The organism is Arthrobacter sp. zg-Y844, assembly GCF_024385465.1.
Taxonomy (GTDB): Bacteria; Actinomycetota; Actinomycetes; order Actinomycetales; family Micrococcaceae; genus Arthrobacter_B.
In genome coordinates this window covers 851,473-909,143 of sequence record NZ_JANFLS010000002.1, presented here as the reverse complement: position 1 = coordinate 909,143, position 57,671 = coordinate 851,473, and the positions used below count along the sequence as shown (strand labels likewise).

The 57,671-nt window shown below is 65.7% G+C and carries 48 protein-coding genes and 1 pseudogene (1 of these 49 running past the window's edge); 38 read left to right on the top strand and 11 right to left on the bottom strand.

Features of this window, described 5'->3' with window-relative positions; translation table 11 throughout:
* Positions 1–149: 149 nt before the first annotated feature.
* From NNX35_RS11065 to NNX35_RS11050, 4 genes are all read left to right on the top strand, one after another.
* On the top strand, positions 150–620 hold the full coding sequence (locus NNX35_RS11065) for an FHA domain-containing protein (RefSeq protein WP_255765791.1): 471 nt from the start codon (positions 150–152) through the stop codon (positions 618–620).
* Positions 621–657: 37 nt separating this feature from the next.
* On the top strand, positions 658–1,407 hold the full coding sequence (locus NNX35_RS11060) for a MerR family transcriptional regulator (RefSeq protein ID WP_255765792.1): 750 nt from the start codon (positions 658–660) through the stop codon (positions 1,405–1,407).
* 1 nt (position 1,408) lies between these two features.
* Positions 1,409–1,903 (top strand): bifunctional nuclease family protein, encoded by a 495-nt coding sequence (locus tag NNX35_RS11055; RefSeq protein ID WP_255765793.1) that lies wholly within the window; start codon positions 1,409–1,411, stop codon positions 1,901–1,903.
* A gap of 191 nt (positions 1,904–2,094) precedes the next feature.
* Entirely contained in the window at positions 2,095–2,682 is a 588-nt protein-coding gene (locus tag NNX35_RS11050) for a MerR family transcriptional regulator (RefSeq protein ID WP_308219735.1), read from the top strand.
* Between the two features lie 148 nt (positions 2,683–2,830).
* Here NNX35_RS11050 and NNX35_RS11045 read toward each other — a convergent pair whose 3' ends face one another.
* Complete coding sequence (locus NNX35_RS11045) at positions 2,831–3,673, bottom strand: ParA family protein (RefSeq protein WP_255765794.1); 843 nt, start codon at positions 3,671–3,673, stop codon at positions 2,831–2,833.
* Between the two features lie 264 nt (positions 3,674–3,937).
* On the opposite strand from NNX35_RS11045, the gene NNX35_RS11040 reads away from it, so the two are divergent.
* The gene (locus NNX35_RS11040; protein ID WP_255867780.1) at positions 3,938–7,336 is read left to right on the top strand and encodes a pyruvate carboxylase; all 3,399 of its coding nucleotides are present in this window, start codon (positions 3,938–3,940) and stop codon (positions 7,334–7,336) included.
* Positions 7,337–7,392: 56 nt separating this feature from the next.
* Positions 7,393–8,820 carry a mycothione reductase gene (locus NNX35_RS11035; protein WP_255867779.1) on the top strand — a complete coding sequence of 476 codons (1,428 nt, stop codon included), beginning with the start codon at positions 7,393–7,395 and terminating at the stop codon, positions 8,818–8,820.
* Positions 8,821–8,852: 32 nt separating this feature from the next.
* On the opposite strand, the gene NNX35_RS11030 is transcribed toward NNX35_RS11035, so the two are convergent.
* Positions 8,853–10,661, bottom strand: coding sequence for a long-chain fatty acid--CoA ligase (locus NNX35_RS11030; protein WP_255765797.1), 1,809 nt, complete (start codon positions 10,659–10,661; stop codon positions 8,853–8,855).
* 236 nt (positions 10,662–10,897) lie between these two features.
* On the opposite strand from NNX35_RS11030, the gene NNX35_RS11025 reads away from it, so the two are divergent.
* The gene (locus NNX35_RS11025) at positions 10,898–11,878 is read left to right on the top strand and encodes an ROK family glucokinase (protein ID WP_255765798.1); all 981 of its coding nucleotides are present in this window, start codon (positions 10,898–10,900) and stop codon (positions 11,876–11,878) included.
* 31 nt (positions 11,879–11,909) lie between these two features.
* Here the strand turns inward: NNX35_RS11025 and NNX35_RS11020 are convergent, their stop codons facing one another.
* Both NNX35_RS11020 and NNX35_RS11015 read right to left on the bottom strand, forming a co-directional pair.
* Positions 11,910–12,437: a hypothetical protein gene (locus NNX35_RS11020; RefSeq protein WP_255863274.1), complete on the bottom strand. Its 528-nt coding sequence runs from the start codon at positions 12,435–12,437 to the stop codon at positions 11,910–11,912.
* Entirely contained in the window at positions 12,434–13,198 is a 765-nt protein-coding gene (locus NNX35_RS11015) for a carboxylesterase (RefSeq protein ID WP_255863273.1), read from the bottom strand. Before NNX35_RS11015 ends, NNX35_RS11020 begins: the two co-directional genes overlap by 4 nt.
* Before the next feature lie 170 nt (positions 13,199–13,368).
* Here NNX35_RS11015 and NNX35_RS11010 point away from each other — a divergent pair.
* A pseudogene (locus NNX35_RS11010) lies at positions 13,369–14,049 on the top strand (lysophospholipid acyltransferase family protein); the annotation flags it as partial.
* 516 nt (positions 14,050–14,565) lie between these two features.
* Positions 14,566–15,927, top strand: coding sequence for a class II 3-deoxy-7-phosphoheptulonate synthase (locus NNX35_RS11005; RefSeq protein ID WP_255766573.1), 1,362 nt, complete (start codon positions 14,566–14,568; stop codon positions 15,925–15,927).
* Positions 15,928–15,949: 22 nt separating this feature from the next.
* Here NNX35_RS11005 and NNX35_RS11000 read toward each other — a convergent pair whose 3' ends face one another.
* Together NNX35_RS11000 and NNX35_RS10995 are read right to left on the bottom strand one after the other, a co-directional pair.
* Positions 15,950–18,094, bottom strand: a complete 2,145-nt coding sequence (locus NNX35_RS11000; protein WP_255867777.1) for a Stk1 family PASTA domain-containing Ser/Thr kinase — start codon at positions 18,092–18,094, stop codon at positions 15,950–15,952.
* A 92-nt stretch (positions 18,095–18,186) separates the two neighbouring features.
* Positions 18,187–19,461 carry a lytic transglycosylase domain-containing protein gene (locus tag NNX35_RS10995; protein ID WP_255765802.1) on the bottom strand — a complete coding sequence of 425 codons (1,275 nt, stop codon included), beginning with the start codon at positions 19,459–19,461 and terminating at the stop codon, positions 18,187–18,189.
* A 335-nt stretch (positions 19,462–19,796) separates the two neighbouring features.
* On the opposite strand from NNX35_RS10995, the gene NNX35_RS10990 reads away from it, so the two are divergent.
* Positions 19,797–20,150 carry an Rv2175c family DNA-binding protein gene (locus NNX35_RS10990; protein ID WP_255765803.1) on the top strand — a complete coding sequence of 118 codons (354 nt, stop codon included), beginning with the start codon at positions 19,797–19,799 and terminating at the stop codon, positions 20,148–20,150.
* 110 nt (positions 20,151–20,260) lie between these two features.
* Here NNX35_RS10990 and NNX35_RS10985 read toward each other — a convergent pair whose 3' ends face one another.
* Complete coding sequence (locus NNX35_RS10985) at positions 20,261–21,361, bottom strand: polyprenyl synthetase family protein (RefSeq protein WP_370647022.1); 1,101 nt, start codon at positions 21,359–21,361, stop codon at positions 20,261–20,263.
* Between the two features lie 2 nt (positions 21,362–21,363).
* Complete coding sequence (locus NNX35_RS10980; protein WP_255867776.1) at positions 21,364–21,843, bottom strand: hypothetical protein; 480 nt, start codon at positions 21,841–21,843, stop codon at positions 21,364–21,366.
* 193 nt (positions 21,844–22,036) lie between these two features.
* Here NNX35_RS10980 and dinB point away from each other — a divergent pair, with 193 nt between their 5' ends.
* The 25 genes from dinB to nrdR all read left to right on the top strand — a co-directional run bounded on the left by dinB (position 22,037) and on the right by nrdR (position 51,754).
* Positions 22,037–23,224 (top strand): DNA polymerase IV, encoded by a 1,188-nt coding sequence (gene dinB, locus NNX35_RS10975; RefSeq protein ID WP_370647034.1) that lies wholly within the window; start codon positions 22,037–22,039, stop codon positions 23,222–23,224.
* A 215-nt stretch (positions 23,225–23,439) separates the two neighbouring features.
* Positions 23,440–23,814 (top strand): DUF3040 domain-containing protein, encoded by a 375-nt coding sequence (locus NNX35_RS10970; protein WP_255765806.1) that lies wholly within the window; start codon positions 23,440–23,442, stop codon positions 23,812–23,814.
* Between the two features lie 342 nt (positions 23,815–24,156).
* Complete coding sequence (mraZ, locus tag NNX35_RS10965; RefSeq protein WP_227922615.1) at positions 24,157–24,588, top strand: division/cell wall cluster transcriptional repressor MraZ; 432 nt, start codon at positions 24,157–24,159, stop codon at positions 24,586–24,588.
* A 186-nt stretch (positions 24,589–24,774) separates the two neighbouring features.
* The gene (gene rsmH, locus NNX35_RS10960) at positions 24,775–25,773 is read left to right on the top strand and encodes a 16S rRNA (cytosine(1402)-N(4))-methyltransferase RsmH (protein WP_255867775.1); all 999 of its coding nucleotides are present in this window, start codon (positions 24,775–24,777) and stop codon (positions 25,771–25,773) included.
* Positions 25,773–26,504, top strand: a complete 732-nt coding sequence (locus tag NNX35_RS10955) for a hypothetical protein (RefSeq protein ID WP_255867774.1) — start codon at positions 25,773–25,775, stop codon at positions 26,502–26,504. The genes rsmH and NNX35_RS10955 overlap by 1 nt, the downstream gene beginning before the upstream one ends.
* Positions 26,505–26,551: 47 nt before the next feature.
* The gene (locus tag NNX35_RS10950) at positions 26,552–28,333 is read left to right on the top strand and encodes a penicillin-binding protein 2 (protein WP_255867773.1); all 1,782 of its coding nucleotides are present in this window, start codon (positions 26,552–26,554) and stop codon (positions 28,331–28,333) included.
* 22 nt (positions 28,334–28,355) lie between these two features.
* On the top strand, positions 28,356–29,981 hold the full coding sequence (locus NNX35_RS10945; RefSeq protein WP_370647033.1) for a UDP-N-acetylmuramoyl-L-alanyl-D-glutamate--2,6-diaminopimelate ligase: 1,626 nt from the start codon (positions 28,356–28,358) through the stop codon (positions 29,979–29,981).
* 6 nt (positions 29,982–29,987) lie between these two features.
* Positions 29,988–31,493 (top strand): UDP-N-acetylmuramoyl-tripeptide--D-alanyl-D-alanine ligase, encoded by a 1,506-nt coding sequence (gene murF, locus NNX35_RS10940; RefSeq protein WP_255765810.1) that lies wholly within the window; start codon positions 29,988–29,990, stop codon positions 31,491–31,493.
* Positions 31,490–32,593, top strand: a complete 1,104-nt coding sequence (gene mraY, locus NNX35_RS10935; RefSeq protein ID WP_255765811.1) for a phospho-N-acetylmuramoyl-pentapeptide-transferase — start codon at positions 31,490–31,492, stop codon at positions 32,591–32,593. Before murF ends, mraY begins: the two co-directional genes overlap by 4 nt.
* Positions 32,575–34,143 carry a UDP-N-acetylmuramoyl-L-alanine--D-glutamate ligase gene (gene murD / locus NNX35_RS10930; protein WP_255867772.1) on the top strand — a complete coding sequence of 523 codons (1,569 nt, stop codon included), beginning with the start codon at positions 32,575–32,577 and terminating at the stop codon, positions 34,141–34,143. Before mraY ends, murD begins: the two co-directional genes overlap by 19 nt.
* 1 nt (position 34,144) lies before the next feature.
* Entirely contained in the window at positions 34,145–35,473 is a 1,329-nt protein-coding gene (gene ftsW / locus NNX35_RS10925; protein WP_255765813.1) for a putative lipid II flippase FtsW, read from the top strand.
* Positions 35,470–36,579, top strand: a complete 1,110-nt coding sequence (murG, locus tag NNX35_RS10920) for an undecaprenyldiphospho-muramoylpentapeptide beta-N-acetylglucosaminyltransferase (RefSeq protein ID WP_255867771.1) — start codon at positions 35,470–35,472, stop codon at positions 36,577–36,579. Before ftsW ends, murG begins: the two co-directional genes overlap by 4 nt.
* Positions 36,576–38,009, top strand: a complete 1,434-nt coding sequence (murC, locus tag NNX35_RS10915; RefSeq protein WP_255867770.1) for a UDP-N-acetylmuramate--L-alanine ligase — start codon at positions 36,576–36,578, stop codon at positions 38,007–38,009. The genes murG and murC overlap by 4 nt, the downstream gene beginning before the upstream one ends.
* Positions 37,999–38,994: a cell division protein FtsQ/DivIB gene (locus NNX35_RS10910; RefSeq protein WP_255867769.1), complete on the top strand. Its 996-nt coding sequence runs from the start codon at positions 37,999–38,001 to the stop codon at positions 38,992–38,994. Before murC ends, NNX35_RS10910 begins: the two co-directional genes overlap by 11 nt.
* Before the next feature lie 399 nt (positions 38,995–39,393).
* Entirely contained in the window at positions 39,394–40,593 is a 1,200-nt protein-coding gene (gene ftsZ, locus NNX35_RS10905; RefSeq protein WP_227922592.1) for a cell division protein FtsZ, read from the top strand.
* Positions 40,594–40,636: 43 nt separating this feature from the next.
* Positions 40,637–41,359 carry a polyphenol oxidase family protein gene (locus NNX35_RS10900; RefSeq protein WP_255867768.1) on the top strand — a complete coding sequence of 241 codons (723 nt, stop codon included), beginning with the start codon at positions 40,637–40,639 and terminating at the stop codon, positions 41,357–41,359.
* 50 nt (positions 41,360–41,409) lie between these two features.
* Positions 41,410–42,168, top strand: a complete 759-nt coding sequence (locus tag NNX35_RS10895) for a YggS family pyridoxal phosphate-dependent enzyme (protein ID WP_255867767.1) — start codon at positions 41,410–41,412, stop codon at positions 42,166–42,168.
* A gap of 106 nt (positions 42,169–42,274) precedes the next feature.
* Positions 42,275–42,805 carry a cell division protein SepF gene (locus NNX35_RS10890; protein WP_227922587.1) on the top strand — a complete coding sequence of 177 codons (531 nt, stop codon included), beginning with the start codon at positions 42,275–42,277 and terminating at the stop codon, positions 42,803–42,805.
* Positions 42,806–42,868: 63 nt separating this feature from the next.
* A complete protein-coding gene (locus NNX35_RS10885) occupies positions 42,869–43,159 on the top strand; it encodes a YggT family protein (protein ID WP_227922585.1) in 291 nt (96 codons plus the stop codon).
* Between the two features lie 156 nt (positions 43,160–43,315).
* Entirely contained in the window at positions 43,316–43,978 is a 663-nt protein-coding gene (locus NNX35_RS10880; protein ID WP_255765819.1) for a DivIVA domain-containing protein, read from the top strand.
* A 252-nt stretch (positions 43,979–44,230) separates the two neighbouring features.
* Complete coding sequence (lspA, locus tag NNX35_RS10875; RefSeq protein WP_255863266.1) at positions 44,231–44,824, top strand: signal peptidase II; 594 nt, start codon at positions 44,231–44,233, stop codon at positions 44,822–44,824.
* Positions 44,821–45,756 (top strand): RluA family pseudouridine synthase, encoded by a 936-nt coding sequence (locus tag NNX35_RS10870; protein WP_255867766.1) that lies wholly within the window; start codon positions 44,821–44,823, stop codon positions 45,754–45,756. The genes lspA and NNX35_RS10870 overlap by 4 nt, the downstream gene beginning before the upstream one ends.
* Before the next feature lie 85 nt (positions 45,757–45,841).
* Positions 45,842–49,381 carry a DNA polymerase III subunit alpha gene (dnaE, locus tag NNX35_RS10865; RefSeq protein WP_255765822.1) on the top strand — a complete coding sequence of 1,180 codons (3,540 nt, stop codon included), beginning with the start codon at positions 45,842–45,844 and terminating at the stop codon, positions 49,379–49,381.
* Positions 49,382–49,465: 84 nt separating this feature from the next.
* Positions 49,466–50,815 (top strand): histidinol dehydrogenase, encoded by a 1,350-nt coding sequence (gene hisD, locus NNX35_RS10860; RefSeq protein ID WP_255867765.1) that lies wholly within the window; start codon positions 49,466–49,468, stop codon positions 50,813–50,815.
* Between the two features lie 438 nt (positions 50,816–51,253).
* On the top strand, positions 51,254–51,754 hold the full coding sequence (nrdR, locus tag NNX35_RS10855; RefSeq protein WP_230026531.1) for a transcriptional regulator NrdR: 501 nt from the start codon (positions 51,254–51,256) through the stop codon (positions 51,752–51,754).
* Positions 51,755–51,868: 114 nt separating this feature from the next.
* Here nrdR and ppgK read toward each other — a convergent pair whose 3' ends face one another.
* Both ppgK and map read right to left on the bottom strand, forming a co-directional pair.
* Complete coding sequence (ppgK, locus tag NNX35_RS10850; RefSeq protein WP_255765825.1) at positions 51,869–52,672, bottom strand: polyphosphate--glucose phosphotransferase; 804 nt, start codon at positions 52,670–52,672, stop codon at positions 51,869–51,871.
* Positions 52,673–52,709: 37 nt separating this feature from the next.
* Complete coding sequence (gene map / locus NNX35_RS10845) at positions 52,710–53,588, bottom strand: type I methionyl aminopeptidase (protein ID WP_255867764.1); 879 nt, start codon at positions 53,586–53,588, stop codon at positions 52,710–52,712.
* Positions 53,589–53,724: 136 nt separating this feature from the next.
* Between map and NNX35_RS10840 the strand changes: the two genes are divergently transcribed.
* The gene (locus NNX35_RS10840) at positions 53,725–53,886 is read left to right on the top strand and encodes an SPOR domain-containing protein (protein ID WP_229952289.1); all 162 of its coding nucleotides are present in this window, start codon (positions 53,725–53,727) and stop codon (positions 53,884–53,886) included.
* Positions 53,887–53,944: 58 nt separating this feature from the next.
* On the opposite strand, the gene panB is transcribed toward NNX35_RS10840, so the two are convergent.
* Positions 53,945–54,811, bottom strand: coding sequence for a 3-methyl-2-oxobutanoate hydroxymethyltransferase (gene panB / locus NNX35_RS10835; RefSeq protein WP_255765827.1), 867 nt, complete (start codon positions 54,809–54,811; stop codon positions 53,945–53,947).
* 152 nt (positions 54,812–54,963) lie between these two features.
* On the opposite strand from panB, the gene NNX35_RS10830 reads away from it, so the two are divergent.
* Together NNX35_RS10830 and NNX35_RS10825 are read left to right on the top strand one after the other, a co-directional pair.
* The gene (locus tag NNX35_RS10830) at positions 54,964–56,304 is read left to right on the top strand and encodes a glutamine synthetase family protein (RefSeq protein WP_255765828.1); all 1,341 of its coding nucleotides are present in this window, start codon (positions 54,964–54,966) and stop codon (positions 56,302–56,304) included.
* A gap of 16 nt (positions 56,305–56,320) precedes the next feature.
* A protein-coding gene (locus NNX35_RS10825; RefSeq protein WP_255867763.1) for a bifunctional [glutamine synthetase] adenylyltransferase/[glutamine synthetase]-adenylyl-L-tyrosine phosphorylase crosses the window boundary here: on the top strand, positions 56,321–57,671 show its start. Its footprint extends 1,664 nt past the window's final position; only the first 1,351 of its 3,015 coding nucleotides appear in the window; it begins with the start codon at positions 56,321–56,323; the stop codon falls past the right edge of the window.

Genomic DNA, 57,671 nt, shown 5'->3' with positions numbered 1-57,671 from the left:
GAGAAGCCGTAAGCAGTACTTGTTAATCAGTGCCACAGCGGGCCTGTAACGGGTAGGCTGATACAGCAGGTAAGGCAGAAACAGTCATCGGAACCGGGTCAGCCAGATATTTTGGCTGATCAGTTTTCTTTTTGGGGAGGAAATTGCACATGGCGGGCGAGCAGTACAGCGCCGAACGAGCGGGCAACCGACAGGCGCCCGGCACGGAAGACACCACATCCATCAGTCTTCCCCCGATGTCCGATTCCACATCGGTTGAGCCCAAGCTGACCCCGGACGAGCGAGCCGCCGTCGCGGCCCTCCCTGCGCGCTCAGCCCTGCTGATTGCCCACAGCGGTCCGAACGCCGGTGCACGCTTCCTGCTGGACCAGGACGTCACTACTGCCGGCCGGCACCCCAACGCAGACGTTTTCCTCGATGACGTCACTGTTTCGCGCAAGCATGTTGAGTTCCGCCGTACCCCCGAGGGGTTCCGCGTGGTGGATTCCATGAGCCTGAACGGCACGTACGTCAACCATGACCGGGTCGACAGTGTGCTGCTGCGTACCGGGAGCGAAGTGCAGATCGGTAAGTTCCGACTCACTTTTTACGCTGCCCGCCCCGCAACTGCCGGAAACTAGGCTCAGGCCCCGGCGTAGGGCAGATAAGGTAGTAGACATGTCAGCATCACAGTCCGTCAGGCGCACCACCGGACCGGAACGGCTGCGTGGCAGGGTGCTGAATATCGGCGAGGTCCTGGGCGAGCTCAGCACGGACTTCCCTGCCATCAGCGCATCCAAGATCCGTTTCCTTGAGGAAAAAGGCCTGGTGACGCCGCAGCGCACGGCCGCCGGTTACCGCAAGTACAGTACGGCCGACGTCGAGCGTCTTCGGTTTGTGCTGGCATTGCAGCGCGACCAGTACCTGCCGCTGAAGGTCATCAAGGATTATCTGGACGCGATTGACCGGGGAGAGCGGCCCGAGTCGCTTCCCGGCGGTATGTCCCTTGCCCCGCGCGTCGTTTCGGACCAGCTGGCCGGAGAGCTTGCTGCCCGCGCCCATGCCCGCACCTTGACCTTCCAGGAGCTGGTTAAGGAATCCGGCGCGAGCACGGAATTGGTGCACAGCCTGGTCAGCTACGGACTGATCACCAGCGGCGATGAAAACTATGACGAGCATGCCCTAAAGGTGGCCAAGGCCTGTGTCCAGCTCGAGGCGCACGGCATCGAACCGCGGCACCTGCGTCCCTTCCGGGCGGCAGCGGACCGCGAGCTCGGACTGGTTGAACGCGTGGTTGCCCCGGTCGCCTCCCGCCGGGACGTCGCCTCGAAGGCGCGCGCCGCTGAGACCGCCCGCGAGATCAGCGACCTGTGCCTGAGCCTGCACAGCGCTTTGGTGCATGGGCAAATAGCGCGGATGGAGGGCTGAGATGCAGGAAGTTGAAGTTGTCGGCGTGCGGATTGAACTCCCGTCCAATCAGCCGCTGGTCCTGCTTAAGGAAGTCAACGGTGAACGGCACCTTCCTATCTGGATCGGCGCCCCGGAAGCCAGCGCCATCGCCTTTGTGCAGCAGGGGATCGTTCCGCCGCGGCCCATGACACATGACCTGCTGGTGAACCTGATCCACGCGCTGAAACGCGAAGTGACACTCGTCCGGCTGATCTCCGTGGAAGACACCGTGTTCCACGCGGAGATCCTTTTCGAGGACGGAACAGCCGTGAATTCGCGGGCATCCGACGCGATTGCCGTTGCCCTGCGGATCCCGTGCCCTATTTACTGCGCGGACGAAGTCCTGAATGAGGCCGGCGTCCGGATTGCCGACGCGGACCCCGAAGACGATGAAGAGCAGGACAACGCGGAGCAGGAGATGCGCCAGTTCCGCGAATTCCTGGCCGACGTCGAGCCTGAAGACTTCGAACGCTGACCGGTTTTCCGCCTCTGCCTCCGACACGCCTGCGGAAAAGTTCCCGGCATCTTTGACCTTGGTGCCAGTCGGTTCTAACGTCGAAGAATAGAGTTCCCATTGCACCGGGGGAGTTCTCGGGGCACACTGAAGAAGCCCTGACAGCTCCGGCCTGTGCCGACCCCCAGGGGAACCGTTACTAGGAGGCACACGTGAGTCCGAAAGGCGATGCCGGCGAACACGCCGCAGCACCGGGGAGCATCCCTTCCCAGAGCGCCCAGGGCTTGCTGTTCACCGAGGACCTGCCTCTTCTCGATGAAGACGCAGGCTACCGTGGCCCCACCGCCTGCAAGGCTGCAGGGATAACTTACCGCCAGTTGGATTACTGGGCGCGCACCGGCCTCGTGGAACCTGCGGTACGAGGTGCATCCGGTTCCGGCACGCAGCGCCTCTACGGTTTCCGCGACATCCTGGTCCTGAAAGTCGTCAAGCGGCTGCTGGACACCGGTGTATCACTCCAGCAGATCCGAACTGCCGTGGAGCACCTGCGGGAACGTGGAGTCGAGGACCTGGCACAGATCACCTTGATGAGCGACGGCGCCAGCGTGTACGAGTGCACTTCCGCCGACGAGGTCATCGACCTGGTCCAGGGCGGCCAGGGCGTCTTCGGCATAGCCGTGGGCCGGGTCTGGCGCGAAGTCGAGGGCAGCCTCGCACAGTTGCCCAGTGAGCACGTCAATGAGCAGGACTTTCCCGGAGACGAACTGAGCCAGCGCCGCATCGCCCGCAAAATCAGTTAGGGCGCACAGCTCAGTTAGGGCGCATAGCTCAGTTAGGGCGCACAGCCCAGTTAGGGCAACGCACAGGTTCTACAGACCATTAACGTTGAAGGGCATCCCCGCGGGGATGCCCTTCAACGTTTGTCCAGTTGCTTGTAGCCTGCCGGGGCTAGGCCACCGGGCGGCGCATCACGCGGTTGCGCACGCTGCCGGAATCCATCAGGTTCTTCATCAAGGCGTCGAAGGTTCCGGCGGCCTGTTTGGCTGATTCGCCCGGCCAGTGATGCACCGAATGGGCGGCACCCTGGATCTGCTGCCAGTTCGCCTGTTCCGCAATGGTGGGCGTGAGGAGCAGGTCACCGAACATCTGCTTCATTTCGGCAAGCCGGAAAACGTGCTCGTTGGAGCTGGGCCGCACCCGGTTGGCGATGATTCCGGCGGGGGCCAGATTGGGAGCGAATTCCTCCCGGAACAGTTCGAGCGCACGCATGGTCCGCTCGGTGCCGGCCACCGAAAACAGCCCAGGTTCCGCAACGAGCAGTACCCGGTTGCTGGCGGTCCAGGCCATGCGGGTGAGGCCGTTCAGCGACGGCGGGCAGTCGATGAGGACCAAGCCGTATCCGGATACCCGGGACAGCAGGGTGGTCAGGCGTCGAAGATCGCGCTTGCCCAGGTCCGGACGGTCGTAAATACCCGAGTAGGCCGAGCCCATGGCAACATCCAGGACGGGCTTCCGGCCTTCTGAATTCTTCGCAAGGCGGCGGGCGTTCGCTACCCAGCCGCTGGGGATCACATGATCCGAAAGCTGTGCCCGACGGGCTGTCCGGAGCATCTCGCCGATTCCGAGCTGGTTGCCTGCGCTGACGCCCAAACCGGTGGTGGCATCGGCGTGCGGGTCCAGGTCCACGACGAGCGTAGGAATGCCGGCGGCCAGCGCTGCGGATGCCAGGCCGAGGGTGACGGAGGTCTTGCCGACGCCGCCCTTCAGGCTGCTGATGCTCACTACTTGCACTTGATGAACCAAAACCTAACGTGTCTAGGGATCACTGGACGCTGCTGACTCATTCTATGTGACGCATACCCGTTACCTTGGCAGCGGGCTTTTACAGGGGTGGCGCTTAGACTGGTGCCACTGTGATGTCGAACACGGCAGCTCCGGAGTCCGCCTGTCGGCGGGACCCCGGTCCGGCTTGAGGTTTTCCTCTCGCGCCGTGGGTAAAATCCGTTATTGGCGGTATCTGTCCGGGTGCCCCACCGCAATTGATCCAGGAGACCCATGTTCTCGAAGATTTTGGTAGCGAACCGGGGCGAGATCGCCATTCGCGCCTTCCGCGCCGCCTATGAGCTCGGCGCCAAGACCGTGGCCGTGTTTCCCCAGGAGGACCGGAATTCCATCCACCGCCAGAAGGCCGACGAGGCCTACCTGATCGGGGAAGAGGGACATCCGGTCCGGGCGTATCTGGACGTTGACGAGATTATCCGGGTAGCCAAGGAATCCGGCTGTGACGCCATCTACCCCGGTTACGGGTTCCTTTCCGAAAACGCGCATCTGGCACGCGCCGCCGCCGACGCGGGCATCACCTTTGTGGGCCCCGCGGCGGACATCCTGGAACTGGCCGGACACAAGGTCCATGCCCTGAACGCGGCTCGCAAGGCAGGCATCCCGGTTCTGCGCTCCACCGAGCCGAGCGACGACGTCGAGAAGCTGCTCAGCGAGGCAGAGGACATCGGCTTCCCCATCTTCGTCAAGGCCGTGGCCGGCGGCGGCGGCCGCGGGATGCGCCGGGTGGACACCGCGGACAAGCTGCCCGAAGCCCTGCAGGCGGCCATGCGGGAGGCTGAGACAGCCTTCGGCGACGCGACCGTGTTCCTGGAGCAGGCAGTCCTGCGTCCCCGGCACATCGAAGTGCAGATCCTGGCCGATGCGGACGGCAACATCGTGCACCTGTTCGAACGGGACTGCTCCCTGCAGCGCCGCCACCAGAAGGTGGTGGAGATAGCGCCGGCGCCCAATCTGGATGAGAACATCCGCCAGGCCCTGTACCGGGACGCGGTGAAGTTCGCCAAGGCCCTGAACTACGTCAACGCGGGAACCGTGGAGTTCCTCGTGGACACTGTCGGTGAACGCGCCGGCCAGCACGTCTTTATCGAAATGAACCCCCGGGTCCAGGTGGAACACACCGTTACCGAGGAAATCACCGACGTCGACATCGTCCAGTCCCAGCTGCGGATCGCGGCAGGTGAGACGCTGGCCGATCTGGGCCTGCAGCAGGATGAACTGCAGGTCCGCGGCGCCGCCCTCCAGTGCCGCATTACCACCGAGGACCCGGCGAACGGGTTCCGGCCCGACGTCGGCCGGATCACCGCGTACCGTTCCGCCGGCGGCGCCGGGGTGAGGCTGGACGGCGGCACCGTCTATGCGGGCGCTGAAATCAGCCCGCACTTCGATTCGATGCTGGTCAAGCTGACCTGCCGGGGACGGACCTACCCCATAGCGGTCAACCGGGCCCGGAGGGCGCTGGCCGAGTTCAGGATCCGCGGCGTTGCCACCAACATTTCCTTCCTGCAGGCGGTCCTGGATGATCCGGACTTCGTTGCCGGGGACGTAGCCACGTCGTTTATCGAGGAACGCCCCGAACTGCTTAATGCCCGCGGCTCGGCGGATCGGGGTACGAAGCTGCTCAATTGGCTCGCCGATGTCACCGTGAATAAGCCCTACGGCGATCCCGTTGCGCATATCGACCCGGCGGAGAAGCTGCCCGCCGATCTGCCGGACGCCGGGCCGGGCTCCCGGCAGCGGTTGCTGGAACTCGGCCCCGAGGGTTTCGCCGCGGACCTGCGGCAGCGGACCGAACTGGCCGTCACCGACACCACTTTCCGCGACGCCCACCAGTCCCTGCTGGCCACCCGTGTGCGGACCAGGGACCTGACCGCGGCGGCGCCGGCCGTAGCAGCCCTGACTCCGGAACTGCTGTCCGTGGAGGCCTGGGGCGGTGCCACGTACGACGTCGCCCTGCGCTTCCTGGGCGAGGACCCGTGGGAGCGGCTCGCCGCCCTGAGGCACCAGCTGCCCAACATCTGCATCCAGATGCTGCTTCGTGGACGGAACACGGTGGGCTACACGCCATACCCGACCGAAGTCACCGAAGCCTTCGTGGAGGAAGCCGCGGCTACCGGCGTCGACATTTTCCGCATCTTCGACGCGCTGAATGATGTGTCCCAGATGGAGCCTGCCATCCAGGCCGTCCGCAAGACCGGCACGGCCGTCGCCGAAGTAGCCCTCTGCTACACCGGCGACATGCTGAACCCTCATGAGGACCTCTACACGCTGGACTACTACCTGGACCTGGCGCAGAAAATCGTGGACGCCGGCGCGCACATCCTGGCTATCAAGGACATGGCGGGCCTGCTGCGGCCGGCTGCAGCGGCCAAGCTGGTCGCTGCGCTGCGGGAACGTTTCGACCTGCCTGTCCACCTGCACACGCATGACACCGCCGGAGGCCAGCTGGCAACCCTGCTGGCCGCGGCCGAGGTGGGGGTGGACGCCGTGGACGTTGCCAGCGCGCCGCTGGCGGGCACCACCAGCCAGCCGTCCATGTCCTCGTTGGTCGCCGCGCTGACCAATACCGAACGGGATACCGGCATCAGCCTGGACGCCGTAGGCGCACTGGAACCGTATTGGGAGGCCGTGCGGCGTGTGTACGCGCCGTTCGAATCCGGGTTGGCGGGTCCCACCGGCCGCGTGTACCGCCACGAAATTCCGGGCGGCCAGCTTTCCAACCTGCGCCAGCAGGCGATTGCCCTGGGGCTGGGGGAGCGGTTCGAAGCCATTGAGGACATGTACACCGCCGCCGACCGGATCCTGGGCCGCCTGGTGAAGGTCACGCCGTCGTCGAAGGTGGTGGGGGACCTGGCCCTCCAGCTGGTCGGCTCCAACGTCTCCCCGGAGGACTTCGAGGAGAACCCGCAGAACTACGACATTCCGGATTCCGTGATCGGCTTCCTCAGCGGTGAACTCGGCGATCCGCCCGGAGGCTGGCCGGAGCCCTTCCGGACCAAGGCGCTGCAGGGCCGCAAGGTCAAGGCCCGCGACGTCGAACTGACCGAGGTGGACAAGGCCGGGCTGCACGCCGATTCGGCCACCCGGCAGGAAACCCTGAACCGGCTGCTCTTTGCCGGCCCGGCCAAGGAATTCGCGACCGTCCGTGAAACCTACGGCGACGTTTCCGTACTGGAGACCCGGGACTACCTGTACGGGCTGCGGCGCGGGGAAGAGCACGTCATCGAACTGGAAAAGGGCGTGCGGCTGATCGCTGCGCTGGACGCGGTGTCCGAGCCGGATGAAAAGGGCATGCGCACGGTCATGACCACCCTGAACGGGCAGATGCGGCCGGTCTCGGTCCGGGACCGCAGCATCGAAAGCACCACGAAATCGGCGGAACGGGCAGATCCGGCGGAAGCCGGCCAGGTTGCGGCACCGTTTGCCGGTGCGGTCACGGTCACGGTTAAGGAGGGTGCAGAGGTCGCCGCAGGAGAGACCGTCGCCACCATCGAGGCAATGAAGATGGAGGCTTCCATCACGGCACCGGTTGCCGGAACCGTGGAACGGGTCGCCATCTCCCGGGTGGAGCAGGTCCAGGGCGGGGATCTGCTGCTGGTCATCGCCCCGAAATAAGCACCGGCTTCCGGTGCGAAATGAACGTTGGACCGTGACTGCATAGACTGAAGAGCGTGACTCACTTCGATCTGGCCATCATTGGTTCCGGCTCCGGCAACTCGATCATCACCCCGGACTGGGACGGCAAAAAGGTAGCGATCATCGACGGAGGCACGTTCGGAGGAACGTGCCTCAACGTCGGGTGCATCCCGACGAAGATGTTCGTGTATCCCGCCCAGCTCGCGGCAGCAGCTGTGGACGGCGCGCGGCTGGGCGTGGACACGGTGTCGGCCGGGGTCCGGTGGCGGGACATCCGGGACCGGGTCTTCACCCGCATCGACGCGATTTCCGACGGCGGGCGCCGCTACCGGGACGAGGAGCTGGACAACGTCACGCTGTTCAGTGAATACGTCCGCTTCGTCTCGCCGCACGCACTCGTCACGGCGTCGGGGCAGGAGATCACCGCCGATGAAATCGTGGTGGCCGCCGGATCCCGTCCGGTCCTGCCGGATGTGCCGGGGATGGACCTTCCCCAGGTGCATACCTCGGACACGGTGATGCGTATCGATGAGCTGCCGGCGCGCGTCCTGATCATCGGGGGCGGATATATCGCGGCGGAGTTCGGCTTCGTTTTCTCCGCCTTCGGGTCGGACGTCACCCTGGCCGTGCGGTCGGGGGCGCTGCTTCGGTCCCTGGACGAAACCGTGTCCGAGCGCTTCACCGCGGAAGCCGCCAAGCAGTGGAACGTGCAGTTCGAAACCACCGTGGACTCACTGGTGGAGAACGCCGACGGTTCCGTGCACGCCGTGCTCTCCGGCCCCGCCGGAGAGTCGGCCCTGGACGTGGACCTGGTGCTGGTGGCGACCGGCCGAACTCCCAACACCGACCGGCTGGACGTCACAGCCGCCGGTTTTGACCTCACCGCGGACGGCCGGCTGGCCGTGGACGGCTACGGCAGGGTGCTGGCATCCGGCGCTCCGGTGGAGGGGATCTGGGCGCTGGGCGACATCAGCAGCCCCTACCAGCTCAAGCACGTGGCCAACCATGAGGCGCGGGTGGTGGCGCACAACCTGGTGCACCCCGGGGACCTCCGCGCCATGGACCACCGCTTCGTGCCCGCGGCCGTCTTCAGCAGCCCGCAGATTGCGAGCGTCGGGATGACCGAGGACCAGGCCATCGCCGATACGGAAGCCCGCGGCCTCGAACTCGCCCTGGCCGTGCAGGAATACGGGTCGACGGCGTACGGCTGGGCAATGGAGGATTCCACCGGATTCGTGAAACTGCTGGCGGAAAAGGAAAGCGGCCGGCTGCTCGGCGCCCACATCATGGGACATGAGGCGTCCATGCTGATCCAGCCCTTGGTGCAGGCGATGGAGTTCGGCTTGGATGCCGCCACCATGGCCCGCGGGCAGTACTGGATCCACCCGGCACTGACGGAAGTGGTCGAAAACGCGCTGCTTTCGCTGAAGACAAAGGAAACGCCGGGCAGGAACCGGCTCTAGGGGAGTCGGTTCCTGCCCGGCGCGCGGATAAATCAGACCCGCTGCCCGCTGTAGATGTCGTCGATGACGTCGGAGAAGTCCCGGATCACCTGGGCGCGCTTGATCTTCAGTGACGGTGTCAGGTGGCCGCTGGTCTCGGTGAAGTCGGTCGGAACCACGCGGAACTGCTTGATCGCCTCGGCGGAGGACACCTTCTTGTTGGCGCGGTCCACCAGGGCCTGGAGTTCCTTCTGCAGCTCATCGGTCTTGGCCACTTCGGTCACCGTCATGGTGGCCGGCAGCTTGTGCCGCCCCAGCCAGCCGGGAAGTGCCTCTTCGTCGAGGGTGATGAGGGCCGATATGAACGGCTTGGCGTCCCCGACCACCACGCACTGGGACACGATCGAATCGGCGCGGATGGAATCCTCCAGCTGGGAGGGAACCACGTTCTTGCCGCCGGCGGTGATGATGATTTCCTTCTTTCGGCCGGTGATCTTCAGGAAGCCGTCCGAGTCGAGTTCGCCGATGTCACCGGTATGGAACCAGCCGTCGGTGAACGTGTCCGCCATCAGTTCCGGGCGGTTGTAGTAGCCCTTCATCACGCTGATGCCCTTGGCCAGGATCTCGCCGTCGTCGGCGATCTTGACGCTGTTCCCGGGAAGGGGCGCGCCCACGGTGCCCAGCTTGACGAGCTGCGGGGTGTTGGTGGTGAGCGGAGCCGTGGTTTCGGTCAAACCGTAGCCTTCCAGCACCAGCAGTCCGATGCCGTGGAAGAAGTGCCCCAGCCGTTCGCCCAGCGGAGCCCCGCCGGAGACGGCGTACTTCACGTTGCCGCCCATGGCCTCACGGATCTTGCCGTAGAGCAGGCGGTCGAAGAGGGCATGCTTCAGGGTGAGGCTCAGTGGAACCTTGCCCTCCTGCTTCGCCTTCGACCAGGCTACGGCGGTCGCGACGCCGGCGTGGAAGATCTTGCCCTTGCCGCCGTCTTCGGCCTTCAGCATGGAGGCATTGAAGACCTTCTCGAGGACGCGGGGAACCACCAGGATGAAGCTGGGCTTGAAGCTCTGCAGGTCGGGCAGCAGGTTCTTTACATCGGGGGTGTGTGCCACGGTGGCGCCTGTGGCCACGCACAGCACGGAAATGAAACGGGCGAGGACGTGTGCCAGGGGCAGGAACATGATTGTCTGCGAGCCCTCGGTGGCAACCTCGGGCTCGGCCAGCTCGGAGTTCCGGGACACATCGACGAAGTTGGCGTGCGTGAGTTCGCAGCCCTTCGGCTTGCCCGTGGTTCCGGACGTATAAATAATCGTCGCCAGGTCGGTCATCTGTGCGGTGGAGCGGCGCTTCTCGAGATCTTCATCACTCACCGACGCGCCGTCGGCGCGCAGGGTGTCGAGTCCGCCGCCGTCGATCTGCCACACGTTGGCGACCATGGAAAGGTCTTCGTCCGCTGCAGCCGTGCGGACAATGTTCTCGTGCCGGGCAGCTTCAACCACAATGCCGACGGCGCCGGAATCGCTCAGGATCCAGGCGACCTGCGAAGGGGAGGAGGTCTCATAGACGGGAACCGATACCGCCCCGGCGAACCAGAGTGCAAAGTCCACCAGGGTCCACTCGTACCTGGTCCGCGACATGATGGCCACGCGGTCGCCTGCCTTGATACCACTGGCCATAAAGCCCTTTGCCAGTGCCTGGACGTCCTTGGTGAACTCCGTGGCACTGATCCGCTGCCATTCGCCCTGGCCGTTCCGGACGGCAAAGAGAGCGGGGTTGCTTGGCTTGGCTGCCTGATCGAGCAGCATGTTGGTGATGTTTGTCTGCGGCGGGGACTCCGCTAGGACGGGAACGCTGAATTCTCGCACGATAGCTCCTTTGATATCCGTTACGCCCGTAGGCACTGTTCAGCCTATAACGTAGATCACATTTTCTTACCCGTCGGTAACCTTGCAGATTCATAACGAACGCGTCGCCGCTCTTGCTGTTTCCCTAGAATAGGTTTCTGATGCGTCCAGTTACCCCAGCACCCGTTCCCCGTCCCCTTTCCACCCCGCTCCAGCGCAGGCTTGCTGCTACGGAACCCTTCCGGCCAGGCAGGCCCATGCGCCTGCCGAACCGGATGCGGCGGCGAGGCCTGGCCATCGGGATCGATATCGGCGGGACCAAAGTGGCGGCGGGGCTCGTGGACGGCGACGGACGCGTGCTGAAGCAGGCGCGCCGGTCGACGCCGGGGCAGGACCCCCGGGAAGTCGAAGCGGTCATCGTGGACCTGGTCCGGGAACTCTCGGCCGAGCACCACGTGTGGTCCGTTGGAATCGGTGCGGCCGGGTGGATGGACCTCGCCGGCGGCACCGTGTTGTTCAGCCCGCACCTGGCCTGGCGCAATGAGCCCCTCCGCGAGAACCTTGAGCGGCTGCTGCGCAGACGCGTCTTCCTCGTCAATGATGCCGACGGCGCCGCCTGGGCGGAATACCGGTTCGGCGCCGGTGCGGGGGAGAGCAGGATGGTCTGCGTCACCCTCGGAACCGGAATCGGCGGGGCGATGGTGCTCGACGGCCGGCTTGAGCGCGGCCGGTACGGCGTGGCGGGGGAGTTCGGGCACCAGATCATCATGCCCGGCGGGCACCGCTGCGAATGCGGCAACCGCGGGTGCTGGGAGCAGTATGCCTCGGGCAACGCCCTGGGCCGGGAGGCCCGGGAACTGGCCGCAGCCAACTCCCCGGTAGCCCAGGAGCTGCTCCGCGCCGTGGACGGCAACGCGGATCAGGTGACCGGCGCCGTCGTCACCCGCCTGGCCCTCGAAGGCGACCCGGCCTCCATTGAACTCCTTGACGAAGTGGGGCAGTGGCTCGGATTGGGGCTGGCGAACCTGGCCGCTGCCCTGGATCCTGGCATGTTCGTCATCGGCGGCGGGCTGAGCGATGCCGGTGACCTGCTGCTTGGTCCGGCGCGGCGGTCCTTTGCCCGGAACCTTACCGGGCGGGGTTTCCGCCCCGCGGCCAAGATGGAGCGGGCGGCCCTGGGTCCGGCCGCGGGGATGATCGGAGCCGCGGACCTGTCTCGGATCGCTGCACGCCGCTGAGCCGGGGCGGCCCCGGGGGAGGAAGCCGGGCCTAGACGGCCGCTCCGTCGTCATCCTCATCGCGGTGCTGGGGTAGCCGGAAAAGCAGATAGGCCGCGGATCCCGCAAACACGGCGACAGTGCCGAGGATGACGGGCAGCGGCGCGGTGCGCCAGAACATGGCGAACACCAGGAGCAGGAGCGGTCCGGCCAGCGTGCCCAGCCAGCTGAGCACAACCAGCGGTTCCCCGGTGCCAAGCGGCGGCGGTTCGGGCGGCACAAACCCGCCGTCGTCCTCATCCTCGGCGGTATAGTCCCGGGGCCCCGCTGATGCCAGCGGCTGGTTCTCGAAGATGGCGCGGGTCCGTTCCGCCGGGGTCGGTGCCGCCGGATCGCCGGGCGGTGTTGCTTCCCCCGGTTCTCCGCTGCCGCGCGGGGCGTCGGCATCCGGGGTGCCGGCGGAACGGTCCGGTTCCGGACGTACCGGATCGCTGGCGTCCATATGCTCCAGGCGGGCCACCAGGTCCAGCCAGACTTCCTCGTCGGTGGACTCGTTATGTTCCGGCTCGCGTTCGCTCATGCCCGCACCCCGGAACTGACACGGTGGATGAACTCGGAAGAGCGGTCGAAGATCAGCGGCGCATCATGGTCCATGGTGGCAACGTGGTAGCTGTTCTCAAGCGGCACCACCTCAAGCTCTGCATTAAGGAGCCGGCGGCGGAGCAGTTCCATGCTGGATTCCGGCACCACGGCGTCCACCCGTGAACGGAACGCCAGCACGGGCGCCGTCACGTCGGGCAGGGCGGCGGCAGTATTCCGGAAGAGCCTGCCAAGTTGCTGCACGGCGCCCACCGGCGTCCGCGGATACGCACCCTCATCCTGTCCCGAGAGCCGGATGTCGTTGCCAATGGCGGGAACCGATTTCAGGAAGTACTTCAGCACGCCGGAATAGCGCGCCCGGGGGTCGGCGAACGTCAGGCCGGGGTTAACGACGACGACGCCGGCCACCTGCTGCCGGGCCGCCAGCCGCAGCGCCAACGTGCCGCCCATGGAAAGGCCTGCCGATACGACACAGTCCGTCCGCTCCCGCAGGTCCAGATAGGCGTTCTCGTAGTCCTCGTACCAGCGCTGCCACGGTGTCTGGGCCAATTCCTGCCAGCTGGTGCCGTGGCCGGGCAACAGCGGAAGGCTCACGGCGTAGCCGCGGCCCGCCAGATGGCGCGCCCAAGCCGCAAGGCTCACCGGGGATCCGGTGAATCCGTGGCTGAGAAGCACGCCTACGCCCGCGTTGGGTCCGTGCCCCTCGGAGTGGAAGGCATCAGCGCCGGGGAGGGAAGTCATGTGTCTATGGTTGCATTAGAGGGGCCTTTTTGGACCCTGAAGGGGGGAAACTCCCGGGAACCCCGGCACGCGCCAAATTCACCAGCGGGGATAAGCGCGCATACAGTAGAGTCTGGGGAACCAAACGGGTCCCCCCGTTATTGTCTTGTCCGGACAGGAGATCAAGCCGCGTGTTCTATTGGGTGATGAAGACTATATTCATCGGGCCGGTGGTAAATCTTCTCTTCAGGCCTTGGGTCAAGGGAATGGATAACATCCCCGAATCCGGGCCTGCCGTCCTGGTGAGCAATCACCTTTCGTTTTCCGACTCGATTTTCCTTCCGCTGGCCGTACCCCGGCCGGTGAGCTTCCTCGCGAAGAGCGATTATTTCAACGGCAAAGGCATCAAGGGCAAGCTCACCGCAACCTTCTTCCGGCTCGCGAACCAGCTGCCGATGGACCGCTCGGGCGGAGCAGCGTCCGCTTCCTCCCTCAAGGCAGGCGTCGATGTCCTGGAAAACGGCGGCCTGCTGGGTATTTACCCGGAAGGTACCCGCAGCCCGGACGGGCGGCTGTACCGCGGCAAGACCGGTGTAGCCAAGCTGGTGCTCTCTACCGGCGTTCCCGTCATCCCCGTTGCGATGATCGGAACCGACAAGGTCCAGCCCATCGGCCGGCGGATTCCCAATATCCGCCGGATCGGCATCATCGTCGGCCAACCGCTGGACTTCTCGCGGTACGCCGGGCTGGAGAACGACCGCTTTATCCAGCGCTCCGTGACCGACGAGATCATGTATGAACTCATGCGCCTTTCCGGCCAGGAATACGTGGATGTATACGCCAGCACCGTCAAGGAAAAGATGGCCGCTAAGAAGGGCGTCAAGGCCGCACAGGCACGCAGCGCGGCTGTCCGCCTTTCCACCGGATCCGATTCCGGTGCAGTGCCCCCGGCCGGCGGTTCGGAACTGCCTGCCGAAGCGGGCGGCAAACTGCCCGGCGCCGTGACCGTCATCGGTACGAGCGCGGCGAAGGGGATCCGAAAATCCTCGAAGCCGGCTGCAGCCGAAGCGGGTGACGCCGCGGGCGAAGCCGGAAACAAACGGCGCCCGAAGTTCCGTGGCCGGATGCCCGGGGCCAATGGTTCCCGCGCTGCCCGGACGGATGCCGACGAACGCAGCGGTGTCGAAACCGGCGGTGCCCGCCCGGCCGCTGACCGCGACGCAGACCCGCGCTCCCACACCGCCTAGCTTCCCCTCGGGGGATGGCGGGACCGTGCATGTGTTGCGGGCTCCGGCAGCGTTTGTGACGGCGTTGTTCGCTCCAGCCGGGCAACTAGTAGGATTTAATCCGTGACTGACACCCCCGTACACCGCGAGTCCATTCCGACCATGCTCTCGGGCGCGGCGGCCACTTCCGCGACCCACCCCGAGTTGGACAACTGGCGTTCCCTGCCGATCTCCCAGCAGCCGACGTGGCGGGACGATCCGGGGTATGACGCGGCCATTGCCGAACTCTCGATGGTTCCTCCGCTGGTTTTCGCCGGCGAAGTGGATGTCCTCCGCAGCCGACTGGCCGAGGCCGCCCAGGGCCGTGCCTTCCTCCTGCAGGGCGGCGACTGCGCCGAGACCTTCGAAGCGGCCACCGCGGACAAGATCAGCGCCCGTGTCCGGACGCTGCTGCAGATGGCTGTGGTCCTGACCTACGGTGCGTCCGTTCCGGTGATCAAGATGGGCCGGATGGCCGGTCAGTTTGCCAAGCCGCGCTCATCCAACGAGGAAACCCGTGACGGCGTGACGTTGCCCGCCTACCGCGGCGACATGGTCAACGGCTATGACTTCACGCCCGAATCACGCCGGCACAACCCGGCGCGGATGGTGCGCGCGTACCATACGTCCGCGTCCACGCTGAACCTGATCCGCGCCTTCACGCAGGGCGGTTTCGCCGATCTCCGGCTGGTGCACCACTGGAACAAGGGTTTTACGTCCAATCCGGCGCACTCACGCTATGAATCCCTGGCCCGGGAAATCGACCGCGCCGTACGTTTCATGGATGCCTGCGGCGCGGACTTCGAAGCCCTGAAGCGAGTCGAGTTCTTCGCCAGCCACGAGGCGCTGCTCCTGGACTACGAACGGGCCCTGACCCGGGTGGACTCCCGGACCGGCCAGCCGTACGACACGTCCGGACACTTCCTGTGGATCGGAGAGCGCACCCGTGACCTAGATTCCGCGCATGTGGACTTCCTGTCCCGGGTACGCAACCCCATTGGCGTGAAGCTCGGCCCGAAAACGAGCGCCGAAGACGCCTTGGCCCTGATCGACAAGCTGGATCCGAACCGGGAACCCGGGCGGCTGACGTTCATCACCCGGATGGGTGCCCGTAACATCCGCGAGAAGCTTCCCGCCCTGGTGGAGAAGGTGACCGCCTCGGGCGCCCAGGTTCTCTGGGTAACGGACCCCATGCACGGCAACACCGTCACCTCGCCCAACGGCTACAAGACCCGCAACTTCGACGATGTGATGGACGAGGTGCGCGGCTTCTTCGAAGTGCACGATTCCCTGGGGACCTTCCCCGGCGGCCTGCACGTGGAAATGACGGGCGACGACGTCGCGGAGTGCCTGGGCGGTGCGGACCCCATTGACCAGGAGGCGTTCGTGGAGGGCTACGAATCCGTCTGCGACCCCCGGTTGAACCATATGCAGTCCCTGGAGATGGCCTTCCTGGTTGCAGGCGCCCTTTCCCGCAGGAGCTGACAGGCGTAGGGCCGCCCCGGGGCTACACCACCTTCAGGATGACGGTGGAGCCCTCGGGGGCGGTACCTGCGCCCGGTTCCTGGTCCCGGACCAGGCCCAGCAATCCGCCCAGGAGGTTCTCCACCTCGACCGTGAACCCGCGGCTTTCCAGATCCGCCCGCGCGGTCTCGGCGCGCTGGCCCACATAGTTCGGAACCTCAACCATCCGCGGACCGAGGGAGATGGTCAGCGTGACGGTGGAGCCCCGCTCGAGCAGCCCGGATGCCGGCGTCTGGTCGACAACCGCGCCCGCCGGGACGGAAGGACTGTTCACTTTTTCCGGAGCCACGGCAGCCGTGAGTCCGGCGTCTTCAATGGCTTTCACCGCAGCGTCCTCGCCGAGCCCGGCGACTGCGGGGACCTCAACGGGCGCCGGTCCCTTTGACACCGTGACGTCCACCGGCGCCCCCAGCCGCAGCAGGGTGTCCGGCAACGGCTGCTGGCTGATGATGCTGCCCGCTTCGATGCTTTCGCTGTACTCCTCCGTGACTGCGCCGAGCGTGAGCTCGTCCGCCTCAAGGTCTGCCCGGGCGGCTTCCAGCGTGCGCTGGACTACATTGGGCACGGAAAACAGCTGCGGTCCCTTGGAGACGAGCAGCGTCACCGGCTGGAAGCGGCGGATTTCCCGGGCCGCGCCGGGATCGGTGCCGACAGCGAGCCCTGCGGCAACCACTTCGTCGAACACCTCATCGGTGGTGTAGTTCAGGCCTGCCTCGCCCAGCTGTGTGCCGGCTTCCTCGACGGAAGCATTGCTCACGTCCGGTACGGAGACCAGGGCGCCGGGTCCGGCACCGAAGAACCATCCGGCAAAGGCAACTGCTGCGAGCAGTACCGTCAGCACCACGGCCAGCAGGATGCCCCGGCGGCGCGGCTTTCCGCTGCGAAGGGATAACTGCGGGCGGTGCGCTTCACGGTCGTTCTGCCGCAGCCGGTCGCGTTCATCCCGCTGCGCGAGGCGCCGACGCGCGTTCGCACCAGGCCCGGCTTCGTCGTCTGCGTCTGCGTCATAGTCGTCGTCCGGGCCGTCAGCGTCGTACCCGTCCGCGTGGTCCCCACCATCGTCCGCTGCACCGCGGCTGCCGGCAGGAAATACCGTGGTGGCGTTGTCGTTTCGGTGGATGACCTCGGTGTGGTTCCCGCGGGGATCGCCGGGGCCTAATGCGGAAGTGTCGATGACGCTCGTGGCGGCACCGGCGGCAGTGAGGACCTCCGTGGCGCCGGACAACGCTTCGGTGGGCGTGCCGGCGTCGGACGGTCGGCTGCCCGGGCCGGGAGCGCACCGGAAGTCAAGCTCCGCGTCGCTGAGGGAGGTCCGGATGTGCCGCAGTTCGCCCAGCAGGGCGCGGCCGTTGACCGGGCGTTCCTCGGGGTCCTTGGCGGTGCACCAGCGGACAAGCTCGTCCAGGTCCTCAGCCAGTCCCGGGCACAGGTCCGAAGGGGCGGGAACGGAGGAGTGGACATGCGCAAAGGCCACCTGGATGGGTGAATCTCCCGTGAAGGGCTGCCTGCCCGTAAGCATTTCATAAAGCATGATGCCGGCTGAATAGACGTCGCTGCGTTCGTCGGCACCGCCCGCAGTAACCAGTTCGGGTGCCAGGTAGGCGACGGTGCCCACCAGTGTGCCGGTGTTGGTGCTGGTGGACACGGCACGGGCCAGCCCGAAGTCAGCGATCTTGATCCTGCCGTTGTCCGCGAGGAGCACGTTCTCCGGCTTGACGTCGCGGTGGACCAGGCCGGCGTCGTGCGCAGCAGCCAGCCCTTCAACCACCGCATCCATCAGTGCCAGCGCCAGGCGCGGCGAGAGGGGACCGCGCTCGTCCAGCAGCCCGCGCAGCGTCCGGCCGGGCACATACTCCATCACGAGGTACGCCAGGCTGTCGGTGATCCCCTGGTCCAGGACGCCCACCACGTGGGGGTGGGAAAGCCGCGCAGCCGATTTGGCTTCGCTTTCGAAACGCCGAAGGAAGCCGCGGTCCGCGGCAAGGTGCGGGTACAGCACCTTGAGGGCCACATCGCGGTCCAGACGGCGGTCGGTAGCCAGGTAAACACTGGACATTCCGCCGCGCGCCACCAGGGACCTGACGAAGTAACGGTCGTCGACCAGCGTCTCAACGAGGGAGTCTTTCACGGGCTCATGCACCCTTCGATCCTAATGGCGGTACGCGGAAGGGTCCGGATCGACACCCGATCCGGACCCTTTCGATGCACTCCTGGATTGCCTTACTGGAAGGACGCCCGGTGGGCAAGCACGGAACTGACATAGTTGCGGGTGTCCGCGAACATGCCGTGGGTGGTCACCGAGTACTGGCCCTGGTAGTAGGACGCGATTGCGGTTTCCAGGCTGTCGCTGCTGCGGATCAAAGCGCTGATGATCGCGACGCCGGCCGTGGCATTGTCATACGGATCCAGCAGGTTCAGCTGCCGTCCTACCAGCTGCGAAGCCCATTCCCCGGAGGAAGGAATGACCTGCATGGTGCCGATGGCATTGGCCGGGGAGACAGCCCGCTGGTCGAAGCCGGATTCCTGGAAGGCGAATGCCTGGGCCAGGGCCGGGTCGACACCCATCTGCGCTGCCGTGTCGGCCACGATCTGCTGCATCTGCGCACGGTCCGGAACGGGCAGCGAGTTGAGGGTCTGCTTGTTCAGGTTGGCGCCGGCGACAGTGTGCTCGGGGTAGGTGTAGTGCAGGAAGGTATTGGGAACCAGATCCGTGGGTGCGGCTGCCACGGGCGCGGAGGCGGTGACACTGACGGTGCTGCCGTCGACGGTGATCTTCTGGCCCGGCCGGATTACCGAGGTCTGCGACAGGCCGTTTGCGGCCATGATGCCGGAGAGGCTGACGCCGTGCTTGGCGGCGATTGCGCTGAGGGTATCCCCGGCGGCAACCGTGTACGAGCTGCCGGTGCCGGAGGCCGGCTGGACACCGGAAGGAGCCGTGGGAGCGGCCGGCGCCTGGCCGTCGATGCGGATCGACTGGCCCGGGTAGATGACGGAGGTGAGGGTCAGGCTGTTCGCGGCGAGGATGCTGGAGAGGCTGACGCCGTGCTTTCCGGCAATGGCGCTCAAAGTATCCCCGGAGACCACCGTGTAGGTGCCTTCGCCGGCAGCGGAAGCGGCAGCGGGGGCAGCGGATGCGGCCGCCCCGCCAAGGCGGAGATCGTCACCTGCAAAGATCAGCGAGGACGCCTGCAGGTTGTTCACGCGCAGCAGTTCCGTTACGGACAGTCCATACTGTGCGGCAATTGAACTGACCGTGTCGCCGGAAACGATCCGGTGCGTGGCAGGAACAGCCGACTCCGCCTGCAGCGTCGCGGGAACCTGGGTGGCCAGCTGCGAGGCGGTAACTCCGGTGGCAGCTCCGGTGTTCAGGTTCTTGATGGCCTGCAGGGGGAGCTGGGGAAACAGGGTGTTCTGGGGTGCGGCGGGGGCAGCGGCGGCCGGCTCGGCAAGAGCCAGGGCGGACATCATCACTGCAGGAATGGCGGCGGTCGTCACGGCAACACTCAGTTTGCGCGGTATTCCTGTAGCAACGGGACGCGCCTCTGGCGTTCCCGTGGTGGACTGAGCGTTCATATGGTGATGTTTCCTCATCTGTGTTGGCCGCGGCCTTTACCGCAAATCCTTGGATTAAAAACAAGTAATGGAACGGGTGTTACCACTGTTCTTTATGTGACTAGTGGTGTGCTAGTTACGCATGGGATTACAGGTACTAATGTGAATTTACACTAACCAGAGACCGGCACAATACCCGAGTAGTGCTTTTTGTGTTTCAGTTCTGCCGTCAAACGGCAAACTGGCCCGGGCGGCCCCGGACGTGGCACCCTTGAAGGGTGAATGAACTCGAGGAACTTGTTTCCGACTGGCTGACCCTGCCCGATGTGGCTGAACAACTCGATCTCCCTATTAACAAGGTGCATAGCCTGCTGGAGGAGCGCGCCCTGCTGGCTGTGCGCCTCGGCGACCGGAAGATCCGCAGCATCCCGGCTGCCTTTATCGCTGACGGCGCCGTGCTGGAGAGCCTGAAGGGCACCATTTCGGTGCTCAATGACGCAGGCTTCCACGACGACGAAATGATCCGCTGGCTCTTCACGGCCGACGACACGCTGCCCGGCCGTCCCGTGGACGCGCTCCGCGAAGGGCGCAAGACGGAGATCCGCCGCCGTGCACAGGCGCTGGGCTGGTAGCAACGCCTCACGCAGCACCTGAATTACGCAGCACCTGAATAAGGAGCTGCCAGTCTCCGGACTGGCAGCTCCTTATTAGTTTGGAATCTTTCTATTGCCTGTGCCGCTCCCTAGGAGCTGCGCCGAACGGCTGCGTGGGCCAACGCGTCCAGGGCGGCCCGGGGGATGCCGTCGAGGGGGAGCGCGGCTAATGCGGAAAACGCCGTTTCGGTATGCCTGGAGATGAGTTCCTCCGTCGCGGCCAGCGCCCCGGTGTCGAGGATGATTCCGCGCAGCCGGGCCACGCCGTCGTCGTCCAGCCCCGGATCCCCGAGCCGGGCCGTGATCTCTTTCCGGGCGCTCTCGCTCCCGCTGGACAGGGCGTAGGCAATCAGGACCGTGCGTTTACCCTCACGCAGGTCGTCTCCCGCCGGCTTGCCGGTGGTCCGGGGATCTCCGAACACACCCAGTACGTCGTCCCGCAGCTGGAACGCTTCCCCCAGGGGCAGGGAGAAGCGGGAATAGCCCGCCAGGATCTCTGCGCCGGCACCGGCCAGGGCACCGCCCAGGGTCAGGGGATGCTCGGTGGTGTACTTCGCTGCCTTGTAGCGCAGGATATTCAACGCCCGGACGACGGCGTGCTCGGGGTCGTAGTCCGGACCGACAACCTCTTCGAGGATGTCAAGGTACTGCCCGGCCATGACCTCTGTGCGCATGCGGTTGAAGATGCGCCGCGCTTCGGTGCCGTGCGCCGCGCGCGGACCCACGGCGGAAAACATTTCCTCGCTGAGCGACAGGCAAAGATCGCCGGCAAGGATTCCGGCCGATGAACCGAAATGGAATCCGTCCAGGTGCCAGTTGGCGTCCGCATGCGCCATCGAGAAGGTGCGGTGAACGCTTGGCCCGCCCCGGCGGGTGTCGGACCGGTCAATGATGTCGTCGTGGATCAGTGCCGCACTCTGGAACAGTTCCAGTGCGACGCCGGCCCGGACGGCTTCCGGATGCAGGGGAGTTCCTCCGGCGCCGCGCCATCCCCAGTAAGCAAGGAGGGCCCGCAGGCGCTTCCCTCCGCGGGCAAGGTTGTGAACGGCGTCCAAAAGGGGAAGCGCCTCGCGGGAGACCTCGGCGAGCACCGAGTGCTGGACTGCCAGGAAATCCTCGAGTTCCGTGCCCAACAGGTCTCGGTATGCGGCCTGCTCCTCCTGCGCGGATTCGGCCGGGGTGGGAGACACTGTTATTTCACCGTTTCTGCGAGGACCGTGGCGCCGACAGTCACCGTCGCCGGGCCGCCCTCCTTGGTAATCGCCGTGATGTTGACCGTCTCGGGTTCACTGGCGCCGGTGCGCACGTAGTCGCGCGAGGACGGGGAACCGGTGGCCGCTTCGGCTGCAGTGAAACCCTGGGCAACCAGCTTGGCATCGTAAAAGGCGAGGATCTCGGCTGCGGGAGCATCCGAGGACTCCACTAATACGGCGGTGAGCGTGCCGTTCGCCCGGTCCACGCTGCTCGAAAGAAGCTCTGCGCCCTCCATCACCGGGATGAGGTCGGACGGGAATCCGTCCGCGAGGGCAACGGGAGACTCCGTAGGCGTCGGGGTGGGGGATGCGGACTGCGTAGCGGACGGGGAATCCCCGTCCTCCGCGGTGCCGGTGGAGCATCCGGCTGCCGCCAGGATCAGGGCCGCGGCAGAGAGCAGCGTGAGCGTCTTTTTCATCGGGTTCCGCTTCGGTGGGGGTCAGGGTCCTGCCACCCAGTCTAGGCGAACCGAAAACCGCTCCAGGGAAGGTGGTTAGGGTGCCGAAAAGAAGCGATGTAGCAGGAAAGGCAGGAATGGGGGCGCGGCTGGCTACGATGATGGAGTGAGCAATGGTCCCGACGCCGGCAGCGGCAACCGCGACTGCACCATAATGCACGTGGACATGGACGCTTTTTATGTTTCCGTAGAGCTGCTCAAACGACCCGACCTGGTTGGCAGGCCGGTCATCGTAGGCGGCCTCGGGGGACGGTCCGTCGTCCTGTCCGCATCCTATGAGGCGAGGCGTTACGGTGTCCGTTCTGCCATGCCCATGGCCGTTGCCCGCCGGCAGTGCCCGCAGGCAGTGGTCCTGGAGCCGCACCAGGAGGTCTACCGGACCTTCTCCGGGCAGCTGATGCAGATCTTCGAATCCATTACTCCGCTGGTGGAACAGCTCAGCGTCGACGAGGCCTTCCTTGATATCGCAGGAGCCATGCGCAGGCTCGGGCCGCCCCGCGCCATCGGAGAGCACATCCGCGAGCGTGTTGCCGCCGAACTGGGCATGACCGCCAGTGTGGGCATTGCCGCCACCAAGTTCGTGGCCAAGATCGCTTCCACCCGATGCAAACCCAACGGCCTGCTGCTGGTGCCCAAGGAGCAGACAGTGGACTTCCTCCACACTCTGGACGTTTCTGCGTTGTGGGGAGTAGGAGCCAAGACCCGCGAGGTGCTGGCCCGCGTCGGCATTGCCACGGTGGCGGATGTGGCCAATACCCCGCCGACTGTGCTCCGCCGGCTGCTCGGGGCCGTGGGGGACCACGTGTATGAACTGTCCTGGGGGCGGGATGGCCGGGCTGTAACACCCGTCCGGCGCGAAAAGAGCATCGGCGCCGAGGAAACCTTCGCGTCAGACGTCAGCGACGACGAGGTCCTGCACACGGAGCTGCTTCGGCTCGCGCACCGCAGTGCTGTCCGCCTGCGGGCCGCCGGACTCCAGTGCAGGTCGGTTTCCCTGAAGGTGCGTTATGCGGACTTCACGACGCTGACCCGTACCCGCACCCTTCCCGAGCCGGTGGGCAGCGCCCAGATGATCTACGAGACGGCCAAGGGGCTGCTGACCGCCCTGGGGCCGCGGCCGCAAAGTGTCCGGCTGATCGGGCTGAGGGCTGAACAGCTTGAATCCGCCGAAGGTGCTGCCATGCAGCTGACCCTGGACGGACGAGAGGACAGCTGGCGTTCGGCAGAGGATGCGCTGGATCGGATCAACCGGCGCTTCGGGGAACTGGGCGTTGTTCCTGCCCGGCTCATCGCCCCGTCTCCCCGGAAGCCACCGCCGGAGCCGGACCGGTTCCCGGACTGAACGTCCCCCGGCGCTCCGCCCGGCGCCGGACAGGCTGTGCGTCGGGGCTGGTTCCCTACCCGGTGGAATACGTGGACCGGCCGCTTTCGTGCGGACCGGTTGCCACCTATCCTTGGACTAAGTGCAAAGCAGCAGCGAGCCTGCGCGGGAACATCCGGCGCCACACGTTCGTTGGTTGGTTTACAGGGGCAGGACCGGACGGCAAGGAGGCAGCAATGGCACTGTCGGAACACGAGCAGCGCTTGCTGGATCAACTGGAGCAGCAATTACACGCCGAAGATCCAAAATTCGCGAACTCAATGGCGACGTCCGCGGGCCGTGGGATCTCGACCAGGCGTATCGTCCTCGGTGCCTTGCTGGCCGTGGTGGGCTTGGGGGTGCTGCTTCTGGGAATTACGGAAGCGGGCATCCTGGTCGGTGTACTGGGGTTCCTCATCATGGGTGCGGGCGTGTACTACGCAACCACCCGGGGACGGAAGAACGCGCCGGCGGCAACGGACGGGCGCAAGGAGCGCGAGTCCAGTACGCAGCGTGGATTCATGAATAACCTGGAAAGCAAGTGGGACGAACGCAAACGCGACCAGCCGTAGGAACACCCGCTCCGCGCCGCAGGCCCCGGACACCGTGACAGTCCGGTACCGAAGGATGGCAGGCAGGTAGGAAGCGCAAAAAGGATCCGTTTCGGCGGGTCCTTTTTTGTGCCCTTTTTCCTGCCCGGGACACGTTTCCGGAGCTGATGTCGGTCACTTAAACCCCTCCACTGCACTCCACCCGCGAGAATCCGCATCAACATGCGGATTTTGGATGCGACGCGCCCGGAATACAACGTGCGAAGGCGTTGACTGTGGAGGGAAGTGGAGTAAAGTGGGGGACATAAGAGGGTAGGGGCGGTACTCAAGGGGTTTACCCCCAATCGGACAGGGCGGTGCGGGATGTTCCTAGGAACACATTCGCCGCGTCTGGACGAGAAGGGGAGGCTGATCCTGCCGGCCAAGTTCCGCGAGGAACTGGCCGACGGCCTTGTCCTGACCAGGGGTCAGGAGCGCTGCATCTACGTCTTCAGCCAGAAGGAATTCGAACGGGTCCACGACCAAATGCGGGAAGCTCCACTTTCCTCCCGCCAGGCGCGTGACTACATTCGGGTCTTTCTCTCAGGAGCCTCTGACGAAGTTCCAGACAAGCAGGGCCGGGTAACCATCCCGCCGGCGCTGAGGTCGTACGCGGGACTTGGACGCGAACTGGTCGTCATCGGCGCCGGTACGCGGGCCGAGATCTGGGATGCAACCGCTTGGCAGAACTATCTGGCAGAACAGGAAACCGCGTTCTCGGAAACAGACGAAGACGCGATTCCAGGGATTTTCTAGCAGTACCACCCGCTACAGGGACAACCCGGGCCGGGTCTTGAACGAGATCTCCCGCCGCCCCACCGCAAGGCCGTCTGGCTTCCCTTCCCCGGAGCCAGAAGGTGCAAAGCGGTGAGGCGCGGATGGGGGTCTGGTTTAAGAACCGGCCGCAGGGCAAACAACACGACGAATGGAAGGAAGCCTCAGATGAGCGAAGAGCGCCCCACCGAGGAACGGCATGTTCCGGTGCTGCGCGACCGCTGCATCAACCTCCTGGCTCCTTCCATCGAAAGCGCCGTAGCCGACCACGGCCGTGCCGTTGTAGTAGATGCCACCCTGGGAATGGGCGGGCACACCGAAGCCATGCTGCAGCGGTTCCCCCAGCTGCACGTGATCGGTATCGACCGGGACCGGCAGGCACTGGCCCTGGCCGGCGAGAGGCTGGAACCGTTTGCGGAACGGATTGACCTGGTCCATGCGGTCTACGACGAAATAGCAGACGTCGTCACGGATCTTGGATTCGAGGGCATCGACGGCGCGCTGTTCGATCTGGGCGTTTCCTCGCTGCAGCTCGATGAACGCGACCGCGGCTTCGCCTACTCCTACGATGCGCCCCTGGATATGCGGATGGACACCAGCCGCGGGCGTACCGCTGCAGACATCGTCAACACTTACGGCGAGGCCGAGCTGGTAGGCATCATCCGGAAATGGGGCGAGGAGAAGTTCGCGGGACGAATCGCCTCGGCCATTGTTGCTGCACGTGCGTCGAAGCCCTTCACCACCACCGGCGAGCTCGTCGAAGCGATCCGCGGGGTCGTCCCGGCGGCAGCTGCGCGGACCGGCGGGCATCCTGCCAAGCGAACGTTCCAAGCCCTGCGCATCGAAGTGAACGAGGAGCTCGATGTCCTCGAGCGGGCCATTCCGGCATCGTTGTCGGTGCTGAACGTGGGTGGACGCGTGGTCGTGATGTCCTACCACTCGCTTGAGGACAAGATCGTCAAGGGCGTCTTCGCTGCGGGCGCGCGGTCCTCCGCCCCCAAGGGCTTCCCGGTTGAACTTGAACAACACAAGGCCCAGCTCAAGAGGCTGACCAAGGGCACCGAGGTGCCTACGGACGAGGAAATTGCAGAAAATCCCCGTGCAGCCTCCGCAAAACTCCGTGCAGTAGAACGAATCCGCAAACCCATGGATGGGGCCAGGAAATAATGAGCGAACGTCGGCCATCGGCCCGATTCAGCACCATGGCGTCAAGCGCCGTCGTCGGCAACACGGCGCGCGCGCTTGATTGGGATGCTGCGGCGCCTGCCACCACCGTCAGGCGGCGCACCCCGCTGTCGCTGGTGCCCGCCGCCAAACGCCGCAAACGTGCCCCGTTCGCGGTTTTCTGCTTCGCTGCCCTCGTCCTCGGACTGGCCTCGGTGCTGTTGCTGAACATCTCGGTTTCCAGCGGCCAGTACGAGCTGGTGCAGCTGCAGAGCCAGAAGGCGGAACTGGCCCAACGCAATGAAGCGCTGACCCAGAAGATCGAAAACCACCAGGCACCCCAGGTCCTGGCCGCTTCCGCAGCAGACCTGGGCATGGTTTCGTCGCCCACCTTCGGCACCATTGACCTCCAGACGCTTGCAGTTACCGGCAGCCCGGAGGCAGCCAAGGAAGGCGAGCCCGCCGAACTGCTGATCGGGGCACCGAGTGTCCTGACCCAGCCGATCACCCCCGCACCCGCACCCGCCGTGGTTCCGGCAGAACCGCAGGAATCCGTCCGGGCACTCGAGGAGCGGGAGGAAGCTGCCGCACGCGACGCAGCGGCCGAAGCCGCCGCAGCCGAAGAAGCTGCCCGGATACCGGCAGCGGATCCGGCCCAGCCTTCGGACATCGTCCCTGAAGGCGAACTGAACGGCGGAACCATCCCCGCCCCCGTGCAGCGAAGCGGAAACTGATCCAAGCGAAGCAGTCATCAAAACTTAGGCATGAACGAGGACACGTTGTGGCACAAAAATCCGGCCCGGACAACCACAGGGTGGCCCTCGTTACCGGACGCCTGCGCGCCGGCCTGATCTTTGGCCTGGTGCTCCTGACCGTTCTCGGACTTCGGCTCTTCCATGTCCAGGCACTGGACCCGGACGGCATGGCGCAGAGCGCCGTGGATAACCGGCTCGTGACGGTAACCGTACCGGCCCTGCGCGGCAGCATCCTCGACTCCAACGGCAATTACCTGGCCCGAAGCGTGGAGCGGTTCGACATTGTGGTGGACCAGCGCCTTTCGCAGGACATCGGCGAGAAATTCAAGCGCCGCGACGCCGAGGGGAAACTCCAGGACGTCACCTTCGACCAGGCGTTTGAGGAACTTGGCGCCATCCTGGGGCAGGATCCGGAAACCCTGCGCTCGGCACTGCTGGGGGAGAAGGGCTTCAACTTCGTCGCCAAAACCGTCACTCCGGAAGTCAAGGAAAAGGTCCTCGCGGTAAAGTTCCCGGGGATCTATGCGGACCGGACCACGCTGCGGACCTACCCCTCCGGCTCGGTGGCCGGGTCCATCGTGGGCTTCCTCGGCACCGAAGGCGCGCAGGAAGGCCTGGAGCTGACCCAGGACGAAATCCTTGCCGGCGAGGCCGGCAGCAAGACCTACGAAATCGGCGGAGACGGCATCCGCATTCCCTACGCCACCAACGAGGACGAACCCGTCCACGACGGGGAATCCATAAAGCTGAGCATCGACCAGGACCTGCAGTGGTTTGCCCAGCAGACCATCGCCGCACAGGTGGATGAATACGATGCCGAGTGGGGCAACATCGTGGTTATGGAGGCGGATACCGCCCGGGTGATCGCGCTGGCGGAATCCACCACTGTGGACCCCAACAATCCCGGGGCGACCCCGGCGGAGTCGCGCAAGGCGAGGTCCGTCACGGACTTCTTCGAGCCCGGCTCCACCACCAAGGTCATCACCATGGCGGCCGCCATCGAGGAAGGCATCACCACCCCCGAAACACGGCTGGAGATCGAACCGACCTACACCGTTGACGGCCAGACCTTCAAGGACGCCGTCCCGCACGGGACCGTCCACATGACCGTGGCGGGTGTGCTGGCCAAGTCCATGAACACCGGAACGGTGATGGTCGGAGAGCAGCTGACGCCGCAGCAGCGGTACGACTGGCTGCGGAAGTTCGGGATCGGCCAGCCGCTGAACGTTGGACTTAACGGGGAAACCGCAGGCCTGCTGCCGGAACCGGACGCCTGGGACGGACGGCAGCAGTACACCGTGCTGTTCGGACAGGGCCTGACGCAGACGGCGCTGCACACGGCGAGTGTCTTCCAGACCATTGCCAACGACGGCGTCCGCGTCCAGCCGAGCATCATCGACTCCGTCATCAAGGAAGACGGCACGGAGCAGCCCATCAAAAAGGAACCGGGTACGCGGGTTGTCTCCGAGGAGACCGCGGAGCAGGTCCAGCACATGATGGAAACGGTCACCAAGGACGGCTCCGGCAAGACAGGCGAGTTGAAGCAGTACCGGGTCGGTTCCAAGACGGGCACGGCTGAAGCCCCCGGACCGAACGGCGGCTATTCAGGCTCGACCCTCTCTTATGCTGGTATTGCACCCATGGATGATCCGAAGTACGTGGTTGTGGTGACCCTCCAGCGGCCCCAGGGCGACCTCTACTACATCATTCCGGGCCAGTCCTTCCAGAAGGTCATGGAACAGACGCTGGTCAGCAACAACGTGCCGCCTTCCACGGGTGAACCCGAGACTTACCCCATTGAGTACTAATTCCTGGAGCATTGAAGTGCCAATAAGTGAAAATCACCCCGCCGGATCGGGTCTCCGTCCCGATGCCGTTGATCCGGTTACCGTGCGCGCCGCCGTGCAGGCTCTGCCTGCGCAGCTGCGGGACGTTGCACCTGCCGCGGGAACGGCGGAAGCAGCCTGGGATACGGAGCTTTCGGGACTCACGATCAATTCCCGCGAGGTGCTCCCCGGTGACCTCTATGTGGGCATCGCCGGCGCCCGCCACCACGGCGCCCGATTCGCAGGCGCAGCGGAGGCGGCCGGAGCGTCGGCGGTCCTGACCGACAAGGCAGGGCTGGGGCATCTTGCCGACCTGCACATTCCGGTCTTCGTCGCCGGTGAGGTCCGCCGGCTGGTCGGGCCGCTGGCCGCCGTCGTCTTCAACAGCGTGCCTGCGGACGGACCCCGTCCCACCCTGTTCGGCATCACGGGCACCAACGGCAAAACCACCACCTCCTACTTCGTGAACTCGCTCCTGCAGGCACTCGGGCGTACCACCGGGCTGATCGGCACGATCGAGATCCTTGCCGGCGGGGAAGCCATTCCGAGCGTCCTGACCACGCCCGAATCACCGCAGGTGCACGGGCTGCTGGGCCTGATGCGCGAGCGGGGCCTGGACGCCGCCACCATGGAGGTCTCCTCCCATGCGATCACCTACCGCCGAGTTGACGGTGTCCGCTTCGACGTCGCCGGATTCACCAACCTCACCCAGGACCACCTGGACCTGCACGGCTCCATGGAGGAATACTTCGCTGCCAAGGCGGCGCTCTTCCAGCCCGACCGCGCCCGCCGGGCCGTCGTCACGGTCGATGACGAATGGGGAGTGAAAATGGCAGCCCGGGCCGGGGTGCCGGTCCTGACGCTTGCGACTGACGGCACCGGCCGCGACGCCGATTGGTTCGTTACGGACATTGAGCCCCGCGGACTCGGGCACTCCTTCAGGCTCCGTGGTCCGGAAGGGGAACAGCTGCGGGTTTCCACGGCCCTGCCCGGAACTTTCAACATCTCCAACGCCGCGCTGGCCACAGTGATGGTGCTGTCCTCCGGCGTTCCCGCAGAAACCGTGCAGGCGGCGCTGGACGCCCATGATCCGTTTACCGTCGAGGTCCCCGGACGGATGCAGCTGATCGGTGAAGAGCCGGCAGCCATCGTTGATTTTGCCCACAACCCCGATGCCCTGACCCGCACCCTTGCCTCGGTGCGGCGTCCCGACGGCGACTCGCGGGTAATCGTCGTCTTTGGTGCCACCGGCGAGAGGGACCAGACCAAGCGTCCGCTGATGGGAGCCATCGCGGCCCGCCTGGCCGACGTCGTCGTCGTCACCGACGATGACCCGCACGGCGAAGACGCCGCCGCCATCCGTGCGGACGTCCTGCGCGGTGCCGAGGGCGCACGGACCGGGGAAGACCTGGCGTGTGTCATTGAGGAGGTCGCGCCCCGTGCAGCTGCCATCGACCGTGCCGTGGAACTGGCGCGCCCGCAGGACACCGTGCTGGTGGCCGGCCGCGGCCACGAAGTGTGGCAGGAAGTCATGGGGGAGAACCTTGCCCTCGATGACCGGGTGGAACTGCGCCGGGCTTTGACAAGATACGGATTCAGTGCCCTTTCGAGCGACGGGGTAGAGTCCTAATTCGTCATGATTGAACTTAATGCAGCCGAAATAGCGGCAATTACAGGCGGCGAGCTGATCGGCCCGGCCGCACAGACGCCGGGCCTTGTCGTGACTTCCGCCACCACGGATTCGCGCGACGCCGTACAGGGCTCGCTCTTCATTGCCAAGCCCGGCGAGAACTCGGACGGCCACCTGTTCGTGGGCGCCGCTTTTGCCCGCGGCGCCATGCTGGCGCTTCTCGAGCGGCCGGTGGCCGACGACGCCGGTGCGCTCTACCCCGGCGTGCTGGTTCCCGACGCCGTCCTGGCCATGGGCACCCTGGCCGCGGAAATTGTCCGCCGGCTCCGGGCGCACGGCGAACTGACCGTCATCGGCATCACGGGATCAGCCGGCAAGACCACCACCAAGGACCTGCTGGCCGGTGTCCTGACCGAGGCCGGTCCCACCGTCGCTCCGGTAGGTTCCTACAACGGCGAAGTCGGCCTTCCGCTGACCGTGTTTACCGCCGGCTACGGCACCCGCTATCTCGTGATGGAAATGGGCGCCACCCGCATCGGCAACATCCGCTACCTGGCCGACATGGTCAAGCCGGATATCGGCGTCGTCCTCTTCGTGGGTTCCGCGCACGCCGGTGAGTTCGGCGGCGTGGACAACATCGCCGTCGCCAAGGGAGAGCTCGTCGAAGCGCTGCCCGCCGGCGGCACCGCCATCCTGAACGCCGACGACATCCGCGTCGCGGCGATGGCTGAACGCACCGACGCGCCGGTCCTCTACTTCACCTCCTCGCCGGAGGCCGCGCACGGCGCCAAGAACGCCGTCCGTGCCCTGGATGCCCGCACCGACGCCGAGGGCAGGCCCGTCTTCACGCTGCTGCTGCCCGACGGCAGCCGGCACGAAATCCGGTCCGGCCTCATCGGGGCCCACCACACGGCGAACCTGCTGGCGGCCGCTGCCGCAGCCTACGCAGCGGGTATTCCCGGCGAGCAGATTGCCGCAGGGCTTTCCGGCCGCACGGCAGCCAGCCGCTGGCGCATGGAGCGCACCGACCGCGCCGACGGCGTCACGGTGATCAACGATGCGTACAACGCAAACCCGGAATCCATGCGCGCAGCCCTGCGGACCCTGGCCGAACTCGGCCGGGAACGGCGCACCTGGGCTGTCCTGGGCGAAATGCTGGAGCTGGGCGAGGATGCCGTCACGGAACACGACGCCATCGGCCGCTACGCTGTCCGGCTCAATATTTCCAAACTTATTGTCGTGGGCACCGGTGCCCGCGCCATGCACACCGGTGCGGTCATGGAGGGTTCCTGGGGGGAGGAATCCACCTTCGTGGAAACGGCGGAGGAAGCCGAGCGCATCCTTGCCGAGTCCCTCGCGCCCGGAGACCTTGTCCTGTTCAAATCCTCCAACGGGGCGGCCCTGCGCTTCCTCGGCGATCGGATAGCCTTGACCCCTGTACCACCGTCCGCAGCAACTGATCCGGCGACTGCGCCGGCGCGCACCGAAGGGACCGGAGGAGAGAACCTGTGATCTCCCTGCTTGTAGGGTCTTCGCTGGCTCTGGTCTTCGCCTTTGCCGGAACACCCCTGTTCATCCGTTTCCTGGTGCGGAAAGGGTACGGCCAGTTCGTCCGTGACGACGGCCCCACCTCCCACCACACCAAGCGCGGCACCCCCACCATGGGCGGCGCCGTCATCGTGGCGTCAGTGGTGGCTGCGTACTTCCTTACCCACCTCATCAGCGGCATGCTGGGTTTCGGGTCCTTCAGCCCGACGGCGTCAGGACTGCTGGTCCTGCTGCTCACCGTGGGTATGGGCATGGTCGGCTTCATCGACGACTACACCAAGATCTCCAAGCAGCGCAGCCTCGGCCTGAACGCCAAGGCAAAGATCATCCTGCAGGCAGTCGTCGGCATCACCTTTGCCGTCCTGGCCCTGCAGTTCCCCAATGAGCAGGGGAGGACGCCGGCGTCTACCGCGGTCTCCTTCATCCGGGACACAAACTTCGACCTTGCCTTCGCGGGAACGGTGATCGGCGCGATCCTGTTCGTGATCTGGTCCCTGGTCATCATCACCGGCACCACCAACGGCGTGAACCTGGCCGACGGCCTCGACGGCCTGGCCGCCGGTGCGTCCGTGCTGGTGTTCGGCGCCTACTTCCTGATCGGGATCTGGCAGTACAACCAGAGCTGCGGCTCACCGGGTGCAGAAGGCGTCTGCTACGAAGTCCGCGACCCGATGGATCTGGCCCTGCTGGCCGGGGCCATGGCGGGCGCCCTCATCGGTTTCCTCTGGTGGAACACCTCGCCGGCGAAGATCTTCATGGGCGACACCGGCTCGCTGGCGATCGGCGGCGCCATTGCGGCCTTCGCCATCCTCTCGCGGACCGAGCTGCTGCTGGTGATCCTTGCCGGCCTGTTCGTGATCATCACCCTCTCCGTCATCATCCAGGTGGGCTACTTCAAGCTCAGCGGCGGCAAGCGCGTGTTCAAGATGGCTCCGCTGCAGCACCACTTCGAGCTCAAGGGCTGGGCCGAGGTCACCGTGGTGGTCCGGTTCTGGATCATCGCCGGCCTCTGCGTGGCCGTGGCGCTGGGAATCTTCTACGCCGAATGGGTGGTGGGACTGTGAGTGCTCCCCTTGCCGAACTGACCACGTGGGACGCCGACTGGAGCGGACTGCGCGTAGTCGTCACCGGTATCGGCCTTTCCGGCTTCTCCGCAGCGGACACCCTGATCGAACTCGGGGCTCGGGTTGTAGTGGTGGATGCCAGGGACACCGAGGAGAACCGCGCCAAGGCGGACACCCTTCGGATTGTCGGCGCCGCGGACATCCTGCTCGGAGCCGATGCGGTTGCCGGGCTTCCCGAGGTCGACGGCGCTGCCCCTGACCTCGTGGTGACCTCACCGGGCTTCCGCCCCACCCACCCGGTGCTGGCGGCAGCCGCCGCAGCGGACATTCCCGTCTGGGGCGACGTCGAGCTGGCCTGGCGGGTCCGTATCCGCGAAGGCCGCAAGACCGCCCAGTGGCTGGCCATCACCGGCACCAACGGCAAGACCACCACGGTCTCGATGACCGAGAGCATGCTCCGGGCCGCCGGCCTGCGCGCCATCGCGGCCGGCAATGTCGGAACCCCGATCCTGGATGCGATCCGGGATCCGGAAGGCTATGACGCCATCGCCGTGGAACTCTCCAGCTTCCAGCTGCACTGGACACACTCCATGTCCCCGCTGGCCAGCGTGTGCCTGAACATCGCCGAAGACCACGTGGACTGGCACGGCTCCTTTGAGGCCTACCGGGCCGACAAGGCCAAGATCTACGAAAACACGCAGGTCGCCTGCATCTACAACGCCGAGCAGTACGAGACCGAGCGCATGGTCGAGGAAGCCGACGTCGTGGAAGGCTGCCGCGCGGTCGGCTTCACCACCTCAGTGCCGGCGGTCAGCATGGTCGGAGTGGTTGAAGGACTGCTGGTGGACCGGGCCTTCATCGAACAGCGCAAGGACTCCGCGGCGGAGCTTGCCGCCATGGCCGACCTGGGGGAGTACGCTCCCCGGCACATGGTGGCCAATGCCCTGGCGGCTGCTGCGCTGGTGCGTGCCTTCGGCGTCGAACCCGCGGCGGTCCGGGACGGACTGCGGGCCTATGCACCGGGAGACCACCGGATCCAGCCCGTGGCCCGCCTCAATGACATCCTGTGGGTCAATGACTCCAAGGCGACCAATCCGCATGCCGCGGCGGCGTCGCTGGCTGCCTTCACCAGCGTTGTCTGGATTGCCGGCGGCCTGTCCAAGGGCGTTCACTACAACGACCTGGTTGCCGAGCACCGCGGCCGGCTCAAGGCAGTGGTCCTGATCGGAGCCGACACCGCGGACCTGCAGGCAGCCCTGGCCCAACACGCACCCGATGTGCCGGTCATCCACGCCCTTGTGGAGCAGACTGGGGAACGGCAGCAGACGGCGGCACCGGTCACCAGTGCCGAAGAGATCATGGTCAGGGCAGTCGCTGCGGCGGCTACCGTGGCCCAAGCAGGAGACACGGTGCTGATGGCGCCGGCAGCAGCTTCCATGGACCAGTTCACTTCCTATGCCCACCGCGGCGAGGCTTTCATCGAAGCCGTCGCAGGATATATGAGCGAACAGCAGGCACCGGGACAGGCACAGACTCCGAAGGAGCCCTAGATTGGTCACCACGCCCACCGGCAGCAAACGCAAACCGGTCCTGCGCCGGAATCCAGCGGCCACAGCCAATACCGGCACGGGCGCGGTGACACCGAAAACCGCACCGGGGAAGCCCCCGGCCGGGAAACGCGGCGCTGCGGACCGTCCGGCCAAACCGGCGTCGCGCGTTGAGCGCTTCCTCGTCTTCCTGGAGGGCAGCGGGCGCAGCGCCACCGGCTCCAGCTACTACACGATCCTCGGCGCCACCCTGGCCCTCACCGCCATCGGCCTGATGATGGTGCTTTCGGCGTCCTCGGTGGAATCCATTGCCGCCGCTGCCGGCAGCGATGCAGGCGCGGCGACGACGTTCGATCTGTTCCTGAAGCAGTCCATGTTCGCTGCGGCGGGCGTGGTGGCCATGCTGGGGCTCTCGCGGCTCGGGCCGCCCCACTACCGCTTCCTCTCCTGGTTCCTTTACGGCATTGCCGTCATCCTGCTGGTGCTTGTGCTGGTGATCGGCAAGGAAGTCAACGGCAACAAGAACTGGATCGAGATCGGGCCCATCACGGGTCAGCCCTCCGAAGCCGCGAAACTGGCCATGGCGATCTGGTTCGCCGCGGTCCTGTCCCGGAAGGGGCGGCTGATCAACGAATGGAAGCACGCCCTTATTCCGGTCGTGCCCGGCGGCGGGATCCTGATCCTCCTGGTCATGCTCGGAAGCGACCTCGGCACCGTGATCGTGATGGGCATGATCATGGTTGCCGCCCTGTTCTTCGCCGGTGCTCCGCTGCGCTTCCTGGGCGTCCTTGCGGCCGGAGCGGCCGTGGGAGCGGTACTCATGTCCCTGGTGAGCAGCAACCGCTCCAGCCGGATCAGCGCCTGGCTCCAGCTGGACTGCAGCACCGGCCTCTGCGACCAGGCCAACGCCGGCATGTACGCGCTGGCCTCCGGCGGCTGGCTGGGAGTGGGCATCGGCCAGAGCCGGCAGAAATGGAACTGGATCCCGGAAGCCCACAACGACTTCATCTTCGCCATTATCGGCGAGGAATTCGGCCTGCTGGGAACGCTCGTCGTGGTCAGCCTCTTTGCCGTCCTTGCCGTCGCGACGGTCCGGGTCACCATGCGCCATACCGACCCGTTCATCCGCATTGTCTGCGGTGCCATCCTGGTCTGGATCATCGGCCAGGCCTCCGTGAACATTGCGATGGTGACCGGGTTGCTTCCCGTCATCGGCGTACCGCTGCCGTTCATTTCGTATGGCGGATCCTCCCTGACCTTCACGCTCGCCGCCGTCGGCGTCCTGCTTTCCTTTGCCCGTAAAATCCCCGAAAGTGAACCAACAGCTCCATGACGCAGCCTTCCCTCTCCGTAGTCCTGGCCGGAGGCGGCACCGCCGGGCACATCAGCCCTCTCCTGGCCATCGCAGATGCCGTGACGGCACACCGCCCCGACGCCCGCATCACAGTGGTGGGGACCGCGTCCGGAATGGAAACCCGCCTGGTGCCCGCAGCGGGCTATGAGCTGGCCACCATTGACCGGGTCCCCATGCCCCGGCGGCCTTCCGCGGACCTGGCGAAACTGCCCGGCCGCCTTGTCCGTGCCGTGCGGCAGGCCGGCGAGATCCTGGACTCCGCGCAGGCCGACGTCGTTGTGGGCGTGGGCGGCTACGTTTCGACGCCGGTGTACCTAGCGGCACGCCGCCGATCGCTTCCCGTGATCGTGCACGAGGCCAACGCGCGTCCCGGGCTGGCCAACCGCGTGGGTGCGCGCTTCGCGGCCGTGACGGGCGTGGCCTTCGAATCCACCAGCCTGCCCCGGGCCACGTGGGTCGGTATGCCGATGCGCCGGGAAATCTCCGGACTGGACCGCCATGCCGCCCGGACTGCCGCACGGTCCGCCCTGGGGCTGGAGCAGGACCGCCCCACGCTGGTGGTGACCGGAGGCTCTTCGGGTGCCGCAAGCATCAACCGGGCCGTGGAACATGCCCTTCCGGCATTGGCTGCGGCCGGCATCCAGACCCTGCACATCACCGGCCGCGGAAAGTCCCTGGTGGACGCCGACGGAAAACCGATCGCCGCCCGCGGCTACACGCAGGTGGAGTACGTCGACGGCATGGAGCAGGCCTACGCCGCTGCGGACCTGCTGCTGGCCCGCTCCGGGGCAGGAACCGTCTGCGAAATCAGCGCAGTGGGGCTGCCTGCCGTCCTGGTTCCGCTGCCGCACGGCAACGGCGAACAGGCGCTTAACGCCGAAGCCCTCGTGGCTGCCGGCGGAGCGCTTACGGTTGCCGACGCCCTCTTCACAGCCGAGTGGATTTCCGACAGGCTGATACCTTTGCTGGCCGATCCGGCGGCGTTGGAAGCCATGGCCAAGGCATCGTCGGCGTTGGGCATCCGTGACGCGGACCAGCGGATGGCTGCATTCATCCTCGAAGCAAGCGATAGGGCAAAGGCATGAACCGGCTGAACCCGACAGACCTGGGGAAAGTACACTTCATCGGCCTCGGCGGTGCCGGCATGTCGGCCGTTGCCCGGGTACTCCTGGCCCAGGGCATTGAAGTCTCCGGCTCCGATGCCAAGGACTCGCCGGGACTGCGGGCCCTTGAAGCGCTCGGGGCCGAGGTGTTTGTGGGGCACGACGCCGGACACGTTGCCGGCGTCGACACGGTAGTCGTGTCAACGGCCATCCGCGAGCAGAATCCGGAACTTGCGGCGGCGCGTTCCCGCGGGCTGCGGATCATCCACCGCTCAGTGGCGCTCTCCGCGGCCATGGGCGAGCAGGACCTCATCGCGGTGGCCGGCACCCACGGCAAAACCACCACCACGGCCATGGTGACCGTGATGCTGCGGGAGGCCGGACTGGATCCTTCCTTCGCCATCGGCGGCGACGTTGCGGCCCTTGGCGTCAATGCCGCCCACGGGGCGGGACGGGTCTTCGTGGCCGAAGCCGATGAGTCGGACGGTTCCTTCCTCAACTACAACCCGCGGATCAGCGTGGTCACCAATGTCGAGGCCGACCACCTGGACCATTACGGCACGGAGGAAGCGGTCTTCGCCTCCTTCGACGCCTTCACGGCGCTGCTGCCGGCGGAGGGGCTCCTTGTCGCCTGCGCGGACGACGCCGGTGCCGTAGCCCTCGTTGAACGCTGCCCGGGCGTCCGGGTAGCCACCTACGGCTACGCCGCCGGTGCGGACGTGCGGGTTACGGACACCCGTCCCGCCGGCGCCGGCTCGGCCAGCACCCTGCAGTACACCGTGGACGGCCGCGACGGCGAGGTGCAGCTTGTCCTGCAGGTTCCGGGCGCGCACAACATCCTGAACGCGGCTGCCGCCTTTGCCGTCGGGCTGGAACTGGGCGTTGATCCCCGGACGGCCGCAGCGGGGCTCGCTACGTTCTCCGGCGCCGCCCGGCGGTTCGAATCCCGCGGCAGTGCACGCGGCGTGCAGGTGTTCGACGATTATGCCCACCATCCCACCGAAGTCGACGCCGCCCTGAAGGCGGCCCGCACAGTGGCCGGAGGGCATCGGGTGCATGTGTTGTTCCAGCCGCACCTGTTCAGCCGCACCCGCAACTTTGCGGCCGAGTTTGCAGCAGCCCTGGACCTGGCCGATACCGCCACCGTCCTGGACATCTATCCGGCACGGGAAGATCCGATTGAAGGCGTCACCAGTGAGCTGATCACCTCCCGACTGCACGTGCCCGGCGGCTATGCCGATAGTCCGGAACGCGCGGTGGCCCAGGTCGCAGACAGCGCCGACGAGGGAGACATCATCCTGACCGTCGGTGCCGGTGACGTCACCGCGCTCGGATCCGAACTGGTTGCCCGCCTGGCCGCCGTTCCGGCCCGTTCGGCCGCCGCAGCGGGGAAAGCCGCCAATGGCCGCTAGGAAGCGCTCCGGGAGCGACGACGAGACCATTACGGCCACACGTGCCCTCGATCCGGAAGACCAGGTGGCAGCAGACAGACCCGCCGCCGGTTCCACCGCTGTCCGGCCTGCTGCCGGTGCCGCCAAGCCCAAGCCGGCGGGGAAGGGGAAATCCGCCGGGAAGCCTGCGGGCGCTCCGGCGGACAAGGCCCCGCGCCGCTTTGCGGGAAGCCGGCGCTCCGCCGCAAAGTCCCCGGTGCCTGGCGCCAACAGCGCAGGCACCGACGGAACGGTCCTGGCATTTCCGGAACCGCCCGGCAAGCGGCGGCGCCGGGCAGCATGGATCACGGTCGGCTCAGCGGTGTCCGTCACCGCACTGTTCTTTGCCCTGCTGTTCTTCTCACCGATGCTCGCCCTGCAGACCGTAGTGGTAGAGGGCACCACGCTGCTGCCCCGTGAACAGGCCGAAGCGGCGCTGGAACCGTTGAAGGGGCAGACCCTGCCCACCATTTCCGTCGCCGACGTGGAAGGGCTGCTGAAAGACCGCCCCGAAATCGAAAAGATCGAGGTCGCAGCACAGCCACCGTCCACCCTGGTGGTTACTGTCACCGAACGCATTCCCGTAGCCGTCCTGCAGGACGGTGACACGCATGTCCTCATCGACGAAGAGGGCCGCCGGCTGGCAATAGCAGCTGACCGGGCAGCGGTCGCCCTTCCGCTTATCGCCGGCGGAAGCGAAGCCATCCATGCGAGTGTTTTCCCCAGCATCACGGCAGTACTGGCGACGCTTCCGCCGGAGGTGCTTGGCCGGCTGGAGAACGCCTCCGCCCAGACGCTGGATTCGGTCGAACTGAAGCTTAAGAGCGGGCAGACAGTATTCTGGGGGAGTGCCGATGCCAACGAGGCAAAGGCACGGGTGCTTGAGGCGCTCCTGAAGATGGAGCCGTCCGATCCGCCGGTGCAGGTTTACGACGTCAGTACCCCCGACCGTCCGGTGACACGTTGACCGGCGCGGAGGACGGCTGGAAACCAGGCGCCGGACCGGAGCCCTCGGAGGGGATCCGCAGGGGAACGGAGCAGGTAGCGTTCCGCGGCCGTGATGAAAGAATCCTCCGACACGCGGGGGCGGTATTTGCGGAAGCGGCGCTGGCCCCATAGCGTCTCAAGTAATGGATTACTTGACATAACTATAACCCTCAAGTTGAGGGTTAGGGTTGTGTAGGTTCAAGGTTTTCGGCCGGGCGTCCAGTGGAGATCTCCGGGATTCCGCTGGAAACCACGGGGGCGTCGGCGGCCGGGAACCGGTTTGTACGCAGGCCGGTTCAGTAGGACACATGCAGCTGCAGAACGAACGCAGCTGCGAAAAACATAAAAGTTGCAGAGATTCGAACAAGGGACACAGGACGTGGCAGCACCGCAGAATTACTTGGCCGTCATCAAGGTCGTCGGCATCGGCGGCGGTGGCGTGAACGCCGTAAACCGGATGATCGATGTTGGCCTCCGCGGCGTGGAGTTCATCGCCATCAACACCGATGCACAGGCACTGCTGATGAGCGACGCAGACGTCAAGCTCGACGTCGGCCGCGAACTCACGCGTGGCCTGGGCGCCGGCGCTGATCCCGAGGTCGGCCGCAAGGCCGCCGAGGACCACGCCGAGGAGATCGAGGAAGTCCTCCGCGGAGCGGACATGGTCTTCGTGACCGCAGGCGAAGGTGGCGGAACCGGTACCGGCGGCGCTCCCGTCGTCGCCCGGATCGCCCGTTCGCTCGGCGCCCTGACCATCGGCGTGGTTACCCGTCCCTTCACCTTCGAAGGCCGGCGCCGCTCCAACCAGGCCGAATCCGGTATCGATACGCTGCGCGACGAAGTCGACACGCTGATCGTCATCCCGAATGACCGGCTGCTGTCCATCAGCGACCGCAACGTCTCCATGCTGGATGCCTTCCGTTCCGCGGACCAGGTCCTGCTCTCCGGCGTTCAGGGCATTACCGACCTGATCACCACCCCGGGCCTGATCAACCTCGACTTCGCGGACGTGAAATCGGTGATGCAGGGTGCAGGTTCGGCCCTCATGGGCATCGGTTCGGCCCGCGGCGAGGACCGTGCAGTCAAGGCTGCCGAGCTGGCAATAGCTTCTCCTCTGCTCGAAGCTTCGATCGACGGCGCCCACGGCGTGCTGCTCTCCATTCAGGGCGGTTCCGATCTCGGCCTGTTCGAGATCAACGAGGCAGCGCGCCTGGTCCAGGAAGTTGCCCACCCCGAAGCCAACATCATCTTCGGTGCCGTCATTGACGACGCCCTGGGCGACGAAGCGCGGGTTACCGTTATCGCGGCAGGCTTCGACCAGGTGGATGTCACCTCGCAGCCGGCGCAGCACAACAAGCCGGCCGAGCCGGCCACGCCGCCTGCCTCGGCAGCGGCTGCAGGCGGCTTCGGGGCTGCCGCTCCGGCTTCCGCAGGCCTGTCGGCCTGGTCCCAGCGGTCGCACCAGCACAGCGATGTCCCGGCCGACGCCGGCTTCGACATCGATCTTCCGGCAGTCGTGGAGTCCGATCTCTCCACCGGCCGTCCGGATGACCTGGACGTACCGGACTTCCTGAAGTAGGAAGACCGGCAGAGCAAGAGCAGCAGAGCAAGAACAGCTGAGCATGACAGCGGGGTTGTCCCGGATGTTTTGGTGGCACCGCCAGGTTGGCGACAACCTGTGGGCGGGATTCACCAACGCTTCCGCGGGCAACCTCGCTTTGCATGTGGGGGATGACCCGGATGCGGTCCGCAGGCGGCGTGCGGAACTCGAGTCCGCGATGGGCGTCCGCCCCGGCTCGCTGCGTTTTATGAACCAGGTCCATTCCGCACTGGTGGCAGAAGCAACCGGCCCCGGCTCCGGTGCTCCCACGGCGGACGGCCTGGTCAGTGCCGACGGCGCAGACCCGCTGGCGGTGATGGTGGCCGACTGCGTGCCGGTCCTGCTGGCCGGTGCCGGCCCGGACGGGAGGCCGGTTACCGCCGCCGTGCATGCCGGCCGCCGCGGCCTGCTGGATAACATCCTGCCCGTCGCCGTCGACCGGATGCGTTCCGCCGGTGGAACCGGGCTCCGTGCCTGGATAGGTCCCTGCGTCTGCGGGCACTGCTACGAGGTTCCGGCAGCCATGCGGGACGAATCGGTTGCCCTGCTGCCGGCTACTGCCGCAGTAACCCGCAGCGGGACCCCGGCGCTTGATCTTCCCGCGGGAGCCCAGGCGCAGCTCATGGCCCTGGGGGTATCAGTAGAACGGGTCGAGGGCTGCACCTTGGAGAACGACGAGCTGTTTTCCCACCGCCGGAACCCCGCCACCGGACGGTTCGCCGGCGTGATCTGGCAGCGTTCCTGAACCTCCACCGGCGCATCGAAGGCCGGCGGGCCGGAGATAATGGAAAGACCATGACTTCAATATCCGAATATCCCACCCGCGCCGATGAGCTGCGGGACAGGCTGCAGCGCGTCCGGAACCGCATCGCGGCAGCCGAGCGCCCCGCCGGTGCCGAAGAACCGCACCTGATTGTGGTCACCAAGTATTTCCCCGCCTCCGACGTCGGGATCCTTGCCGGACTGGGAGTCCGGGACGTGGGCGAGAACAAGGACCAGGAGGCCGCCGCAAAGGCCGCTGACCTGGCGCACCTGGACCTGGACTGGCACTTCATCGGCCAGCTGCAGTCCAATAAGGCAAAGTCCGTGGTGCGCTACGCCGCCTCCGTCCACTCGGTGGACCGCCGTTCCCTGGTGGCTGCCCTGGGCAAGGCGATGGCAGCAGAGCAGCGGCGCCGTGAATCCGCAGGGCTGGTGCCACGTGGGGACCTGTCCTGCTTCCTGCAGGTGGACCTGCGGGACGACGCCGCACGGGCTGCGGATCCGGGCCGAGGGGGAGCACTGCCCGGGGATCTGCCGCTTCTGGCCGAGTCCGTTGCCGGTACTCCCGGGCTGCTCCTGTCCGGGCTGATGGCCGTTGCGCCGCTCGGCGCGGATGCCGGGGAGGCCTTCGCCCGCCTCCGGGAACTTTCGGGGCAGCTGCAGGCGCAGCACCCAGGGGCGCGAAGCATCTCCGCCGGCATGAGCTCGGACCTCGAGGCCGCCGTCGCACACGGGGCGACACACCTGAGAATCGGGTCCGATGTTCTGGGCCCGCGCCCGCCGGTACGGTAGCGTCAAAGTACGAACACCATACAGCCGCCGCGCAGCACCCTGCAGTACCGTGCAGTAACAGTACAGTAATGGGCAGCTAGGCGTTGAAGGATTAAGAGGAGCAACCATGGCTGGCGCAATGCGCAGGACAATGATCTACCTTGGGCTCGCCGACGGTGACGAGCACTACGAGTCCGAACAGCGGCACCTGCGGGAAGCCCCTGCCCGGGAGGAAGACTTTGCTCCCGTCCATGAGCCCGATGAGGAAGCGCCGGAGGCGGTTCCTGCCCCCGTCGTACGAAATGCAGTGGAGGAGTACCGCGCACCCGTGACACCCATCAAGCGTGCCCCGTCGTCCCGTGAGGATGTGTCCGGCCTGCGCCAGATCACCACGGTCCACCCCCGGTCCTACAACGATGCCAAGATCATCGGTGAGAGCTTCCGTGACGGCATCCCCGTCATCATGAACGTCACCGATATGGGAGAAGCGGACGCCAAGCGCCTCGTTGATTTCTCCGCGGGCCTCGTTTTCGGCCTCCGCGGTAGCATTGAGCGTGTCACCAACAAGGTCTTCCTGCTTTCGCCGTCCTACGTTGAGGTTTTGGGCGACGACAAGAAGATCAGCGAATCACAGTCCACTTTCTTCAACCAGAGCTAGCCCAAGGCCCGCACCGACGGGCCGCAGGGGCTGCTGACCGACTTCGGAAATGAAACCCTGCGCGTGAATATCATTCTTCCCCTGGTGTACTTGGTGCTGGTTCTCTTCCAGCTCGCCCTCATCCTGCGGATCGTGTACGACGCCGTGCAGATGTTTGCCCGGCAGTGGCGGCCAAAGGGACCGGCACTCGTGCTCGCTACCGGCGTATATGGTGTTACCGACCCGCCCGTCCGGCTGTTCAGGCGCATCATCCCGCCGTTGCGGCTTGGGGGAGTGGCCCTGGACCTGGCTTTCCTGGTCCTGTTTATCCTCGTATCGATCCTCACGCAGATTGTCGTCGGCGTCGCGCGCTAGCGTTCCGCGCCTCAGGGGTCCGGTTAGTTTTCGGAAACCAAACGATATAGTGTGAAACCGAATACAACCCTGCATTTTTGTATGTCCGTAATTCTCTACGTAGAACCGCCTGCTTGACTCGCAGGCGAATCTTATAATCCAGTATGAGGTGACCAGATGGCTCTGACGCCAGAAGATGTTGTCAACAAGCGGTTCCAGCCGACCAAGTTCCGGGAAGGCTATGACCAGGATGAAGTCGATGACTTCCTCGACGAGATCGTGGTGGAACTGCGCCGGCTGAACTCCGAAAACGAAGACCTCCGCAGCCAGCTGGCTGCGGCCGCAGCCGGTGGGTCCACCGCTTCGGCGAACTCGGTTCCGGCTCCCGTAGCCGCTGCACCGAAGATCGAAAAGGTTCCGGAAGAGCCCAAGCCCGAGCCTGAGGTTGAAGCTCCGGTCGTAGAAGAGCGCCCGGCACCCGTCGAGGCCAAGCCGGAGCCCGTCGCGGCTCCCGCGGCCAACAACACGGAGACCGCTGCGGGCATCCTGGCCATGGCCCAGAAGATGCACGACGACTATGTCGGTGCCGGTATTGAGCAGCGCGACAAGATCATCGCCGAAGCGCAGATCGAGGCCAGCGGCCTCGTCACCGACGCCCAGGAGAAGAGCCGCAAGATCCTCAGCACCCTGGAGCAGCAGAAGGCAGTCCTGGAGCGCAAGGTCGAGCAGCTGCGCGGCTTCGAGCGGGACTACCGTTCGCGCCTGAAGGCTTACATCGAAGGCCAGCTGCGCGATCTGGATGCACGCGGTTCCGTAGCTTCGGAAACCGCCGACGCGTAATTGCCTCGGACACGGCGCTCCTGGAGGATCGGTTAAACTGATGTACAGGCAGCAGCCGGCATTCCAGAAGTCGAGTTATTGAAGAAGCTGAACAATGCAGAAGTTAAGCAACGTATTAGCTGAATGAAACCTAAGGGCCGGAGGCCGGGTCACCCCGGCCGACGGCCCTTACGTTTTTATGCACGAACATTCGATTCACCGCGCAGTTCAGTCGGCGCCTGATTCCCCCGGCATTCCGATCACGAAAGCACCATGACTCCTTCCTCACCGCAGACCCCGGACAACACGGGAGCCGGACGCAGCCGTGCCCGCAGGGGCAAGCCTGCTCTCATCATGCTTGCTGTGGCGGTCGTCGCCGTTATCGCCGACCAGCTCACGAAACTGTGGGTGGTCAGCACCATGGCCGAGGGCCAGATAACCGATGTCCTGCCCCCGATCCTGCGTTGGCACTTCATCCGCAATCCCGGTGCAGCGTTTTCGATCGGCACCGACTACACGTGGGTCTTCACGATCATCATGGTGCTTGTGTCCGGTTTCCTGGCCTACCTGATGTTCCGGGTCCGTTCCCTGGCCTGGGCCACGGCCCTGGGTTTGGTGCTCGGCGGTGCGCTGGGCAACCTGACCGACCGGCTCTTCCGGGAACCGTCCTTCGGCCAGGGCCATGTCGTGGACTTCATCGCCTTCCCGAACTTCGCGATTTTCAACATCGCCGATTCCTGCGTGGTCTCCGGCGTGATCCTGGTCTGCCTGCTCACGCTGCGGGGAATCGGTTTGGACGGCGTACGCACGCCGTCCGGCAAGACAGTAACGACAGACCAGCGTAATGACGACGAGGCAACACGATGAATGAGCTCCACGCAGTTTTTGCAGTCCCCGAGGAAGCCGACGGCAAGCGGGCCGACGCCGTAGTGGCAGGCCTGCTTGACGTCTCCCGTTCCGTCGCCGCCACCTGGTGCACGGACGGCTACTTCAGTTCCAACGGCAAGGTGCTGACGAAATCGGACAAGCTGCACGCCGGGCAGGAAATCACCGCGGACGTCCCGGAGCAGCGGGACCCGCTGTCCGTCGTCGTCGAGCCGGTTGACGACCTGCTGATCCTGGCCGATGACGAGCACTTCGTCGTCATCGACAAGCCGGTAGGCGTGGCCGCGCATCCCTCACCCGGCTGGGTGGGGCCAACGGTGGTCGGGGCGCTGGCCGCTGCCGGCTACCGGATCTCCACGTCAGGCGCCCCCGAGCGGCAGGGCATTGTCCACCGGCTCGACGTCGGCACCTCCGGGGTCATGGTGGTTGCCAAGACCGAGCACGCCTACACCCTCCTGAAGCAGGCGTTCAAGGACCGCACCGTGGACAAGATGTACCACGCAGTGGTCCAGGGGCTGCCCGACCCGCTCAAGGGCACCATCGACGCTCCGATCGGCAGGCATCCCGGCTACGACTGGCGTTTCGCCGTCGTTGAGGGCGGCCGGCCGTCGGTGACGCATTACGAGGTGCTGGAAGCCTTTGGCAAGGCCTCGCTGGTGGAGGTGCACCTGGAGACGGGCCGCACCCACCAGATCCGCGTTCACTTCTCGGCCCTGCGCCATCCCTGCGCCGGCGACCTGACCTACGGTGCGGATGCAAAGCTGGCCGCAGAGCTTGGCCTGACCCGGCAGTGGCTGCACGCCCGGAAACTGGGCTTCACCCACCCGGGCTCGGGGGAGTACGTGGAGTTCACCAGTGAGTACCCGCAGGACCTGCAGTACGCTGTCGACGCGCTGCGCAGCGGCGAGGTCTAGGCCCGCTGGAGAGCCGCGGCACACCGGCTTCCGGCCCGGCGCGGCGGCGTCCGACGCGCCGCGGGCCGGGGCCTAGAATGTACAGGTGGCTTCTGCAACTAGTACGTCGAAATCGTTTGTCCATCTTCACAACCACACCGAATATTCGATGCTCGACGGGGCTGCCCGGCTGACGGATCTGTTCAGCCACGCCGACGAGCTGGGCATGAACGCCCTGGCAACCACCGACCACGGTTTCGTGTTCGGCGCCTTCGACTTCTGGAACAAGGCCCGCGGTGCCGGCATCAAGCCGATCATCGGTGTGGAGGCCTACCTGACGCCCGGTACGGCACGCAGGGACAAGACCCGCGTGAAGTGGGGCGACGGCGGCAGGAACGACGTTTCCGGTGCCGGTGCCTACACCCACATGACTATGTGGGCCGAGAACACCGAGGGCATGCACAACCTCTTCCGGATGTCCTCCCTGGCCTCGCTGGAAGGCTACCTCTACAAGCCCCGCATGGACCGGGACCTGCTGCAGACCTACGGCAAGGGGCTGATCGCCACCACCGGCTGCCCCTCCGGCGAAGTCCAGACCAAGCTGCGCCTGGGGCTGTACCGGGAAGCCGTCCAGGCGGCATCGGACTTCCGTGACATCTTCGGACGGGAAAACTTCTTCTGCGAGCTGATGGACCACGGGCTGGACATCGAGCGCAACGTGCAGGCGGACCTGATCAAACTGGCCCGCGAGCTGCAGCTGCCCCTGGTGGCCACCAATGACCTGCACTACACCCACGCCGAAGACGCCTCCGCGCATGCGGCGCTGCTGTGCGTGCAGTCCGGCTCCTCGCTGGCCGACCCCAAGCGCTTCAAGTTCGACGCCGACGAGTTCTACCTCAAGTCCCCGGACGAAATGCGGGCCATTTTCCGCGACCATCCGGACGCCTGCGACAACACCCTGCTCATCGCCGAGCGCTGCGACGTCGAATTCAACACCAAAGCCAACTACATGCCGCGCTTCCCGACTCCGGAGGGTGAGAACGAGGAGTCCTGGTTCGTCAAGGAAGTCGAAGCCGGACTGCATCGCCGCTACCCGAACGGGATCAGCGACGCCGTGCGCAAGCGCGCCGACTACGAAGTGGGCATCATCGCCCAGATGGGCTTCCCGGGCTACTTCCTCGTGGTGGCAGACTTCATCAACTGGGCCAAGGAAAACGGAATCCGCGTCGGCCCCGGCCGCGGCTCCGGTGCCGGCTCAATGGCCGCCTACGCGATGGGCATCACCGACCTGGACCCGCTGCAGCACGGCCTGATCTTCGAGCGCTTCCTGAACCCGGACCGCGTCTCCATGCCTGACTTCGACGTCGACTTCGATGATCGGCGCCGCTCCGAAGTGATCCACTACGTCACAGAGAAGTACGGCGACGAGCGCGTTGCCATGATCGTTACCTACGGCACCATCAAAGCCAAGCAGGCCCTGAAGGACTCCTCCCGCGTGATGGGCTACCCCTTCTCGGTCGGAGAACGCCTTACCAAGGCGATGCCGCCGGACGTGATGGGCAAAGGCCTGTCCCTGGCCGACGTGCACAACAAGGAAGCCAAGCGCTACGGCGAGGCCGAGGAGCTGCGCGAGCTGCTGCGCACCGACCCCGATTCCCAGCGTGTGTTCGATACCGCGCTGGGCCTTGAAGGCCTTAAGCGCCAGTGGGGCGTGCATGCCGCCGGCGTGATCATGTCCTCCGATCCGCTGATCGACATCATCCCGATCATGCGCCGCGAACAGGACGGGCAGGTGATCACGCAGTTCGATTACCCCACCTGCGAAGGCCTGGGGCTCATCAAGATGGACTTCCTCGGCCTTCGAAACCTGACGATCGTCTCCGACGCGGTGGAGAACATCAAGAACAACCGCGGCGAGGACCTGGTCCTGGAAGACCTGCCGCTGGATTTGAAGGAAGCCTACGACCTCCTTGCCAGCGGTGACACGCTGGGTGTGTTCCAGCTCGACGGCGGGCCAATGCGGTCGCTGCTCAAGAGCATGCGTCCGGATAACTTTGAAGATATCTCCGCTGTCATTGCCCTGTACCGCCCGGGTCCCATGGGCGCGAACTCACACACGAACTACGCCCTGCGCAAGACCGGCCAGCAGGAAATCACCCCGATCCACCCGGAGCTCGAGGAACCGCTCGCGGAAATCCTGAACACCACCTACGGCCTGATTGTGTATCAGGAGCAGGTTATGGCCATCGCCCAGAAGGTGGCAGGCTTCAGCCTGGGCCAGGCAGATATTCTCCGCCGTGCCATGGGCAAGAAGAAGAAATCGGAGCTGGATAAGCAGTACGCCGGCTTCCACCAGGGCATGGTGGACCGCGGCTACTCCGAAGCGGCCATCAAGGCGCTCTGGGACATCCTGCTCCCATTCTCCGACTACGCCTTCAACAAGGCGCACTCCGCGGCCTACGGCGTCGTCTCCTACTGGACCGCCTACCTGAAGGCCCAGTATCCGGCCGAGTACATGGCGGCCCTGCTCACCTCCGTGGGCGATGACAAGGACAAGCTGGCGCTGTACCTGAACGAGTGCCGCAAGATGGGCATCACGGTCCTGCCGCCGGACGTGAACGAATCCTCGGTGAACTTCACCCCTGTCGGCAAGGACATCCGCTTCGGCATGGGCGCCATCCGCAACGTCGGTGCCAACGTGGTGCAGGCCATGGTCGCCGCCCGTGAGGAGAAGGGCGCGTACACCAACTTCAAGGACTTCCTGATGAAGGTTCCGGCGGTGGTCTGCAACAAGCGCACCATCGAGTCCCTGATCAAGGCGGGTGCCTTCGACTCGATGGGCCATGCCCGGCGTCCGCTGGCGATGATCCACGAAGAAGCGATCGACTCCGTGGTGGTGCTCAAACGCAACGAGGCCGTGGGGCAGTTCGACCTCTTCGCCGCCATTTCCGACCAGGAACCGGAGGACTCGATCAGCATCGATATTCCGGACCTTCCGGAGTGGGAGAAGAAGGACAAGCTGTCCTTCGAACGCGACATGCTCGGCCTCTACGTCTCGGACCACCCGCTGCAGGGCCTGGAGGGCATCCTCAGCCAGCACGCCGACTCGTCGATCACCAACATTGTCGGAGAGGAAGGCCCGCCCGACGGCGCGATCGTCACCATCGCGGGCATGATCACCTCGCTCCAGCGGCGTATTGCCAAGAACAGCGGCAATGCGTACGCCCGCTGCGAGATCGAGGACCTCGCCGGTTCCATGGAAGTGATGTTCTTCGGGCAGGTCTACGGTCCCATTGCCGCCGTGCTGGCCGAGGACCTGATTGTGGTGGTCCGCGGCCGGCTGCAGCGGCGCGACGACGGCGCCGTCACGCTGAACGCGCAGGAACTCACGGTCCCCGACCTCAGCGAGGGTCATTCCGGGCCTGTGGTGATTTCCATGGCCACCTACAAGGCCACCGAGACCGTGGTCTCCCAGCTCGGCGACGTACTGCGGACGCACCCGGGTACCTCCGAGGTGCAGATCCGGCTCAACGGCTCCCGCACGGTGGAAGTAATGAAGCTGGGCGTGGACATGCGGGTGAACCCCACTCCGTCGCTGTTCGGTGACCTGAAGGTGCTGCTCGGCCCGGCCTGCCTGGACGGCTAGGCCCGGCCGGGCGCCCGGCGTCCATTGCTGCGTCCGGCGACATATTCGCCGCAGGCCGTGAACGGTGCTGGGTAGAATGATGGTGTGAATTCATCCAGCCCCGCAGCAGCCTTTGATTCCTTCCGCACGATTGACCTGCGCGGGCAGCATCTCAGTCCCGCTGAGCTGAAGGCTGCCATGCCGCGGGCCGAAACCACGTTCGACGCGGCGTCGGACGCCGTCTCCGCCATCATTACCGATGTCCGTACGCGGGGCTTTACCGCATTGACGGAACTGGCCCAGCGCTTCGACGGCGTGGACCAGCACGAGGTCCGGGTGCCGGCGGCCGCGCTCGACTCGGCGCTCGAGCAGTTGGACCCCGCCGTGCGGGCCGCCCTGGAAACAGCTATCCAGCGGACCCGGATCTTTGCCCGGGCCCAGCGCCCTGCCGATGCCGAGGTGGAAATCCGTCCCGGTGCGGTCCTGACGCATAAATGGATGCCCGTCTCCCGCGTTGGGCTTTATGTTCCGGGCGGACTGGCGGTATATCCGTCTTCCGTGGTCATGAACGTGGTGCCTGCCCAGGAGGCGGGCGTCGCTTCCCTGGCCCTGGCCTCTCCGCCGCAGAAGGAATTCGGCGGACTGCCGCACCCCACCATCCTTGCCGCCGCCAAGCTGCTGGGTATTGACGAGGTCTACGCTGTGGGCGGCGCCCAGGCCATTGCCGCGTTTGCCTACGGTGTTCCTGCGGACGACGCCAATGCCGCCGTCCTGCCCGTAGACGTGGTGACCGGACCCGGCAACGTTTTCGTGGCGACTGCCAAGCGCCTGGTCAAGGGCGTGGTCGGCATTGATTCCGAGGCGGGTCCCACCGAGATCATGGTCCTGGCGGACGAGACGGGCGATGCCCGGCTGGTCGCTGCGGACCTGGTCAGCCAGGCCGAACATGATCCCAATGCCGGATCCGTCCTGGTCACTGCGTCGGAGCAGCTCGCCGGGAAGGTCCGGGAGGAACTGGAGCGCCAGGTCGCGGAGACCAAGCACAGCGAACGCGTGCGCACGGCTCTCTCCGGCGCCCAGTCCGGGGTGATCCTGGTTGACGGGCTGGAGCAGGGCATTGCCGTCTGCGACGCCTACGCCGCCGAACACCTCGAAATCCAGACGGCCGACGCCGAGGCCGTGGCAGCGCGGGTCCGAAGCGCCGGTGCCATTTTCGTAGGGGACTACAGTCCCGTCAGCCTGGGCGATTACTGCGCCGGTTCCAACCACGTGCTGCCCACCGGCGGCACGGCGGCTTTTTCCTCCGGGCTGAACGTCACCACCTTCATGCGTGCCATCCAGGTGGTCAACTACAACCGTGAAGCGCTGGAAGAAGTGAGCGCCGATATCGTGGCCCTCTCGCGGGCGGAAGACCTGCCGGCCCACGGCGACGCCGTCAGCATCCGCTTCGAATAGCACGCGGGCCAGGGTTTGGCCCGCTTCGGCTCCGGAGCGCTTCGGCGCCCGGAACGGCGGCAACGAAATCCCTTGCTCGCAGAGTTCGCCGGGAGACTAAAGCCGCCTAACCCGGGCGCCTGCGCGCTCCGGGCCCGTGGTTTCCCTTCGGTTGGTCCTGATCCCTTCGGTTTGTGCTGATCCCTGCGCCGCGCGAAGCAGGGATTGCCACAAACCGCAGGGATTGCGACAGCCCGCGGGGTTTTTCCTCAACGGGAGGGATTCGGCCCCGGCCCGGGGCCCGGCGCGCCCCGGACCCGCTCGCTTCGCAGTCCGGCACGCGGAGCTACCTACATGTAGTAATGCCGGCACTACATGTTGTGGTTATGCACTTGGTGATGCGGCAGGGCGGGCCCTATAGTGAGAGCACCATAAGGCCCCTTCGCGAAAGGACGGGATATGTACTGTCCGTTTTGCCGCAACGCTGATTCCCGCGTCGTGGACAGCCGCCTGGCTGACGACGGCTCTGCGATCCGCCGGCGCCGGCAGTGCCCGCAGTGCGGGCGCCGTTTCTCCACAGTGGAAACCACCAGCCTGAGCGTCATCAAGCGCTCCGGGGTCGGCGAGCCCTTCAGCCGCAGCAAGGTGATCAACGGCGTGCGCAAAGCCTGCCAGGGCCGGCCCGTGAGCGAAGACGACCTCGCCATGCTGGCCCAGGAAGTGGAGGAATCCATCCGGGCCAGCGGGGTAGCAGAGATCGATGCCCACGAGGTGGGGCTGGCCATCCTCACTCCGCTGCAGAAGCTGGACCAGGTGGCGTACCTGCGTTTTGCCAGCGTCTACCAGTCCTTCGACTCCCTCGAGGACTTCGAGACCGCCATCGAGAAGCTGCGGACCGAGGCCCGGGAAAATTCGGGACGAGTCCCGAGCGGTGCCCAGCGCCCGCTCACCGCGCAGTAAAAGGCCCTTCGCAGCAAGAAAGAGCCCTCGCAGTAAAAGAGCCTGCGCAGTAAATGGATCCAGGCATAGCAAAAGCGGCGGAAGGAACCCTTCCGCCGCTTTTTGGTGTAACTGCTACTTGATGTATTTGAAGTGCATGGCTGCCTGCAGCGCGGCGCCGACAATGCCGGCGTTGTTCTTGAGGTTGGCCGTGACCATCGGAGTCCGCAGTTCGAGCATCGGCAGGAAGTCCTCGCTGCGCTTGGAGATGCCGCCGCCGATCACGAACAGGTCGGGGGAGAAGAGGAACTCCACATGCGAGAAGTAGCGCTGCAGCCGCTGGGCGTACTCTTCCCAGCCGATCCCGTCGCGTTCCCGGGCGGAGGCGGAAGCCTTCGTTTCGGCGTCGTGCCCGTCGATTTCCAGGTGGCCGAGCTCGGCGTTGGGAACCAGCATGCCCTTGTAGATCAGGGCCGAACCGATTCCGGTGCCCAGGGTGATCACGAGGACGGTGCCGTCCACTTCACGGCCTGCACCGTAGCGGGCCTCCGCGAGTCCCGCGGCGTCGGCGTCGTTCATGACCTGCACGTCGCGGCCGAGGGCCTTGGTGAGCAGTGTGTCGACGTCGGTGTCTATCCAGCTCTTATCCACGTTTGCCGCGGAACGGGCAATGCCGTGCTGGATGATGGCCGGGAAGGTGACGCCCACCGGGACGTCGGGGCCGGGGCCGCCGGGACGGGAGGACAGCTCCTCGACGATCTGGCTCACCACTCCGGCCACGGCCTCGGGTGTCGCAGGCTGCGGGGTGGGAATGCGGAAACGATCGCCAATCAGCTTGCCCTTGGACAGGTCGACGATGCCGCCCTTGATGCCCGTGCCCCCGATATCAATTCCAATGACGGCGTCGACGTGCTTGTCGGACTTATGCTTCTTGGCCATGGTTCTCCAGTAGTAGTTCTGAGCTCGGGTCGGCGGATCAGGGAAGGGTCAGAACTTCGGCGCCGTCATCAGTGACGAGCAAGGTGTGCTCGAACTGCGCGGTGCGTTTGCGGTCCTTGGTGAGGACTGTCCAGTTGTCATCCCACATGTCCCACTCGATGGTGCCGAGAGTGAGCATAGGTTCAATCGTAAACACCATTCCCGGTTCCATCAGCCTGCTGTAGGCGGGCGCGGCGTCGTAATGCGGAATGATCAGGCCGGTGTGGAAGGCTTCGCCGACGCCGTGGCCGGTGAAGTCACGGACAACACCGTAGCCGAAACGCTTGGCGTAGGACTCGATGGTACGGCCGATGACATTGATTTCCCGGCCCGGGGCGACGGCCTTGATGGCCCGGCGCAGGGATTCCTGGGTGCGCTCCACCAGCAGCCGGGACTCGTCGTCGACGTCTCCGACGAGGAAGGTCCAGTTGGTGTCGCCGTGGACGCCGTTGATGTAGGCGGTGATATCGATGTTGATGATGTCGCCGTCCTGCAGCACCGTGGTGTCCGGAATGCCGTGGCAGATGACCTCGTTCACGGAGGAGCACAGGGACTTCGGGAATCCGCGGTAGCCCAGCGTTGAGGGGTAGGCATTGGAGTCCAGCAGGAACTGGTGGCCGATCCGGTCCAGCTCGTCGGTGGTGACGCCGGGAGCGATGTGCCGGCCGACCTCAACGATGGCCTGCGCGGCAATCCGGCTGGCGATCCGGATCTTCTCGATGGTTTCCGCGGACTTGACCTCGGACCCGGTGAACGGTGCGGGTGCTTCCCTGTCCACGTATTCGGGGCGGGGGATCGACGACGGAACCCGGAGCCGGGGGCTCACGCTCCCCGGCGTCAGGTGTCCAGCAGGTGCAGTGGCAAGTTTCTGGGGCATACCATCGATCTTATCGCCAGCGTGCCCGACGGCGGGACGAGACGGCCGGCAGGGCAGGTCCGATCCGTGCACAAAGCACACGCACGGGATACGCAAGGCATAAGCAAGTTCCAAGGCACGTCAACAGGAGGACCCCATGGCCGATTACTGGTTCAACGTAGTGACCCACGAGGTGGAGGAGGGCCCGCAGTCGGACTGGACAAAGCTGCTGGGACCGTACCCCACCCGCGAGGAAGCCGAGCTCGCGCTGCAGAAGGTGCAGGCACGGAACAAGGCCTGGGACGCCGACGAAGACTAGGAGCTGCGCCGCCTAGGGGCTGTTTCCCTAGGCGCTGCATCTCTTAGAAGCTGTGCCCCTAGAAGCTGTGTTCCGGGCCGGGGAAGGAACCGCTGCGTACCTCGGCGGCGTATTCCTTCGCCGCCCGGGACAGCTCGGTGCGCAGGTCCGCGAACGCCTTGACGAAACGCGGCTGCTTCCCGCCGCGCAGGCCGGCCATGTCCTGCCAGACCAGCACCTGCCCGGTGGTGGCGTTGCCGGCGCCGATCCCGATGGTCGGTACCCTCACCGCGGCGTCGACCTCCGCGGCGACGTCGGCGGGCACCATTTCCATCAACACGCAGAACGCCCCGGCCTCCGCGAGGGCGACGGCGTCCTGCACCACTGCGGCTCCCGCATCGCCGCGGCCCTGCACCTTGTAGCCGCCGAGCGCGTGCTCGGCCTGCGGAGTGAAGCCCACATGCGCCATGACCGGAATGCCTGCCGCCGTCATGGCACGGACATGGTCAACGTAATGCCGCCCGCCTTCCATCTTCACCGCATGGACCAGGCCTTCCTTCATGAGCCGCACCGAAGACTCGATGGCCTGGGCGGGGGAAACCTCATAGGAACCGAACGGAAGGTCGCAGACCACCAGCGAGTGGCTGGCTCCGGCCGTGACGGACCGCGCGAAGACGATCATCTCGTCCATGGTGATCGGCAGGGTGGTGGCGTGGCCCATCACGTTGTTCGCGGCCGAATCGCCCACCAGCAGCACCTCGATGCCGGCTTCGTCGAAAATGCCGGCGGCGTACTGGTCATAAGCGGTCAGCATGGCGAACCGGCCGCCGTTGTCCTTCAACTGCTGCAGGTGCGAGATGCGGATTTTCTTCAGCGCCGGAGCTTCAGGAACGGAGGGGTCCGCGGGATTGGCGGCGTACGGGGAGGGCTGTTCGGCACTGGTCATGCTTCGAGCCTACTAAACAACGCACCGCGGGGACCCGCCCGGCGGATTCGTTGCGGGGGATACCCGCGGGCTGCCGACCAAATCCTGCACACGTAGGTAGAGTGAAGAAGGTTTCACATGTCTCTGAGCCGTGTAGAGGAAAGAAGGTAAGGATGAACCGCCAGCAGGAATTCGTTCTGCGCACCATCGAGGAGCGCGATGTCCGGTTTGTGCGGTTGTGGTTTACCGACGTCGTCGGCCAGCTGAAGTCCGTGGCGCTGGCGCCGGCGGAAGTGGAAGGCGCCTTCGAGGAAGGCCTGGGCTTTGACGGTTCCTCGGTCGAGGGCCTGGCCCGGATCTTCGAGTCGGACCTGCTGGCCCAGCCCGACCCCTCCACCTTCCAGATCCTGCCCTGGCGCGGCGACGAGGAGCAGACCTCGCGGATGTTCTGCGACATCCTCACCCCGGACGGCCAGCCGTCGGCTGCCGACCCGCGGAACGTGCTCAAGCGCCAGCTGGCGAAGGCCGCGGACATGGGCTTCACCTGCTACACCCACCCCGAGATCGAGTTCTACCTGCTGAAGTCCGATGAACTCGGCGAAGACGGCCAGCCCGTTCCCGTGGACCAGGCCGGCTACTTCGACCACGTCCCGGGCGGCGTGGCGCAGGACTTCCGCCGCACGGCCGTGTCCATGCTTGAAGCAGTGGGCATCTCCGTGGAGTTCAGCCATCACGAGGCCGGGCCGGGGCAGAACGAGATCGACCTGCGCTATGCCGATGCCCTGCAGACCGCGGACAACATCATGACCTTCCGCACAGTGGTCAAGGAAGTCGCCTTGATGACCAACTGCTACGCGAGCTTCATGCCCAAACCCTTCTCGCATCATCCCGGTTCCGGCATGCACACCCACTTCTCCCTCTTTGAGGGCGACAGCAACGCCTTCTTCCAGGCCGGTGCCGAGTTCCAGCTCTCCACCACCGCACGCCAGTTCATGGCGGGCATCCTGCGGCACGCCCCGGAATTCACGGCCGTCACCAACCAGTTCGTGAACTCCTACAAGCGGCTTTGGGGCGGCGGTGAAGCCCCGAGCTACCTGTCCTGGGGCCACAACAACCGGTCCGCGCTGGTGCGGGTGCCGTTGTACAAGCCGAACAAGGGCCAGTCGGCACGCATCGAATACCGCGGCATCGACGCCGCCGCCAACCCGTACCTGTCCTACGCCGTCCTGCTCGGGGCCGGGCTGAAGGGCATTGAAGAGGGCTATGACCTGCCCCCCGGCGCCGAGGACGACATCGAGAGCCTGAGCGCCGCCGAACGCAGGGCCATGGGCCACGACCCGCTGCCGGCGTCCCTGCATGACGCCGTGCGTGTCATGGAGGAGTCCGAGCTGGTGGCCGACATCCTGGGCGAGCAGGTCTTCGAGAACTTCCTGCGGAACAAGCGTGCGGACTGGAACGAATACCGCCAGCAGGTGACCAGGTTCGAGCTGCAGAAGAACCTGGGCATCCTCTAGGAAAGGGCCGGCACCGATGAGCCTGACTCGACGGCTGATCGCCACGGGTTTCCGCGACCTGGAAAAAAGCACGCGGTTCCTGGCGGCTTCGGAGCTTGAGGGCATCGATGAGGACGCACTGTTCGCGGGGTTCAACTGCGCGGCGGATCCGGACCTGGCACTGCAGTCGCTGGTTCGGCTGATCGGCCGTGCCCCGGAGCTGGTGGAACTGGTCAACGGCGGCGCCGAGCGGAGCGAAGCCCTGTTCCGGCTCCTGGGGGCCTCCGATGCCCTGGCGGAGTTCCTGATGCGGCACCCCGGGGATGTCGGAGTGCTGCGCCGCGAGCTGCGCGCCGAACCGGGCAGCACCGATGAACCCACCCTGCGGGCCTCACTGCTGGACGCCGTGCATGCGGGCAGCGGCGCAGCGCCCGTGGCCGGCCTGACGGGCATCGAAGCCTACGTGGCGCTGCGGTCCCGGTACCGCCGGCACCTGCTGGACCTTGCCGTGCGGGACCTTGGTGCGGCGTCGCCCACTGACTTCCTGCCTGCGGCTGGACGCGAACTCGCCGACCTGGCCGGCGCGGCCCTGGAAGCTGCGCTGGCGGTCTCCCGGGCGGAGCTGACGGCAAACTATCCGGCCGAAGAGATCTCCGCTGTACGCCTGGCCGTCATCGGGATGGGCAAGGCCGGCGCGCGGGAACTGAACTACATCTCCGACGTGGACGTCATCTACGTGATCGAAGCCTCCGGCCTGCCGGAAGAGCGGGCCTCCGCCATCGGCACGGCGCTGGCCGCCGGGATTTCCCGCGCCATCAACGCTTCGGCACCGGAGCCCCCGCTTTGGGAGGTGGATACGAACCTGCGCCCCGAGGGCAAGGACGGCCCGCTGGTGCGCACGCTGGACTCGCATCTGAACTACTACCAGCGCTGGGCGCACAGCTGGGAGTTCCAGGCGCTCCTGAAGGCCCGCGCCATGGCAGGGGACAGGGACCTGGGCCGGCGCTACGAAGAAGCCGTCGCACCCTTGATCTGGAGCAGTTCCGAGCGGGACGGATTCGTGGAATCGGTGCAGGCCATGCGCCGCAGGGTCACCGACAACATTCCGGCCCACGAAGAGGCGCGGCAGCTGAAGCTGGGCAGCGGCGGACTGCGAGACGTCGAATTCACGGTCCAGCTGCTGCAGCTGGTGCACGGCCGGATCGATGAATCCCTCCGGGTGCGCACCACTACCGCGGCGATTGCCGCGCTCAGCGACGCCGGGTACATCGGGCGCACCGATGCCCGGGAACTGGACGAGTCCTACCGCTACCTCCGTGTCCTTGAACACCGCATCCAAATGGTCCACATGCGCCGGACCCACCTGATGCCCGAGGGTGAGGCCGCAC

Bases quoted from the DNA above. Each gene is read 5' to 3' on its own strand.
- NNX35_RS11065 (WP_255765791.1), top strand. From the start codon at position 150: ATGGCGGGCGAGCAGTACAGCGCCGAACGAGCGGGCAACCGACAGGCG.
- NNX35_RS11060 (WP_255765792.1), top strand. From the start codon at position 658: ATGTCAGCATCACAGTCCGTCAGGCGCACCACCGGACCGGAACGGCTG.
- NNX35_RS11055 (WP_255765793.1), top strand. From the start codon at position 1,409: ATGCAGGAAGTTGAAGTTGTCGGCGTGCGGATTGAACTCCCGTCCAAT.
- NNX35_RS11040 (WP_255867780.1), top strand. From the start codon at position 3,938: ATGTTCTCGAAGATTTTGGTAGCGAACCGGGGCGAGATCGCCATTCGC.
- NNX35_RS11025 (WP_255765798.1), top strand. From the start codon at position 10,898: ATGCGCCTGCCGAACCGGATGCGGCGGCGAGGCCTGGCCATCGGGATC.
- NNX35_RS11020 (WP_255863274.1), bottom strand. From the start codon at position 12,437: ATGAGCGAACGCGAGCCGGAACATAACGAGTCCACCGACGAGGAAGTC.
- NNX35_RS11015 (WP_255863273.1), bottom strand. From the start codon at position 13,198: ATGACTTCCCTCCCCGGCGCTGATGCCTTCCACTCCGAGGGGCACGGA.
- NNX35_RS11005 (WP_255766573.1), top strand. From the start codon at position 14,566: ATGCTCTCGGGCGCGGCGGCCACTTCCGCGACCCACCCCGAGTTGGAC.
- NNX35_RS10980 (WP_255867776.1), bottom strand. From the start codon at position 21,843: ATGAAAAAGACGCTCACGCTGCTCTCTGCCGCGGCCCTGATCCTGGCG.
- dinB (WP_370647034.1), top strand. From the start codon at position 22,037: ATGCACGTGGACATGGACGCTTTTTATGTTTCCGTAGAGCTGCTCAAA.
- NNX35_RS10970 (WP_255765806.1), top strand. From the start codon at position 23,440: ATGGCACTGTCGGAACACGAGCAGCGCTTGCTGGATCAACTGGAGCAG.
- mraZ (WP_227922615.1), top strand. From the start codon at position 24,157: ATGTTCCTAGGAACACATTCGCCGCGTCTGGACGAGAAGGGGAGGCTG.
- rsmH (WP_255867775.1), top strand. From the start codon at position 24,775: ATGAGCGAAGAGCGCCCCACCGAGGAACGGCATGTTCCGGTGCTGCGC.
- NNX35_RS10955 (WP_255867774.1), top strand. From the start codon at position 25,773: ATGAGCGAACGTCGGCCATCGGCCCGATTCAGCACCATGGCGTCAAGC.
- murF (WP_255765810.1), top strand. From the start codon at position 29,988: ATGATTGAACTTAATGCAGCCGAAATAGCGGCAATTACAGGCGGCGAG.
- murD (WP_255867772.1), top strand. From the start codon at position 32,575: ATGGGTGGTGGGACTGTGAGTGCTCCCCTTGCCGAACTGACCACGTGG.
- murG (WP_255867771.1), top strand. From the start codon at position 35,470: ATGACGCAGCCTTCCCTCTCCGTAGTCCTGGCCGGAGGCGGCACCGCC.
- murC (WP_255867770.1), top strand. From the start codon at position 36,576: ATGAACCGGCTGAACCCGACAGACCTGGGGAAAGTACACTTCATCGGC.
- NNX35_RS10910 (WP_255867769.1), top strand. From the start codon at position 37,999: ATGGCCGCTAGGAAGCGCTCCGGGAGCGACGACGAGACCATTACGGCC.
- NNX35_RS10900 (WP_255867768.1), top strand. From the start codon at position 40,637: ATGACAGCGGGGTTGTCCCGGATGTTTTGGTGGCACCGCCAGGTTGGC.
- NNX35_RS10895 (WP_255867767.1), top strand. From the start codon at position 41,410: ATGACTTCAATATCCGAATATCCCACCCGCGCCGATGAGCTGCGGGAC.
- NNX35_RS10890 (WP_227922587.1), top strand. From the start codon at position 42,275: ATGGCTGGCGCAATGCGCAGGACAATGATCTACCTTGGGCTCGCCGAC.
- NNX35_RS10880 (WP_255765819.1), top strand. From the start codon at position 43,316: ATGGCTCTGACGCCAGAAGATGTTGTCAACAAGCGGTTCCAGCCGACC.
- lspA (WP_255863266.1), top strand. From the start codon at position 44,231: ATGACTCCTTCCTCACCGCAGACCCCGGACAACACGGGAGCCGGACGC.
- NNX35_RS10870 (WP_255867766.1), top strand. From the start codon at position 44,821: ATGAATGAGCTCCACGCAGTTTTTGCAGTCCCCGAGGAAGCCGACGGC.
- nrdR (WP_230026531.1), top strand. From the start codon at position 51,254: ATGTACTGTCCGTTTTGCCGCAACGCTGATTCCCGCGTCGTGGACAGC.
- ppgK (WP_255765825.1), bottom strand. From the start codon at position 52,672: ATGGCCAAGAAGCATAAGTCCGACAAGCACGTCGACGCCGTCATTGGA.
- map (WP_255867764.1), bottom strand. From the start codon at position 53,588: ATGCCCCAGAAACTTGCCACTGCACCTGCTGGACACCTGACGCCGGGG.
- NNX35_RS10840 (WP_229952289.1), top strand. From the start codon at position 53,725: ATGGCCGATTACTGGTTCAACGTAGTGACCCACGAGGTGGAGGAGGGC.
- panB (WP_255765827.1), bottom strand. From the start codon at position 54,811: ATGACCAGTGCCGAACAGCCCTCCCCGTACGCCGCCAATCCCGCGGAC.
- NNX35_RS10830 (WP_255765828.1), top strand. From the start codon at position 54,964: ATGAACCGCCAGCAGGAATTCGTTCTGCGCACCATCGAGGAGCGCGAT.